This is a genomic window from Pseudomonas sp. yb_9 (genome assembly GCF_043103635.1).
GTDB classification, from domain to species: Bacteria; Pseudomonadota; Gammaproteobacteria; order Pseudomonadales; family Pseudomonadaceae; genus Aquipseudomonas; species Aquipseudomonas monteilii.
Map to the genome: position 1 here is coordinate 115,344 of NZ_JBICKA010000047.1, position 56,414 is coordinate 171,757.

Here is a 56,414-nt window from a genome sequence, read left to right on the forward strand (position 1 = left end):
TGTACTGCGTACAGCCGATGATGCCGCTGTTGTCCAAGGAATTTGCCATCAACGCGGCGCAAAGCAGCCTGGTGCTGTCGGTGTCCACCGCCATGCTGGCGTTCGGCCTGTTGATCACCGGCCCTATCTCTGACCGTATCGGGCGCAAGCCGGTGATGGTCTTTGCATTGGTCTGCGCCGCCCTCTCCACCTTGGCCAGCGCCGTGATGCCGAGCTGGGAACTGGTACTGGCCACCCGCGCATTGGTCGGCCTGTCGTTGAGTGGCCTGGCGGCAGTGGCAATGACCTATCTCAGTGAAGAAATTCACCCGCAGCACATCGGCCTGGCCATGGGCCTGTACATTGGGGGCAACGCGATTGGCGGCATGAGTGGACGGCTCATCACGGGCGTATTGATCGACTTTGTCAGCTGGCACACGGCGATGCTGACCATCGGCGGCCTGGCGCTGGTGGCCGCCCTGGTGTTCTGGAAGGTACTGCCCGAATCGCGCAACTTCCGCCCACAGTCGATGAACCCGCGCAGCCTGCTGGACGGCTTTGTCATGCACTTCAAGGATGCCGGCCTGCCTTGGTTGTTCCTTGAAGCCTTCCTGCTGATGGGAGCCTTCGTCACCCTGTTCAACTACATCGGCTACCGCCTGCTGGCTGAGCCCTACCACATGAACCAGGCACTGGTCGGCCTGCTGTCGGTGGTGTACCTGTCTGGCATCTACAGCTCGGCGCAGGTCGGCGCACTGGCGGACAAGCTGGGCCGGCGCAAGGTGTTCTGGGCCAGTATCGTGGTGATGGCAGGTGGCTTGCTGATGACCCTGGCCAGCCCGCTGGCGATGGTGATCGTCGGCATGCTGGTGTTCACCTTCGGCTTCTTTGGTGCGCACTCGGTGGCCAGCAGCTGGATCGGGCGCCGGGCGCTGAAGGCAAAGGGGCAAGCATCGTCGCTGTACCTCTTCAGCTATTACGCAGGGTCCAGCGTGGCCGGTACGGCGGGTGGGGTGTTCTGGCACCAGTGGGGCTGGAATGGCATCGGGCTGTTCATTGGCAGCTTGCTGGCGGTGGCGTTGCTGGTGGCGTTGCACTTGAGCAAGCTACCTCCCAAGGCATAGGCGCACGTGCTCAGGCTTCGGGCAACGCCATCACCAAGCGCGCCTGAAGCAGCTCGCCCTCGGCTTGCAACTGGATGTTCAGCGCTTCGCCACCGTCATGCTCCAGTACGTGCAGCCAGGCCAGCACTGCGGCGACGGGCCCCTCCAGGCCGACATCCACTTGCCCTGCCTTGGCTTCCAGGCTGACGATGTAGACCCCTGCCGCCTTGGCACGCTCATTCAGCCCAGCCGGTGTCAGCAACTCGACGGCGCCTGGCGACCGACGCGGCCCCTGTACAATTCGCTGCAATGTGGCCGCCAGCTCATGCTCACGCGCCAGCGCTTGTTCCGCTTGCTGCATGCGAGCCTGCCCTGGCAACCAGAGTAGCTGGCAGATCACGATCAACAGCAGGCCCCACAACGCTGCACTCATCAGCGCACGCCGGCCTGCTGGTATCTCTTTCCACTGGCGAACCCATGCATGCTCGTTGAGATTTTTCATTCTGCCTCCTGCCAGGCGAGGATTGCCCGCACGCCCTGGGCAGTCTGTCGCCCCTGTTCCATCCGCATGCCGGCAACACGCTCCCCTAGCCGTTCGAGATCGTCAAAGCCTTCAGCGATGACATCAACACGCCAGCCCTGCCCAGCTGTCGTTTCCGCTCGTTCAATCACCAGATTACCGCTGCTGACCAGCTGCTCGGAGAACTGCGCAAGCTGCTCCATAGCAGTCGACTGCCTGGGCATGTGTTCCAGCAACCGGATTTGCGTGGCCAAATCGCCTCCGGCCAGCGGTTCAGGCGCCCAGCGTTGCAGCACCCGAACATTGTCGGTGTGCTGCAGTGATACCTGACGCATCAACCACTCGGTTCGCCAGTATTCAGCCAGGCAAACCATCAGCAATGCCAGCACCACACTACCTGCCATCGCTTGCCATGCCGGCGCACTGCGCCGTCGGCGCAAGGTGCCCTGGCGCAGGTCCACGGCGCCAGTTTTACCCTGCACCAGCAGTTCCACAGCACTGTCGACCTCCTGATCGCAGCAGTGCGCACCCATTGCCCCTGCCTCGGCCATCCAGGGTATCGACGCATGGCTCTGCTTCAGTACCTGAGCAGCCTGGGCACTGACCGCAAGGCGCGCACCTTCGGTGCCTCCCAGCAACCAGCGCCCCTCGAACCACAGGGCACACGCCTGTGCGGCACTCAGCAGGTCGGCATCGACGTGCACCGCGACCGGGTCGATACCCTGCTCAAGCAGCAGCGACATCAGCGGGCGCAGGCGTTCCAGCGCTATCACCAGCACCTTTCGTCGCCCCTCATCATCTTCTGGCCCGAACGCCAGGTGCGAGGCCTCCAAAGGGGCTGCCAACTGCTCTTCGGCCGCATAGCCCAACACCTCCCGGCTGGGGCGCCTGCCCGGCACTGGCCCAACCCTGCAGTACCCTGCCAGCTCCATCGGCAGGACGAGCACCACGCCAGCATCGGCCAGTGTTGGCGGCAGATCGCCCAACGTTGACCGGTCAAGCTGCCCCTGCGCTGTGCGCACAAGCACCGGCCATGTCCCGTCGGCTGCGGCCATACCCTCCGCCAGTAGAAACAGGTAAACATCACTCATCTGGCATTTGCTCCGGCTGTGCAGAAAAAACACGACGCCACACACGCACCTGATGCGTGTTCAGGTCGATCTCAAGGTCGCTGTACAGGTAACCAACATTGCCTGCCAGCGCTGCGCGCACCTCCAAGCGGTACCAGCGGCTGGTCACCGACAGTCCATGGCTGTCGATACCAAGACCGACCAGACGCGGTTGCGCCAGAAACTGCTGAACGCTGGCAAAACCCTCTTCGGGCCGTTCGCCTATCAAACGCCGGGCAGTGGATGCTTCCACGCCTTCAAGGCCTTCGAGCACCTGCGCCAGGGCGGTATTGACGTTGAGCCCCGCATTTGCAGGCAACGCCACAACCCATGGCCGCAGGCGTGTCATCACTTCATCATCAACGCCTGGCAGGGCGCGCAGCTGGCTAGGGTCGAGCATGCGTTGGCCTGCCAGGGAATCCAGCACTGGCGCCTCGATCTGCAGCGCACGGCACAACCGCTGCCAACGCTTTAGCAGCACAGGGTCGAGATTTTTCCGTGCGGTCAGCGCCGCGATGTTGAAACGCCCGGAAAGGTCTTCCAGACGCAGGCGAACCTGCCCCTGCTCAAGGTCCAGCAACCGGGCTTTCGCCCAGGGCTGACCACCATGGGTCACTTGCAGCAGGGTTGCAGCCTGCTGTTTCAGTTGCACCAAGGCCTGGCGTTCCCCCGCATGTGCCAACTGCAGCAGGCGCGAGGCATCGATTTGCTGCCTGACGCTGCCCAGCATGCCTTGATGGCTACGCAACATGCTGGCAACCAGCACGGTCAGCAGCGCCATGACCAACAGCACGGTGATTAGCGCCACACCCCGCTGCCGAGTGTTCTTCACAGGCTTGCCCCCGCCATTGGCAGCACGCGGCGTATGCCCTGGAAACGCTGGGTCGAAAGCGTGATTTCGAGCGCCTGTGGCGGCTGCGCAGCCGTCCAGTTGGAAACCCAGCCACCCTCTGCGCCATACATACGCCAGCGCAACGCCACAATACCGTCGAGCACGCGCTGCGGGCGTACCTGCCCGTGCTCCAGAGTACGCCGCTGGCGCCACAGCACACCGTCTTCCAGCCAGTATTCGACAACCCTCAGATCGCTGCGCGGCAAGGGCTGCCGATCACGCTCGGCACCCAACAACCAGCTCACCCGATGCGGCGTCAACAAGATGCCGTGGCTCGTGCCGTTCTTGCCGCTCGCGGGCCAGTACCCTTGCAGTGCATCCCGCTGCATCACACTCATTGCCCGCCCCAAGGCGCGCAGTTCGTCGGCGTGGGCCTGGCGCGCTGCATCGGCCCGGGTGAATGCAGCCAGCAACTGGCTGGTGCCTGCCGCCAACAAGGCGAAGATGGCGACGGCCAGCAACAACTCCAGCAGGGTAAAGCCGCGTTGGGTACAGGCTGGCTCACGGCGCACCATCGACAACCTCCAGCCAGCCCACCGTGTGATGAAGTGGCTGCCGATCCGGCGCCAAACCAACACTCACGTTCACTTCGACGAGGGGCGCATCAGCCAGAGGATGCCTCGCCTCGACCAACCACCAGCCCCGCTCATCGAACCGGACCTCCAGGGTGCGCCGCTGTGCAGCCGCAGGCGCGTGCAGACGCAGTTCAGCAAGGTGGTTATCGGCAATCCAGCTGGCGAACAGCCGGTCACGCAGGCCCTGCGACTGCTCCAGCACATGCTGGCTGGCGGTGGTCACAGCAGCAGCCAGCACGGCAAAAACAGACAGCGCCACCAGCACTTCCAGCAACGTAAACCCACGTTCAACGTTCGAGCCAGGGGTCATTGAGGCCATCGCTTGATACCTGGGCCAGGCTGACGCCAGCCTCATGGAATGACAACGAAAACGGGGTGTGCTCGTCGCTACGGGAAAACACCAGTTGCGCAGTGCCTTCCGGCTTGCCGGGCATCACTGCCAGCCCGTCGATTTCGAGATGCAGGTCCAGCCCGGTGTCCCGGCGCTGCCCCTGCGCTGCCACGCTGTGCCCTTCACCCTTCACTAGCTGATAGCCGCGGGGGTCGACGTGCACAGCCAAATCCCGCCCCTCCAGGACCGCCTGCTGCCTGGCGTACTGGACCAGTTGCAGAAACAGGGCGGCTTCCTGCCGTGCCAACCGATGGGGGCCCTGCCCCACCTGTAGCCCGGCCATGGCCAGGACAACGCCCACCAGCAGCAGCACCAGCATGATTTCAAGCAGGGTGAAGCCCCTCGACCGGTTCTGCCTCATTCGGCCCAGTTACCGATATCGGCATCCGCATCTTCACCGCCGGGCTGGCCGTCGGCCCCCAAAGAGAACAAGTCGTACCCCTGGCCTGATCGCGTTCCTGGGTTGGCGTACTGATAAGGTGCCCCCCACGGGTCCATCGCCTGACGCTTGAGGTAACCCTGGGCGCTCCACTGCCGGGGCAGTGGCGCCAAGGTTGGACGCCGGACGAGCGCCTCCAGGCCTTGAGCCGTAGTGGGGTAGCGCCCATTGTCCAGGCGGTAGATTTCCAGCGCCGTGGCAATGGACTGGATATCGGTACGCGCTGCGGTGAGCTTGGCATGGTCCGGGCGGCTCATCACATTGGGTAGCACCAAGGCACCGAGTACCCCCAGGATGATCACCACCACCATGATTTCAATCAGCGTGAAACCGCGTTGCGCGCGGCGTGCAAAGCCGTAGGACATATCAGTTGACCAGTTGGTTGAGGTTAAGAATGGGCAGCAGGATGGCCAGCACGATGAACAGCACGATGCCGCCCATCACCAAAAGCATCAGGGGTTCACACAGGCTCACCAGAAGGGTTATACGACCTGCCAGTTGCCTGGCCTGAAGATCGGCGGCACGTTCCAGCATGCCGTCCAGCTCCCCGGCACGCTCGCCACTGGCGATCATGTGCAGCATCAGGTCAGGCATGGTCTGGCTACGTGCCAGGCTATGGGCCAGCGTTGCGCCTTCGCCCACTTCACGCACAGCGGCTTGCAAGCGTTCGCGTAGCACCAGATTGCCCACCACGCCGGCCGCGATGTTCATGGCATCGACCAGCACGACGCCGCTGCGCCCCAGAATTGCCAGGGTGCTGATGAAACGTGCGGCTTCACTGGCCAGCACAAAACCGGCGTAACCGGGTATGCGCAGAACCATGGCATGCCATTGCCTTCGTCTGGCGGGTTTGCGTAACAGCAAGACGACCGTTGTAGCGCCTGCCAGCATCACCAGCAAGGCCAACAGCCCAAAGCGGCCGAAGGCATCGCTGAGTGCGATCAGCACCTGCGTTGCCAGTGGTAACTGCGCCTGGTCGCGGGCAAAGGCCTGCACCACGTCCGGCACCACATAACCAAGCAGAAACCCCACCACCAGCAGTGCCACGGCCGTCAGGATCAAGGGGTAAAGCATCGCCAACTGCACCTTCTGGCGCAGTGCCCGCTGATCTTCGCCATGCTCAGCCAGCCGCTCCAGTACGCCGGCCAGGTGCCCTGAACGCTCTGCCGCCTCGACCGTGGCGCGGTAGACCAACGGGAATGCCGATGGGTAATGTGCCAACGCATCGGCAAAGGTATTACCTTCGGCGACCCGCTCAGCCACGCCCAGCAACACCTGCCTGACCAGACGCTGGCCGCTCTGCGCAGCCACCGCCTGCAATGCTTCAGTCAACGGGATGCCGGCCTGCAACAGCGTTGCCAGCTGTCGTGTCAGCAGGCAACGCTGCACGAGCGAGAGGCGGTTGCGTGCAGTCAGCGCGGCAAAGGGCGACGGCTGTACCTCTTCGATCACCAATACCGACCAGCCCTGCTCGCGCAACTGCTGTCGGGCCTGGCGTGCACTGGCTGCCTCTAGCGTGCCGCGCTGACGCGTGCCATCGATGCGCTGAGCCTGATACCGGAAAACCGCCATGCTCAGTCCTGGCCTGTGACGCGCAGCAGTTCCTCGACACTGGTCTGCCCTTGGCAGACTCGCTCGATACCGTGCTGAAACAAGCTGGTCGAGTGCGGGCACAGCAATGCCCGCATCTGTGCCAAGGATGCGCGGCCGTGAATAGCCTGTGCCAGCTGCGGGGTGATCACGACCATTTCATGCAAAGCCACACGCCCGCTGTAGCCCAACTGGCACAGCTCACAACCAACAGCCTGGTAAAGCTGCTGCGGTAAGTCATCGGGATTGCCCAGTGCAGCGGCCATGGCGTCATCCACCTCGCACGCGACCTTGCAATGCGGGCACAACACACGCACCAGCCGTTGAGCCATGACACCGGCGAGCGATGAGGCGAGCAAGCAGGTATCCACACCCATGTCCGCCAACCGCATGATGGCACCCAGTGCGCTGTTGGTATGCAGGGTCGACAGCACCAGATGGCCCGTCAGCGATGCCTGCACGGCAATTTCGGCCGTTTCCCTGTCACGGATCTCACCCACCATCACGACATCCGGGTCCTGCCGCAGGATCGCCCGCAGCCCGCGCGCAAAGGTCATCTCCACCTTGCTGTTGACCTGAGTCTGGCCGATGCCCGGCAAGTGATATTCAACCGGGTCCTCGACGGTGAGAATGTTGCGCGACTCACGGTTCAGTACCGACAACGCCGTATACAACGTGGTGGTCTTGCCAGAGCCGGTAGGGCCGGTCACCAGGAAAATGCCATGGGGTTTGTCCAGCAATGCCAGGAACGCCTTCTGCACAGAGGGCTGCATCTGCATGTGTTGTATGTCCAGGCGGACCGCCTGCTTATCCAGCAAACGCATCACCACCCGCTCCCCATGGGCCGCCGGTAAGGTGGACACACGCACATCCACCTCATGGCCTGCCAGCCGCAAGCTGATGCGGCCATCCTGGGGCACACGTTTCTCGGCAATGTCCAGGCGCGCCATGACCTTGATGCGCGATACCAGCAGTGCCGAGAGCGCCCTGGGCGGCGTGAGCACTTCGCGCATGACACCATCGATGCGCATGCGAACACGCAACTGCTGCTCGAAGGTTTCCAGGTGGATATCGGAAGCGCGTGACCTGACCGCTTCGCTGAGCAACGCATTGAGCAACCGGATGATCGGCGCATCGTCCTGTTGATCGAGCAGGTCACTGGCCTGCGGCAAGCCCTCAGCCAAGCGTGACAGGTCGATGTGGTCATCCAGCTCCTGGATAACCGACTGTGCCGCATCCTGGGCGCCGCCATAGCAACCGGCCAGGTGGATGGCAAACGCGTCATCGTCCACCACCCGTAGCGGAACATGCTGCCCGACCACGCGCAACGCTTCGGAAAGCGACTCCAGCGAGGCGCCGTTGCGCATCAGCAACGTGTGGCGGTCAAGCAAAATGCCAAAGCGCCGGGCAAAGCCGAATGGAATCAGATCGCTCACCGGCCAGGTTCCTCGCCCATCGGTACAGGGCGCGCCTCGAACATTTGGCGGGGGTCTTTCGGTACTCGTGCCGGGTCGGACGCCTGTACGTCGCCATAGGCGCGGCGGCCGGAGTCGATCAGGTCTTCCTGGGTACGCAAGACGGTAGGCCTCAGGAACACCATCAGGTTGGTCTTTTCCTGAGTGTCCCTGGTCCAGCGGAACAAGCCACCAAGCAGCGGGATGCGGCTTAGCAACGGCACTGCGCGCTGCTCTGTCCGCACGCTGTCCTTGATCAGGCCGCCGATCACGATGATCTCGCCGTCCGCAGCCAGGATGGTGCTCTTGAGCGTCCGCTTGCTGGTGATCAGGTCACCTTCGACCGTGCCAGGTGCCAGTTCGGAGCTTTCCTGTTCGACCTCCAGGCGCAAACTCCTGCCCTCATTGATGTGCGGGCGCACCTTCAGGCTAATACCGATGTCCTTGCGTTCCACGGTCGTGAACGGGTTGTCGGCGCCACTCCCTGATGTGGTATACGAGCCGGTCTTGAAGGGCACGTTCTGCCCCACCAGGATCTGCGCCTCCTGGTTGTCTAGCGTGAGCAGGCTGGGGGTGGACAGCAAATTGCTGCGGGTATTGCTGGCCAACGCGGAAACCAGCAGGCCGAAACGGTCAGAACCCAATGCCAGCGCCGCACCGCTCGGCAGTGCCTTGTCTGCGCCCAGCAGGTCAGCCCAGGCCACACCGCTGTCGGGGAATGTCACACCGCCCTTGAGGCTGCCTGTATCTATCCCCCACTGCAGCCCCAAGGCTTCATTGATATCCCCGCTGACCTCGACGATGGCCGCATGTATCAGCACTTGCGCGCGTGGCTGGTCGAGTTGCTCGATGATCTGTACCACATTACCCAACGTCTGGGGCTCACCCAGAAGCACCAGCGCATTCTGGCTGACATCGGCCTTGACCATGGCCCCTGCCGCAAGTGGCTGGCCCAAGGTTTCAGTACCTGCCTTGGCATCCAGCCGTTTGCCCACTTCACTGAGCACCTCGGCCAGTTGCTCGGCATTGCCATGCTGAAGGCGCACCACTCGCCAGTTCTGCGAACTGACAGGCGCGGGCACATCCAGCTCGCGGGCCAGGCGAGCAAGGCGTTGCCGGGACTTTTCCGGGCCGAGTATCAGCAGGCGGTTGCTGCGCGAGTCGGACAGCACCCGCACGCCACTGTCCGGGCCGCCCGCCGAAGCCTCTACCACAGGCAACACATCCACGGCCTGTGCTGTACGCAAGGTCACCAGCTCATAGTCATGCCGTTGACCGCTGTCCAGTTGCGCCACCAGGCTTTGCAGGCGCTCCAGGTTTGCAGCCGAATCGGTAACGACCAAGGCATTGGCCGAACTGGACGGTCCAATGTAACCATTGCTGGACACCAACGGCCTCAGCAAGCCCGCCAGATCAGCCGCAGTGCTCCCAGACAAGCTGAACACGCGCGTGGTGAATGCGGCAGGAATGGCATCGACCTGCTGGTTGGCCCAGGCTTTTGCCTCACTCGCCGGCAGCACCAGCAAGCGATCACCATCGTTCACCGCGGCGAACCCTTGTGCATTCAGCACCGAGTAGAACAGCCGGCGCACGCCCTCACGATCGTGCGCTTCATTGGACAAGACTGTAATCCGGCCCTGTACGCGCGGATCAAGCACAATTGTCTGGTCAAGAATGGCCCCGACTTCGCGCACCACATCGCGTACATCGGCATCGCTCATCGCCAGTTGCCAGGTCGGCGCATCAGCCAGGGCCAGCGGGCAGGTCAAAGTCAGACAGGCCCCGAACGAGGCCACCCGTAGAAAGCGTTGAAATGTCATTGCACCTCCCGCAGCAGGCGGGGTGAATCGGCAGACGCAGGACCACGCGTGGGGGTACTGCCCGATTGAACGAAGACGCTGGCGCGGCTGCCGGACAACGCCAGCGTTTGCTCGCGCTCACCGTCCCAAAGGGTGATGGAACGCACGTCGATCCGACGCAACACGCTGCCGCCCGGCATACGGTCGCCAACCCGGTACAGGCTTTCACCCTCGCGGCTTGCAACCAGCGCACGGGCCTGGCCCAGGCTTGATACGAAACACGCCTTGAGAACCAGTTCGGCCTGGCTGGCAGCCTGGCCGACTGGCTCGCTATAACCAAATGCCAGTGCCAGGGTTGCTGTGGGTAATGGCTTCTGGGCAATTGATGCGGACGCGACCTGCTCCCGCCCGATGCGCTCTGCCACGGGCCGGGTCGTTTCTCGCACGACCAGAAAAGCAATCGCCAACAGGGGAGCTGCCACCCAGGACAGAATCGAAAACGGCTTCATTGGCTCAGGGCAACATCCGGCGAAGCACCTGCCGCCCAGAACACTCGTGCAGAATGACGGCCCCGACATGCAGCGCCACAACCATGGTCAGCACCACGTTGGCTGCAACATGCAGCTTCAGCCAGGCACTGAGCCATGACGGGTCGCTGATCAACGGCGAGATGGCAAACCATCCAAACACGTCGATTGCGCGGTCCATCATCAGTACACCAGATAACAGCACCAGCGTGGTCAGCCAGTACATACCCTCGTGTACAGCTTGGGCAGCCCGGCGCGCCCGAGGGTTCTCATTCAGCGCACCCGGCCTGGCCTTGACCAATCGCACCAGCCAGCGCAGCAAGAAAACCGGGATGAACAGCGTGGTCAGCCCGACATTCACGAAACCGACCAGATGGGCAGTGGCGGGTTCGACATCAAAGCCGGAAACATAAAAGCCACTGACCAGCGCCCAGCCGATCACCAAGGCAGAGACCCAGTGCAACAGGATCTGCTGCCAGCAATATTTGTGTACTTGCATCGAAAATACCGTGTTGTGCCCTAGCCGCTACTCCGGCTGCCAGGGCACATTCCTTCAGCGTTTGATCCAGGCGTCTTGCCAGTGGCTGCCTACACCCGGCTCATATTGGGTGGCACTTGCCGAATAGCTCTTGCACCAGCCCTCGAACGGGAACGGCTTGCACTCGAACACTTCACCCGTCTTCGGTTGCAGTACACGTGTACCGGCCTTGTAGCTTGCAATCGATTGAGGGAATTCAAAGTCGTGGCCTTCGCCACCCGCAGCCTTCAGCTGAACCGTGCGCTCTTCCTGCAACAGGATGCGCCCGGCCTTGTTCACGCCAACGACCTTGAGCAGGTGCTCGCCTTCGACACTGCTCGCTTGCAGCGTCATCGGACGGGTGGTGGCGTCCACGTCCTGACGAGTGAAGCCGACTTGCTGGTTGGCACTGTCGAACAGCCGTGCACTGACCTGCAGCTTACGGTTGGTCATTACCGTGAAGTCCAGGTTCGCCTTACCGTCTTCCAGCACGTACTCAGGTTTGAGGTCATGCAGGTGCAGGTAGCTGTCATCGACAGGTACGCCTTCGAAATCCAGCTGATAGCTGCTGATGCCCGTCTCGGGTTTGGCGAAGATGCTGTTGGCGCCCTGGACCGGCTTGATGTTGCCCTCGCTATCAAGGTGGCCCGCTTGTACCAAGGACTGGGTTTCATTGATGCGCTTTGCAAGCTTGTAGGACCAGTTTGCTGCAAGGCCTTCCTCAGCGCTGTCAATGACGATACCTACGCTGAATTGAGCGCTTTCCGAGCCGGCCACGAACGCGCGAGCCCTGACCTTGTCGCCAACCTGCAGGTCACGATGTGGGTTGATGCTGCCCACTTGCGGCCACTCAGGGGCGGGGCCACCTTCAGTCTGAATATCCACGTCCATGACGTTGTAGAACGCTGCAGCAGTGTCATCGACTGTCCAGACACCCAGGATGATGTGCTGCCCGGTCTTGTCAGCAGGCAACGTGCACTGATGCTTTACAAGGGCTGGTCCATGTGTGGGTTGCCCCTCACCACGAGCCGGCTTCCCATGCCCATCAACGGTACAGAAAGGCGTCGACTCGAACGCATCGCGCCCCAAGGGTGCATTCGGGTTCCACCCCGCTTTGGTGATGAAGTACTCCCAACCCGTCGTCTTGTGCCCTTCGGTGTAATACCAGTCGAAGGCGACGTCGCGCTGCTTGATGGGCGTCAGCGACCAGCGGTTGGCAGACTGCTCATCCAGCGTTGCGAAGTCGGACCGCACCCCACCACTGGCGAGTTTGCCATCAGCCGGGCCGCGGGCCGGGAAGCCTTTTTCGGCCTCCCCGACTGCTTGCGGCTCGTACATAGGCTGGCCACACTCGGTGTTCAACCCAAGTCGGCACGCATACGCCCTGGAAGGCGGTTCACTGGCGTAACCGTGTGCACTGGCCATTTGGGCATGCATGCCCACCCCGGCAATCGCCAGCCATGCGCTGCTGGCAACAACCCTTCGTAGATGCTTTCGTGTACTCATGACGCACTCCAAACTGCTGAGTTTGCGTCGGGGGCTCCCGACAGGAGTGCGTCATTCTAAAAATGCGAAAGGCTGCAAAACATAGGAAAATTCCTGCCGAACAGCAGGCATTTTCATGAGTCAGTTGATGATCTCGACAATATCCACGTCAACCTCACGGCTCATCAGGTGCTTTTCCACCTCACCGGTCAACTTGACCTTGGTCTTGTCGTTGAACGGCGTCGACGGCAGGTCTTCGTCATCGATCTCGACGGTGATGGTGCCGGTGTTGTCCTTGAACTCGTACTTGTCGTCGTTGTTGATCTTCTTGGTCACAAACCCTTGCAGCACAACCGGAGTGTCATCGGCAGCGTCGTTGGCAGCGGCAACAGTGGTGACCGACTGAGCGCCGGGGCCGGTATAGGTCGCAGCCAGTGCGGCGGTGCTGAACAGAGGGGCGAGGATCAGGGCGAGGTAACGTGCTTTCATGAGGATCGGGTCCTGTTTGGGTTTCGATGGGACCAGATTAGCGACGATCGCTGAATTAAAACTTAATGCGACAAAAAGCCCGGCACAGGGCCGGGCTTGGGTTTTCAGCTTCAGATCACTGATGATACTGCGCCGACAGCTCATGCACGGCGTTGATGAACACACCCGCGTGCTCCGGATCGACTTCCGGCGTAATGCCGTGGCCCAGGTTGAACACATGGCCCGTGCCGTGGCCGTAACTGGCCAGGATGCGCGCCACTTCCTGGCGGATGGCTTGCGGCTTGGCGTACAGCACGGTCGGGTCCATGTTGCCTTGCAGGGCCACCTTGTCACCCACGCGGCGGCGGGCGTCGCCGATCTCGCAGGTCCAGTCCAGGCCCAGCGCATCGGCGCCGGCTTCAGCGATGCTTTCCAGCCACAGGCCACCGTTCTTGGTGAACAGGATCACCGGCACCTTGCGCCCTTCGTGCTCGCGGATCAGCCCGCTGACGATCTTGCGCATGTAGGCCAGGGAGAATTCCTGGTAGGCCGCCGCCGACAGGTTGCCGCCCCAGGTGTCGAAAATCTGTACGGCCTGGGCACCGGCCAGAATCTGGCCATTCAGGTAGCTGGTCACCGACTGGGCCAGCTTGTCCAGCAGCAGGTGCAGGGCTTGCGGGTTGTCGTAGGCCATGGCCTTGGTCTTGCGGAAGTCTTTCGACGAGCCGCCTTCGACCATGTAGGTGGCCAGGGTCCATGGGCTGCCGGAGAAGCCGATCAGCGGCACACGGCCATTGAGTTCGCGGCGAATGGTGCTGACCGCGTCCATCACATAGCCCAGGTCTTTCTGAGGGTCTGGGATTGGCAGCGCTTCGATGTCGGCCGGGGTGCTGATGACCTTCTTGAAACGCGGACCTTCGCCGGTTTCGAAGTATAGGCCCAGGCCCATGGCGTCGGGGATGGTGAGGATATCCGAGAACAGGATCGCCGCGTCCAGCGGGTAGCGGTCCAGCGGCTGCAGGGTGACCTCGCAGGCGAACTGCGGGTTCATGCACAGGCTCATGAAGTCGCCGGCCTTGGCGCGGCTGGCGCGGTACTCCGGCAGATAGCGGCCGGCCTGGCGCATCATCCACACCGGGGTGACGTCTACGGGTTGCTTGAGCAGTGCACGCAGGAAACGATCGTTCTTCAGGGCAGTCATGTCGGCATCCGGAAAAATAGTGCGGGCATTTTCTCAGACGCACAAAGAAAAGGCACGGCTCATTGCCGTGCCTTTTCTCTATGGGTATGTCCTGGATCAATAGATTTTGTATACAAAATCTAAATGATTTCAGACTTCGAGGTAGTCCAGGATGCCTTCAGCAGCGGTACGCCCTTCGAAGATTGCCGTCACCACCAGGTCCGAACCGCGCACCATGTCGCCACCGGCAAACACTTTCGGGTTGCTGGTCTGGTGCTTGAACTTGCCTTTCTCCGGCGCAACCACGCGGCCTTGGCTGTCCAGCTGGATACCATGCTGCTCGAACCACGGCGCCGGGCTTGGGCGGAAGCCGAAGGCGATCACCACGGCATCGGCCGGCAGGATCTCTTCAGAACCCGGGATCGGCTCGGGGCTGCGGCGGCCACGGGCATCCGGCTCGCCAAGGCGGGTCTCGACCACTTTTACGCCTTCCACCTTGTCCTCGCCAACGATGGCGATAGGCTGGCGGTTGTAGAGGAACTTCACACCCTCTTCCTTGGCGTTCTTCACCTCTTTGCGCGAACCCGGCATGTTGGCTTCGTCACGGCGATAGGCGCAGGTCACCGATTTGGCGCCCTGACGGATCGACGTGCGGTTGCAGTCCATCGCGGTGTCACCACCGCCCAGCACCACCACCTTCTTGCCCTGCATGTCGACGAAGTCTTCCGGCGACTTTTCGAAGCCCAGGTTGCGGTTGACGTTGGCGATCAGGAAGTCCAGCGCGTCATGCACACCTGGCAGGTCCTCGCCCGGGAAGCCACCCTTCATGTAGGTGTAGGTACCCATGCCCATGAACACCGCGTCGTACTCGGCGAGCAGCTGTTCCAGGGTGACGTCCTTGCCCACCTCGGTGTTCAGACGAAACTCGATGCCCATGCCGGTGAAGACTTCGCGGCGGTTGCTGAGCACGGTTTTTTCCAGCTTGAACTCGGGGATGCCGAAGGTCAGCAGGCCACCGATTTCCGGGTTCTTGTCGAACACCACCGGGGTCACGCCGGCACGCACGAGTACGTCGGCGCAGCCCAGGCCAGCAGGGCCGGCGCCGATGATGGCGACGCGCTTGCCGGTTGGTTTGACCTTGGACATGTCCGGGCGCCAGCCCATGGCGAAGGCGGTGTCGGTGATGTACTTCTCCACCGAACCGATGGTCACCGCGCCAAAGCCGTCGTTCAGGGTGCAAGCACCCTCGCACAGGCGGTCTTGCGGGCACACGCGGCCGCACACTTCCGGCAGGGTGTTGGTTTGGTGCGACAGCTCGGCGGCGGCCAGGATGTTGCCTTCGGAAACCAGCTTCAACCAGTTGGGGATGAAGTTGTGTACCGGGCACTTCCATTCGCAATACGGGTTACCGCAGCCCAGGCAGCGGTGTGCCTGGTCCACGGACTGCTGCGGCTTGAACGGTTCGTATATTTCCACGAACTCTTTCTTGCGCTGGCGCAGCAGCTTCTTCTTCGGGTCCTTACGGCCCACTTCGATGAACTGGAAGTCGTTGTTCAGACGTTCAGCCATTTTTCAAAACCTCTTTACAGCAGCTGCAAGCTAGACGCTGCAAGCCGCAAGACGATCACTTAAGCCGGGCAAACCTCGTACTGCCTTTACCTGCAGCGTGAGGCTTGCCACTTGCAGCTGTTTTTACTGCGGGTTGGCACGGGTGCTGGACAGCAGCTGCTTCAGGTTGGCTGCCTTCGGCTTCACCAGCCAGAAGCGCCGCACGTAGTCGTCCAGGTTCTCCGAGAGCTCACGCCCCCACTCGCTGCCGGTTTCTTCCACATACTCGGCAAGGACACGCGCCAGGTGGCTGCGGTACGCCTCCATCGCTTCACCACTGATGCGCTGGATTTCCACCAGTTCGTGGTTGAGCTTGTCGACGAAGCTATTGTCCATGTCGAGCACGTAGGCGAAGCCGCCAGTCATGCCAGAACCGAAGTTGTAACCGGTCTTGCCCAACACGCAGACAAAGCCGCCGGTCATGTATTCACAGCAGTGATCGCCAGTGCCCTCGACAACAGCGTGGGCGCCGGAGTTACGCACAGCGAAGCGCTCGCCCGCAGTACCTGAGGCAAACAGCTTGCCGCCAGTGGCACCGTAAAGGCAGGTATTGCCGACGATGGCGCTGTGCTGGGTTTCGAACGGGCTGCCGGCTGGCGGCACGATGGTGAGCTTGCCACCGGTCATGCCCTTGCCGACGTAGTCGTTGGCGTCGCCTTCCAGGTGCAGGTTCAGGCCACCGGCGTTCCACACACCGAAGCTCTGGCCCGCAGTACCCTTGAAGCGGAAGGTGATCGGCGCCGCAGCCATGCCCTGATTACCGTGCAGGCGGGCGATTTCACCCGACACACGCGCACCGATGGAACGGTCGCAGTTGCAGATGTCGAGGTTGAACTCGCCACCGGCCTGGTCACGGATGGCCGGCATGGCCATTTCCACCATTTTCTCGGCCAGCTCGCCCTGGTCGAACGGCGGGTTCTTGTCCACTTCGCAGAACTGCGGCTTGTCAGCCGGGATGTGCGAGCTGCCCAGCAGCGGCGACAGGTCCAGGTACTGCTGGCGCTCGGTGTCGCCTGGCAATACGTCGAGCAGGTCGGTACGGCCGATCAGTTCGCCCAGGCTGCGCACGCCCAGTTTGGCCAGCCATTCACGGGTTTCTTCGGCGACGAAGGTGAAGAAGTTGATCACCATGTCGACGGTGCCGATGTAGTGGTCCTTGCGCAGCTTGTCGTTCTGGGTGGCTACGCCGGTGGCGCAGTTGTTCAGGTGGCAGATGCGCAGGTACTTGCAGCCCAGGGCGATCATTGGCGCGGTACCGAAGCCGAAGCTTTCGGCGCCGAGGATGGCCGCCTTGATCACGTCCAGGCCGGTTTTCAGGCCGCCGTCGGTCTGTACCCGCACCTTGCCGCGCAGGTCGTTGCCACGCAGGGTCTGGTGGGTTTCTGCCAGGCCCAGTTCCCACGGGGCGCCGGCGTACTTGATCGAGGTCAGCGGCGAAGCACCGGTACCACCGTCGTAACCCGAGATGGTGATCAGGTCGGCATAGGCCTTGGCCACACCAGCGGCGATGGTGCCCACGCCGGCTTCCGCCACCAGCTTGACCGACACCAGCGCCTGCGGGTTGACCTGCTTGAGGTCGTAGATCAGCTGGGCCAGGTCTTCGATCGAGTAGATGTCGTGGTGCGGCGGTGGCGAAATCAGGGTCACGCCCGGTACCGCATAGCGCAGCTTGGCGATCAGGCCGTTGACCTTGCCACCCGGCAGCTGGCCGCCCTCACCGGGCTTGGCGCCCTGGGCGACCTTGATCTGCAGCACTTCGGCGTTTACCAGGTATTCCGGGGTCACACCAAAGCGGCCGGTGGCCACCTGCTTGATCTTGGAGCTGCGGAGGGTGCCATAGCGCGACGGATCTTCACCGCCCTCACCGGAGTTGGAACGCGCGCCCAGGCGGTTCATGGCCTCGGCCAGCGCCTCGTGGGCTTCCGGCGACAGGGCCCCCAGCGAGATACCGGCGGAGTCGAAACGCTTGAGGATGGCCTCCAGCGGTTCGATCTGCTCCAGCGGCAGCGGCTGGTCGGCCACTTTCACTTTCAGCAGATCGCGGATCATCGACACCGGGCGGGTGTCGACCAGCGTGGTGTATTCCTTGAACTTGGCATAGTCGCCCTGCTGCACGGCGGCTTGCAGGGTGTTGACCACGTCCGGGTTGTAGGCGTGGTACTCGCCACCGTGAACGAACTTCAGCAGGCCGCCTTGCTGGATCGGCTTGCGCGCGCTCCAGGCTGCGGCCGCCAGCAGCTTCTGGTCGCTTTCCAGGTCTTCGAAGCGCGCGCCCTTGATGCGGCTGGACACGCCCTTGAAGCTCAGGCCGACCACTTCCTCGGCCAGGCCGATGGCTTCGAACAGCTGCGCACCACGGTACGAGGCGATGGTGGAGATGCCCATCTTCGACAGGATCTTCAGCAGGCCCTTGGAGATGCCCTTGCGGTAGTACTTGAAGACTTCGTCCAGGTCGCCCAGCACTTCGCCGGTGCGGATCAGGTCGGCCAGCACTTCATAAGCCAGGTACGGGTAAACGGCCGAGGCACCGAAGCCCAGCAGCACGGCAAAGTGGTGCGGGTCGCGGGCGGTGGCGGTTTCCACCAGGATGTTGCTGTCGCAACGCAGGCCCTGTTCGGTCAAGCGGTGGTGCACTGCACCCACGGCCAGCGAAGCGTGCACCGGCAGTTTGCCCGGGGCGATGTAGCGGTCGCTCAGCACCAGCTGGGTCTTGCCAGCGCGCACGGCTTCTTCAGCCTGGTCAGCGATATTGCGGATGGCCGCTTCGAGGCCGACGCCCTCTTCATAGTTGAGGTCGATCAGCTGGCGGTCGAAACCTTCGCGCTCCAGGCTCATCAGCGAACGCCACTTGGCGGGCGAAATGACCGGCGAGCTGAGGATGACCCGCGAAGCGTGCTCCGGAGACTCCTGGAAAATGTTGCGCTCGGCGCCCAGGCAGATTTCCAGCGACATCACGATCGCTTCGCGCAGCGGGTCGATCGGCGGGTTGGTCACCTGGGCGAACTGCTGGCGGAAGAAGTCGTACGGCGAACGCACGCGCTGCGACAGCACGGCCATCGGCGTGTCGTCGCCCATCGAGCCGACGGCTTCCTGGCCCTGCTCACCCAGCGGGCGCAGCACCTGATCACGCTCTTCGAAGGTGACCTGGAACATCTTCATGTATTGCTTGAGCTGGTCAGCGTCATAGCTGGCCACGCCCTGGTCGTCGGTCAGCGTCGCCTGGATACGGGTGGCGTGCTGACGCAGCCAGCGCTTGTACGGGTGACGCGACTTCAGGCGGTTGTCGATGGCGTCGGTGTCGAGGATCTGGCCGGTTTCGGTGTCCACGGCCAGGATCTGACCCGGGCCGACACGGCCTTTGGCCAGCACTTCCTCAGGCTGGTAGCCCCATACGCCGATTTCCGAGGCGATGGTGATGTAGCCGTTGGTGGTGGTCACCCAGCGCGCCGGGCGCAGGCCGTTACGGTCCAACAGGCACACCGCGTGGCGGCCTTCGGTCATGACGATACCGGCCGGGCCGTCCCACGGCTCCATGTGCATGGAGTTGTATTCGTAGAAGGCGCGCAGGTCGGCGTCCATGGTCTCGACGTTCTGCCAGGCTGGCGGTACCAGCATGCGTACGCCGCGGAACAGGTCGATGCCACCGGTCACCATCAGTTCCAGCATGTTGTCCATGCTCGACGAGTCGGAACCCACGCGGTTGACCAGCGGTCCGAGCTCTTCGAGGTCGGGGATCAGGTCGTTGGCGAACTTGGTGCGACGGGCCATGGCCCAGTTGCGGTTGCCGGTGATGGTGTTGATCTCGCCGTTGTGGGCGAGGAAGCGGAACGGCTGCGCCAGCGGCCATTTCGGCAGGGTGTTGGTGGAGAAGCGCTGGTGGAACACGCAGATCGCGGTTTGCAGGCGCTCGTCACCCAGGTCTGGGTAGAACGCCGCGAGATCGCGCGGCATCATCAGGCCTTTGTAGATGATGGTCTTGTGCGAGAAGCTGCAGATGTAGTGGTCGGCATCGTGGGCGTTGGCCACCGACGAACGGCGACGGGCACTGAACAGCTTGATCGCGAATTCCTGATCGCTCAGGCCTTCACCGCCGATGAACACCTGCTCGATCTGCGGCAGGCGCTCCAGGGCCAGGCGGCCGAGCACGCTGGTGTCGATCGGAACCTTGCGCCAGCCGACCAGTTTCAGGCCGGCTGCGAGGATTTCGCGGTCCATGTTGGCGCGGGCGGCTTCAGCTTTGACTGGGTCCTGGTTGAAGAACACCATGCCGACGGCATACTGCTTGGGCAGCTCGACGGCGAAGTGCTCCTGGGCCACAGCACGCAGGAATTGATCGGGCTTCTGCATGAGCAGACCGCAACCGTCACCGGTCTTGCCGTCGGCGTTGATGCCGCCGCGGTGGGTCATGCAGGTCAGCGCCTGCATGGCGGTTTGCAGAAGGTGGTGGCTCGGTTCGCCCGTCATATGGGCGATCAGGCCAAAACCACAGTTGTCCTTGAATTCTTCGGGATGGTACAGACCTGTTTTCATAGACACATTCTCACCAGGTTCACCTCTCAACGGAGGCAAATCTCTTTTTTAACAACCACTTACCATCCACGCCGATCAAACGCCAGCTTTTTTGCGGTGGCCATGGAAAACCATTGTTGCACAGCGACAGCGATGCCCACAAATTTTCATGTCTCACCAATGAAAATTTATGTCGCAATTTTGAATGTTTTTGCACCATGCGCCGTGATAGCAGCTTGGCTCGAGTCTGAAGCGTTTCAGCCATGACTGCAAGTAAGGCTTGTGGCCGGCAGTCTGGGACAGAAAAGCCTGCCGCGTTAAAACGCAGCAGGCTAGTCGAAAGCTAGAATTCGCTTAGCTACTGGGCGGCGGGGTGATGCCGCCCGGAAGGTATCAGCGGGCCGAGGCCAGCTCTTGTTGGACGCTGGCGACGGTACGTGGCCAAGGTTTACCAGCCTGGACCTTCGCTGGCAAGTTCTTGATTGCCGCAACCGCTGCATCGCGGTTGGCGAAGCTGCCATAAGTCACGACGTACAACGGCTTGCCCTGCAGGTTTTTCTTGAAGTAGCGATAGTCGCCACCCTGGGCCTTGACGTACGCCTGGGCCGAAGCCTCGGAGCTGGTGCCGAGGATCTGCACCACATAGTTACCCGGCTTTTGCCCGGCGTACCAGCCACCGCTGCCACCACCGGATGCCGCTGGTTTTTCAGCCGGTTTGGCGGCTGGCTTGGCCACGGCAACCTGGGTCGGTGCTGGCGCAGGCTTGGCAGGTGCAACCGGTTTAACCGGCTGGGTTGCGACGGGTTTCGGCGCAGGCGCCACCGGCTGCACTGGCTGGGCAGGCACACTGGCAACGGGCTGGGCAGGCGCAGGTGCCGGGCCGGCCGGCAAGCCTTGCGGCGGGGCAATGGTGGTCACGGTGGGCGGTGGGTTGCCAGGCTGCAGGGCGGTGTCGCCTGCCGGGCTGCCTTCTTCACCTTCACCCATGCCTGCGGCCTGGGCCAGCGGTTCGCGCATCACCGGCTGGGACTGGCCCACCAAAGGCAGTGGCATCGGCTGGGACGAGCCAGAGAATTCGATGGCAGCACCTTGCTTGCCTTCGCCAAGCGGCAACTGTGCTTGGGCGGCTGGCGCATCGGCCGGCGCCTTGTCGCCTTTCTTGGGCATCAACACCGCGGCGCCAACGGCGACCACGACCACAGCGGACAGCGCGAGCACATGTTTTTTAGGCATCTTGAACCCCATGGATGGTCGCTTGGCCGTCGAGCGGCTGGCGATCATGGCTTCGATCAGAGTGTCACGGGCGACCTGGTTGATGTTGCCAGGCCAACCGTCGGAGTTTTCATGGATATCGACGATCTGTTCACGGCTGAACACCTCGATGCCCCGGCCAGCGCCTTCCAGACGCTGCTCCAGGTACTCACGGGTTTCCTCTTCACTGTAGGGGGCGAGCTCGATGATGTGGAAGCGTTCTTCCTCGATATTGAGCTCATCCAGCCCGACAATCAGTGACGGTTCACCGAACAGGAACACATGCGGGCGCCCTTCCGGCACACCGGCCGCCAATTCCAGCAACGCTTGGAGTGCCGACTCGTCGAGTTGTTCCGCATCGTCCACCAGCAAATACACTTCCTGCCCGGTGAGTGCCAGTTGCACCACCTTGGACAGAATCGCCTGCACTTCAGCCTGGTCCACCCCCAGGTCCTGGGCGACCTGGGCCAGCATGCCGGAAGCATCGCTGGCACTGCGGGCAGACACCACCACGCTCTGCACCGCCTGTTTGTTGGTACTGGCCACCAGGGCCTGGCGCAGCAGCGACTTTCCGCTGCCCAGCGGGCCGCTGACTACCAGCATCAAGTGGCTGTAGCGTGCCAGATGGTGCAACTGGCCAAGCACGGGCTTGCGCTGGGCCGGGAAAAACTTGAAGCCGGGCACGCGGGGTGCGAACGGATCGTGGCTCAACTGGTAATGGTCGAGAAAGGCCTCATCGGCATGCAAACTGGTCATTGCGCTGTCACAACCTCAAAGCTGGGCCACGATCGCGCGGTAATCCGCCGACAGCGTGGCCTGTAGAATCTCTTTCGGATAGTCGTCGGTCACCACGGCCTCGCCCATCTGGCGCAGCAGCACCAGACGCAGACGACCGTCGAGCACCTTCTTGTCGACCGCCATGTGCTCCATGAAATGCGCCGGGGTCATTTCCTGTGGTGGCACCACCGGCAAACCTGCGTCCTGCAACAGGCGGATTCCGCGATCGCGCTCGGCCTGGTCGATCCAGCCAAGGCGCATGGACATTTCCAGGGCCATCGCCGTGCCCGCTGCCACGGCTTCGCCGTGCAGCCACACGCCGTAGCCCATGTGGGTCTCGATGGCATGCCCGAAGGTATGCCCCAGGTTCAGCGTGGCCCGTACGCCGGACTCACGCTCATCGGCCCCGACCACAGCAGCCTTTGCTGCGCAGGAACGACGAATGGCTTCAGTCAGGGCCACAGGGTCCAGGCCGCGCAGGGCCTGCATATTGTCTTCAAGCCAGGCGAGGAACGGCTTGTCGCAGATCAGGCCGTACTTGATCACTTCGGCCAGTCCAGCCGACAGCTCCCGCGCGGGCAGCGTCTTCAGGCTGGTGGTGTCGATCAGCACTGCATTGGGCTGATAGAAGGCACCGACCATGTTCTTGCCCAGCGGGTGGTTGATACCGGTCTTGCCGCCCACCGAGGAGTCGACCTGGGACAGCAGGGTGGTCGGCACCTGGATGAAATCGACACCACGCTGGTAGCAGGCGGCCGCGAAGCCGGCCATGTCACCGATGACACCGCCGCCCAGAGCGACCACGGTGGTGCGGCGATCATGGCGGGCGGTCAGCAGGCCATCGAATATCAGCTGCAGGGTTTCCCAGTTCTTGTAGGCCTCACCATCGGGCAACACCACTGGCAGCACCGAATAGGCGCCGAGGGTCTTGGTCAGGCGTTCGAGATACAGGGGCGCGACGGTCTCGTTGGAAACGATGGCGACTTGCCGGCCGGCAATGTGCGGTGCCAGCAGCTCGGGCTGGTCCAGCAAGCCTTCGCCAATGTAGATCGGGTAGCTACGCTCGCCCAGGTCGACCTTAAGTGTCTGCATGTATCCCCACAATGTACTTGGGCGCGGCGCCGTTCGGGCAACCTGCGCGGTAACGTTGAACCTCGCCTCGGCGCTGGTGGCCGAGAATAGTCCCGGGTTAACGGGGCGGCAACTGCTGCAAGCGCTCGAGAATGTCGATCACCACCATGCGCGGCGGCCGCTCGTCGGTTTCCACCACCAGGTCGGCGATCTCGCGGTAGAGCGGGTCACGCGCTTCCAGCAGGGCGCGCAAGGTCGCCTCGGGGTTGGCGGTGCGCAGCAGCGGGCGATTGCGGTCGCGCGCGGTACGACCAACCTGCTGCTCCACCGAGGCGTGCAGGTAGATCACCCGACCACCCTGGTGCAATGCCTGGCGGTTGGCTTCGCGCATCACCGCGCCGCCGCCGGTGGCCAGGACCACGCCGTCAAGCGCGCACAGTTCGGCGATCATCGCTTGCTCGCGATCACGAAAACCCGGCTCGCCTTCCTTGTCGAAAATCCACGGGATATTGGCGCCGCACCGCAGTTCGATTTCCTTGTCGGAATCCTTGAACAGCAGGCGCAGCTCTTTGGCCAAAAGGCGTCCAATGGTGCTTTTACCAGCGCCCATGGGCCCCACAAGTATCAAATTTCGCACAGAATCAACGACTCACAGCAATCGCCTGGTCACTCATGATACGCGGAGTCAGGAAGACCAGCAGCTCGGATTTTTTCTCTTGTAATGCATCGCGTCGAAACAGCCGCCCAACATACGGCAGATCGCCGAAAAATGGCACCTTGTCGACCACATTGTTTTGCGAAGTCGAGTACACGCCACCAATCACGATCGTTTCACCGTCGGCCACGCGAACCTTGGCATTGACCTCGTTCTTGCGAATCGGCGGCACGTTGTTCAAGGCATTGACGTAATCCGGCTCGTCCTTGGTCACCCTGACGGTCATGATCACCTTATTGTCCGGGGTGATCTGCGGAGTCACCTCCAGCGACAGCGAGGCTTCGCGAAACGACACCGAGGTGGCGCCACTCTGACTGGTCTCCTGGTAAGGCACCTCGGTGCCTTTGAGGATCCTGGCCGTTTCCTTGTCGGCCGTTACCACTTTGGGCTGCGAAATGATCTCGCCGTTGCCGCTTTTTTCCATGGCGCTGAGCTCCAGGTCGAGCAACACGTCGCCACGCAGCAGGCCCAGACCGAGACTACTGCCCGCGCGCTCCACACCAAGATCGACAAACAGCTCCTGGCCCGGCCGCAGGTTTTCGCTATACAGCGGCCCGCCCCAGCGCACCCCCAGGCTTTTCTCGTAATCGACGTTGGCTTCAACGATACGCGCCTCGATCGCCACCTGGCGCACCGGCACGTCCAGTTGAGCAACCAGCTGCCGCAGTTCCGCCAGGCGGTCGGCGGGCTGGTACGCCACCAGTGTGTTGGTGCGCTCGTCGACTGCCAGGCTGCCTCTGGCAGTGAGGGTGCCGTCATCCGCCAGGCTGGTCAGCAATAGCTCAACCAACTCGGCGGCTTTGGCATGATGGATCGGTATCAGCTCACGGCGCAGCGGCTGCACCTGCGCATCCGGCTCCAGCCCCACGGGGGCATCGAACGGCTGCGCGGCAAACGCTGCCGCAGGTGCCACCAGCAGTACATTACCCTCCTGCCGCCGGGCCAGCCCCTTGCTTCGCAACACCAGGTCGAGTGCCTGATCCCAAGGTACATCCTGTAAACGCAAGGTGACGTTGCCTTGTACGTCGTCACCCGCAACCAGGTTGACGCCCGCATAATCAGCCAGTACCTGCAGCACCGAGCGCACTTCCACATCCTGGAAGTTCAACGACAGGGGCTCACCCTGGTAAGGCATCGCCGACGCCAGCGGGATCGGCAGCAGGGCTGCCAACACCCATTTCATCAACATTTTCATTCTGGTCCAGGGCCTCCTTGCCCAGGCGCTTTGCAAGGGTGATAAACGCTGTACGCTCGTGCCACACCCCCGCCATGAATAGCCGTTCGCGTACCTCGACCTGGCCTTGGTCGACCCGCTCCACCACACCGTGGTTACGCCCTAAACGCTCGCCTTCCCGAACCCTATAGAGCCTGCCAGCCGCCATCAGCAGCGCCTCGTGCGACATCCCGCGTGACAGGCTGCCGACCATTTCCAGTTGCGCCAACGGCACACTGCCCAGCCCAAAGCCGGCCATTCGTCTCGCTGCTGGCGTGAAGGGGTCAACCACAGGTTCTGGTGTGGCGGCCCTGGCCGAGGTGCGTGCAAACGCCTCGGGTGCCGGCACCGGTGCGGCTGCCTCGAAGGCCTCTACACGCAGTTGCAGGCGCAAAAGCCTTGGCTGCCCCTCGACAATAGAAAGGTTGATGTCGCCACTGCGCAGCAGGCGCGCCTGGCCCAGCCAGTCGTGCAGCCATTGACGCAAGGCCGTGTAAGGCCCCATCACCTGCACCTGCAGGGGTGTTTTACGGTAGCCTGCCTGCTGCTCGCTTTCATGCACATCGAACCGCTCGACCAGGAGGCCGTGCGCATGCCCCGACGAAGCCAGGCTGCCGAGCAAGTCGCTCATGTCCTCCCCGCTGGCCAGGTGCCAGTGAGCCTCCAGCAACGCTTGCTCGGCAACAATCAGCGCTGCCCGCAGTTGCTCCAGCTCGACCCGCTTCGCCGTGCTGGCTGACTGCTGTTCATCTAATAAGGCTTGCCTGGACGCCTCCTGTCCCTGTTGCTGGAGCGCTGCTGGCAGGCGCAACGCGCAACCCAGACCGAACACCAGCACAGCGACCATGGCTGGCGCCAGGCACCTGATACGCCTGGAGTGCTCGGCGACCGCCAGCCAGGCAAAGATCGGCGCCACATTCACGACCAGAACGCCGAAACGCGCGCAGCCAACAGAAACTCATCGCCACCCGGCACGCTCCTGATGCGCTTGAGTTCCAGGTCGAGCAGAACACGCGAATGTTCCAGGTCGCGCATGAACTGCGCAACCACGGCGCCGGAGGTAGCCAGCCCGGCCAGCTGCAAATGGCCGTTTTCCAGGCTGAGGTCAAGAAGCTGCACGCCCATCGGCAGCGCCCCTTCGAGGTCAGTGAACACATCACCCAGAATGCCCTGCTGAGTGCGCAAACGCTCAAGCGCAGCCAAACGCTCCAGCAGCGCCTGATGCTGTGCACGCACATCATCCAACGGCCGCAATTGCTCGGCCAGGCGATCGAGCGCGGCCTGTTGCCGGGTGTTGGACAGCGCCTGTTGCTGCCCGCGCTGACGGGCCAACTGGTCGACCAGCATCACCGCGCACAGCGCCAGAATGGCGCCAGCGACCAACCGGGAGCGAAAACGCCGAAGCGTGGCCTGGCGCTGCCGCTCACGCCAAGGCAGCAGGTTCAGTCGCATCATGGCCGCAATCCTCCATAAGCGAGGGCGCAAGCCAGCAGCATCGACCCGTCGACATGCTCAAGCCCGGCCCGGCCAGGCAAATGCCGGCACGTCGTTTTCAGTTGACGGCCCAGGCTTTGCAGCCAGTCAGGATCCAGCGAACAACTGCTGGTTATCCACAGGCCCGCAGGCAAATGCTCATCGGCAAGCAGCCTATGCAGCGCCTCCGACAGCGGCCCCATCCCCTTCTGCCCCTGCGTTTGCAATTCACGCCGCTGGCTGGGCCGACCGGGATGCCAGTCATACAGAACTGCACCATGTGCCTCTACACGCAGTAATGCTGAGCCTTCGAAGCACCCCTGAGGCAACATGCGGCACAGGGCGATGTTATCGACCTCGACGGCTTCCAGCTGCAACCCTGCCTCGTCGACGATAGCCTCCAGTGACACCAACGCACTTTGCCGGCATGCGGCCACCATCACCTCGGCGCATCCCGGTTGCACGCGAGACGCCCCCAACACCTGAAAATCCAGGGCCAGGTCCTCCAGCGGAAACGGAAACAGTCGCTCGGCATCGGCCAGCAACTGCGCCTCCAGCTCTACACCAGCCTGCTCCATCGGCAGATGGCACAGCTTGCAGATCACCTGGTTGGCGGGTAACGCCAACGCTACCCGTCGTTGCCTGAGACCACTGCGCCGGTAGGCACGACGCAAGGCTGCCACCACCGCAGCGGGCTCCGTAGTCCAATCATTGCCCGCCGCTGACTCGAACGGTTCCTGAGCCGAGGCAAGCACCCGACAACGCCGGCTGCGCTGCTGAAGCTGCACAACCCGGACAGCGTCCGGGGCAATTTCTACCCCCACCAGTGAACCGGCATCCTTGCCGAAGCGTCCTAACATCGCGGCTTCCTTGCTGCGTGTCGCAGCGATCTGTCGCAACCCCGCGGTAACACTGGGCCAGGGCTGCTCATCGGGGCAACGGGCAGCCTGGCCGGTAACCCGGAGAGGCGAAAAAATGCTTATAATGCCCAGCGTTTTCTGGTCCGCCGGACCTGCGTGCAATCCACTCTCAACCTGGACACCGAAAAGCCTTGATACGTCTGCTGAAGTTCTTCTGGTGGTCTTCCGTCGCAGTCATCTGCGCGCTCGTACTCGGTGTGAGCGGTGCGTTTCTGTATCTTAGCCCCAGCCTGCCCTCGGTCGAGTCGCTCAGAAGCATCCAGTTGCAGATACCCCTCCGGGTGTACAGCAGCGATGGCAAGCTGATTGCCGAGTTTGGCGAAATGCGCCGCTCGCCGATCCGCTTCGCGGAAATTCCGCCACAGTTCATTCAGGCACTTCTGTCAGCCGAGGATGACAATTTCCTCAACCACTACGGTGTCGACCCCAGCAGCCTGATGCGCGCGGCGACCCAGCTGGTAAAAACCGGGCATATCCAGACCGGCGGCAGCACCATCACCATGCAGGTGGCGAAAAACTTCTTCCTCACCAGCGAACGCAGCTTCTCGCGCAAGACCAACGAGATCCTGCTGGCCCTGCAGATCGAGCGCGAGCTGACCAAGGACGAGATCCTCGAGCTGTACGTGAACAAGATCTACCTGGGCAACCGCGCCTACGGCATCGACGCTGCCGCGCAGGTGTATTACGGCAAGTCGATCCGCGACGTGAGCCTGGCGCAGATGGCCATGATCGCTGGCCTGCCCAAAGCACCGTCACGCTTCAATCCACTGGCCAACCCGGTGCGCGCCAAGGAGCGCCGCGACTGGATCCTTGGCCGCATGTACAAGCTGGGCAAGATCGACGAAGCCAGCTACCAGGCTGCCCTGGCCGAGCCGCTCAATGCGAGCTATCACGTGCCGACGCCTGAGGTGAATGCCCCCTACATCGCTGAAATGGCCCGCGCGGAGATGGTCGGCCGTTACGGCAGCGACGCCTACACCGAAGGCTTCCGCGTCACCACCACGGTGCCCAGCGACATGCAGGAAATGGCCAACAAGGCCATCCTCAACGGCCTCTCCGACTACGACGAGCGCCACGGTTACCGCGGCCCCGAAGCCCGCTTCCCGGGCCGCACCCAGGCAGCCTGGCTACAGGAACTGGGCAAGCAGCGCATCCTTGGGGGCCTGGAGCCGGCCATCGTCACCCATGTCGAGAAAACCGGCCTAAAGGTGCTGACCCGCGACGGCCAGCAAGCCGAGGTTGCCTGGGACACCATGAAGTGGGCGCGTCCGTTCATAAACAGCAACGCCCAGGGCCGTACACCGCAGTCGCCGGCCGACGTGGCCCAGGTCGGCGACCTCGTGCGCCTGCAGCGGCTGGACGATGGCAAGCTCAAGTTCAGCCAGGTGCCTGGCGCACAAAGCGCCCTGGTCACCCTCGACCCTTACAACGGCGCCATTCGTGCGCTGGTTGGCGGCTTCTCATTCGAGCAGAGCAACTACAACCGCGCCATGCAGGCCAAGCGCCAACCGGGTTCGAGCTTCAAGCCATTCATCTACAGTGCCGCACTGGACAGCGGCTACACGGCAGCCACCCTGGTCAACGATGCGCCGATCGTGTTCGTCGACGAGTCGGTGGATAAAGTGTGGCGGCCGAAGAACGATACCAACACCTTCCTCGGCCCGATCCGCATGCGCGAAGCGCTGTACAAGTCGCGTAACCTGGTGTCGATCCGCTTGCTGCAGGCCATGGGTGTAGACCGCACCATCGACTACATTGCCAAGTTCGGTTTCAACAAGCAGGACCTGCCACGCAACCTGTCGCTGGCCCTGGGCACCGCCACCCTGACCCCGATGGAAATCGCCACCGGCTGGAGCACATTCGCCAACGGCGGCTACAAGATCACCCCGTACCTGATCGACCGCATCGAAAGCCGCAGCGGCGAAACGCTGTTCACCGCCAACCCGGCCCGCGTACCGCAAGGTGCCGAGGACCAGGCAGGCCTGGCCGCACCCGAACAGCCGATCAGCACCGCCGCCATGCCAGGTGAGGCGCCACCGGCCTTCAGCCAGGTTGCGAATGCACCACAAGCACCTGCGGTGGCCGAACAAATCATCGACGGGCGCACCACCTACATCCTCACCAGCATGCTGCAGGACGTGATCAAGCGCGGCACCGGCCGCCGGGCGCTGGCACTGGGCCGCACCGACCTGGCGGGCAAGACAGGCACCACCAACGAATCCAAGGACGCCTGGTTCTCCGGCTACAACGCCGATTACGTGACCACCGTGTGGGTCGGTTTCGACCAGCCGGAAACCCTCGGCCGTCGCGAATACGGCGGTACGGCGGCCTTGCCGATCTGGATGAGCTTCATGGGCGCGGCACTGAAGGACAAGCCGAATCACGCACCGGCAGAACCGGAAGGCATCCTTAGCCTGCGGGTCGACCCGGTCAGTGGCCGCGCTGCCTCGCCGAGTACGCCGAATGCCTACTTTGAGCTGTTCAAAGCTGAAGACTCGCCACCCTCGGTGGATGAGCTGGGCAATGGCGCAGCACCGGGCAGCCCGCTGCCAGCCGATGAAGCGGCGCCGATGGATCTGTTCTGAGGCTGGGTGCCTGACTCAGGTTTTGCGTGGGCGCGTAAATCGAGCGCCGCCCACGCGGCGCATCGCGAGCTGCGCTCGCTCCTACGTTTGTTTCGGGCCAATTATTCCTGTGGGATTTGCGCGCGAACGCTTTGGCGTAAGGCTCAATATCACGTCGTACAAACAAGGCGGTCGCGCGCGCCTGTCGCAGGCGTAACTGGCCCGAAACAAACGTAGGAGCGAGCGCAGCTCGCGATGCGCCGCGCGGGCGGCGCTCGATCCTCCAGGCGCTCCAAATGTCCCGGCCAATAAAAAGCCCCGGCTCATACGAGCCGGGGCTTTTTCGTGACGCTACAGCGGCAATCAGCCGTTGAACACGTCATCCACGCTGGTCAGCGGATAGTGCTTCGGATACGGCAGGGTAGCGACGCCGGATTCGATGGCGGCCTTGGCCACAGCGTCGGAAACGACGGTGATCAGACGTGCATCCAGCGGCTTCGGAATGATGTACTCACGGCCGAACTCCAGGCCTTCGACGCCGTAGGCTTCGCACACTTCCTTCGGCACTGGCAGCTTGGCCAGGTCTTTCAGGGCGATAGCGGCAGCGATCTTCATTTCTTCGTTGATGCGCTTGGCGCGAACGTCCAGAGCGCCACGGAAGATGAACGGGAAGCCCAGCACGTTGTTGACCTGGTTCGGGTAGTCGGAACGCCCGGTGGCCATGATCACGTCGTTACGGGTGGCGTGCGCCAGCTCTGGCGAGATTTCCGGGTCCGGGTTCGAGCAAGCGAACACGATCGGGTTGGCCGCCATCGACTTCAGGCCTTCCGGGCTCAGCAGGTTCGGGCCGGACAGGCCTACGAACACGTCTGCACCGTTCAGGGCATCAGCCAGGGTGCGCTTGTCGGTAGCGTGGGCGAACTGCGCCTTGTACTGGTTCAGGTCGTCACGGCCAGCGTGAATCACGCCGCTGCGGTCGATCATGTAGATGTTCTCGACCTTGGCACCCATGCTCACCAGCAGCTTCATGCAGGAGATAGCGGCTGCACCAGCACCCAGGCAGACGATCTTGGCGTCTTCCAGCTTCTTGCCGGCGATTTCCAGGGCGTTGATCATGCCGGCTGCGGTCACGATGGCGGTACCGTGCTGGTCATCGTGGAATACCGGAATGTCGCACTGTTCGATCAGGGTGCGCTCGATCTCGAAGCACTCAGGCGCCTTGATGTCTTCGAGGTTGATGCCACCGAAGGTAATCGAAATACGGCGAACGGTGTCGATGAACGCTTGCGGGCTTTCCGATTCGACTTCGATGTCGAACACGTCGATACCGGCGAAACGCTTGAACAGAACACCCTTGCCTTCCATGACCGGCTTGGAAGCCAGTGGGCCGAGGTCGCCCAGACCGAGGATGGCGGTGCCATCGGAAATCACCGCAACCAGGTTGCCTTTGCCGGTGTATTTGTAAGCCAGCTCTGGATCACGGCCGATTTCACGCACGGGCTCTGCAACACCTGGGCTATAGGCCAGGGCGAGGTCACGGGCGGTGGCAGTGGGCTTGGAGAGCTCGACGCTCAGTTTCCCCGGACGAGGTTGAGCGTGGTATTCGAGAGCGGCGGTTTTCAGGTCTGACATGGTGGGCATTCCGCTATTTACTGTTCTGACGGACCGCCGAGGATACGCAAAGAGCCGGGGAGTCACAAGACTGGTCGGTCACTTGTGTCAAGGCCTTTAGCCTACGACTTTACGCTATAACCCACGGGGGCATACGGCTCACAGTGTGTACAATCCAATAGCGAAATGTCTACATCTTTTAGCCTGAAATACGTTCCAACATGCTCGGATCGGTCAATGGCAACACCCAGCGTCGCTGCCCGGGCTTCAGGCCGCCCTTGCGGGAACGATCAAGCACCCAGCCACGCGCCTCGACCTGGCGTCCCTTGAGGTTATCGAAGAAGCTGGGGGGGAAGTTGCGTTGCAGACGAGCGGGAACCTGCAGCACCACGGCGTCGTCCAGCGTCAGCCAGACACCGCCACGGTTGCGTTCGATACCCTCGATGCGGCCACTAACCACAGCAAAACCCGCCTGTCTGACCTCCCCTGCCGGCACCACGGGCGAACGGCGCCACAAGCCGCTGCCTGCCTTGCGTGCCGCTTGCTCGGCAAGTTGCTGGCAACCGCTGAGACGTACATTCGGGGCAACTGCCACGCGGTAGCCCAAACCCTCACTCAGCAACTGTGCTTCCAGATTGTCGCCATTGCGACCGTAGATATGCGCCAGTGTGCGGCCATATTTGTCTTTGGCCTCAACGCCGGGCACCAACCCGACACGCCCATCACTGGCCTTGACCAGCGCCTGCAAGCGTCGCTTCGCGGCCTCGGCATAAGGCTCGCTGGTGCGCCCGTTGCGGCCAATTTCCGGGGCGTTGATGCCAATCAGGCGTACACTGCGGCCATCGGCCAGGCGCACGGTATCGCCATCCACCACCTGGCGCACCAGCACCTGCTGTGGCTGCTGCGGCAGCGGGCAGAATGCCATGGCGGGAAAGGCCCAGATGACGCCCATAAAAAAAGCGCCCACAAGGGGCGCCTTTTTTTGCAGCATTGCGAAACCTGAGGGGTTCGCCATGCGCATGATTACTTCTTGGTACCGAACATACCGAAGCGATCGGCGAACTTCTGTACGCGGCCGCCGGTGTCCAGGACTTTCTGCTTACCGGTGTAGAACGGGTGGCACAGGTTGCAAACGTCGATCGACAGGACATTGCCCAGGGTCGAACGGGTTTCGAACTTGTTGCCGCAGCTGCAGGTGACTGCAACTACTTCGTAGTTCGGGTGGATACCTTCTTTCATGGTCACTTCCTCGAGCTGCGTGCCGCCACCCAACACCAATTGTTGAATACCGCACGTAATTAGGCGGCGAATAATACCAGAGCACAGCGTCAGTGCAAGATGTCGCTTGCACCGACCGTCGTCTGCTAGGCTCGCCAATTCTTGTAACGCCCTCCGAGACTTTTTGCGTGTCCGACGTCATCCTGCGCCTTGCCCTGCCCTCCCCGCTGCGCCGCCTGTTCGACTACAAGGCGCCGGCGAGCATGGCGCGCCAGGCATTGACCCCGGGCATGCGCATCCGCGTGCCCTTTGGCCGCCGCGAAATGATCGGTGTGCTGGTGGAGGTATGCGCACAGAGCGAAGTGCCTGCCGACAAGCTGAAACCGGCCAGCGCCCTGCTCGACCCGGTGTCCCCCATCCCGGCGTCGCTGTTCAAGCTGTGCCTGTGGACCGCCCAGTACTACCAGCACAGCCTGGGCGACACCCTGAGCTGGGCCTTGCCCACGCTGCTGCGCCAGGGCGAACCCGCCGAAATGCGCCAGGAGCGCTTCTGGCACATTGCCCCCGGCGCACGCCTGGAAGACCCTCGCATTGCCCGCGCGCCGCGCCAGCGCGACGCCCTCAAGACCCTGGCCCAGCACCCGCATGGCGTAGCCCACACCCTGCTGGCCAAGCTCAACCTGAACAAGGACAGCCTCGACCTGCTACTGGCCAAGGAACTGGTACAGGTCGAGGTCCGTCGCCACTTGCCGGCACTGCGCCACGAACACTGGCTGGCACAACCGGAACTGCCGCTCAACGAAGAACAACGCGATGCCTTCGACGCCGTACGCGAGGGTTTTGGCGGCTTCGGCGCGTTCCTGCTGGCCGGCGTCACCGGCAGCGGCAAGACCGAGGTCTACCTGCAACTGATCCGCGAAACCCTGGAAGCCGGCAAGCAGGCGCTGGTACTGATCCCCGAAATCAACCTCGGCCCGCAAACCCTGGCGCGCTTCGAACAACGCTTCAACGCCCGCATCGCGCTGCTGCATTCGGCGGTGAACGACCGCGAACGCCTGGACGCCTGGCTGGCGGCGCGTGACGGCGAGGCCGACATCATCATCGGCACTCGCTCGGCGCTGTTCACGCCAATGAAAAACCCCGGCCTGATCATCATCGACGAGGAACACGACGGTTCCTATAAACAGCAGGAGGGCCTGCGCTACCACGCCCGCGACCTAGCACTGGTGCGTGCCCACCAGGAAAACATCCCGATCCTGCTCGGCTCCGCCACGCCGTCGCTGGAAACGCTGCACAACGCCCTGACCGGCCGCTACCGCCTGCTGCGCATGAACCAGCGCGCCGGCGGCGCACGCCCGCCACGCATGCTGCGCCTGGACGTGAAGAGCCTGCCGCTGGACAGCGGTATCAGCGGCCCGTTGCAACAAGCCATCCGCCAGACCCTGGAAGCCGGCCAGCAAGTGCTGGTGTTCCTCAACCGCCGCGGCTTCGCCCCGACCCTGCTGTGCCACGATTGCGGCTGGCTGTCCGAATGCCCACGTTGCGACGCGCGCATGACCGTGCATCAACGCTCCGGCGTACTGCGCTGCCACCACTGCGGTTATGACGAGCGCCTGCCGCACCAGTGCCCGCAATGCAACCACGTGGACCTGCGCCCGGTCGGCGCTGGCACCGAGCGCGCCGAAGAACGCCTGAAGGTGCTGTTCCCGGACTACCCGATACTGCGGGTGGACCGCGACAGCACGGCGCGCAAGGACGCCATGCACAACCTGTTCAGTACCATCCAGCGTGGCCAGCCGAGCATCCTTGTGGGCACGCAGATGCTTGCCAAGGGTCACCATTTCCCACGGGTTACCCTGGTGGCCATCCTCGACGCCGATGGCGGGCTGTTCTCGGGTGATTTCCGCGCCAGCGAACGCATGGCGCAGTTGATCGTGCAGGTGGCCGGGCGTGCCGGGCGTGCCGAGGAGCCTGGCAAGGTCATCATTCAGACCCACTTGGCCGACCACCCGCTGCTGGTGCAGCTTACCGAACAGGGCTACTTCGCCTTTGCCGAACAGGCCCTGGACGAGCGCCGCGCCGCCGGTTTGCCACCTTATTCTCATTTGGCGCTGTTGCGTGCCGAAGCGCACAAGCCGGGGCAGGCCGAAGGCTTCCTCGATGAAGCCTGCGCCGCGGCCGAACGCCTGGTGGCCGAACAACGCCTGCCGGGTATCGAACTGCTAGGCCCAGTACCGGCGCCCATGGAGCGCCGCGCCGGGCGCTTCCGTGCGCAACTGTTGATACAGGCCAATACCCGGGCGCCATTGCATCGACTGATCAGCGCCTGGTTGCTAGTGTTGGAGCAGATGCCGAGCGGGCGCCAGGTGCGCTGGTCACTGGATGTCGACCCGGTCGATCTGTACTGACGTCCGGGCTGCTTTGCAGCCCCAAAGGTTGGCAACCCGCTCCCAGCCACGGATAATGCCCAGTTTTTCCACCTGCGCATCCAGGCGCTCACCGCGCTTGCGGTCGAAAAGAGATCCCCATGAAAGACACCATTCGCCAGCTGATCCAGCAAGCCCTCACCCAACTCGTCACCGACGGTGTGCTGCCTGAAGGGCTGTCGCCGGCGATTCAGGTGGAAAACGCCCGGGACAAGACCCACGGCGATTTCGCCAGCAACATCGCCATGATGCTGGCCAAGCAGGCGGGCATGAAGCCGCGTGACCTGGCCGAAAAGCTGATCAATGCCCTGCCGGCCAGCGCCGACATCAGCAAGGTCGAGATTGCCGGCCCTGGTTTCCTCAACTTCTTCCAGAACACCGACGCCCTGGCCAACCGCCTGGACGCTGCCCTGGCCGACGCCCACCTGGGCGTGCGCAAGGCCGGCCCGAGCGAGAAAGTCGTCATCGACATGTCGGCGCCGAACCTGGCGAAAGAGATGCACGTCGGCCACCTGCGTTCGACCATCATCGGTGATAGCGTGGCTCGCGTACTGGAATTCCTGGGTGACAACGTCATTCGCCAGAACCACGTCGGCGACTGGGGTACCCAGTTCGGCATGCTGATGGCCTACCTGCAGGAAAACCCGATCACCAGCGACGAGCTGTCGGACCTGGAAAACTTCTACCGCGCCGCCAAGAAGCGCTTTGACGAGTCGGAAGAGTTCGCCACCCGCGCCCGCGGCCTGGTGGTCAAGCTGCAGGCCGGCGACCCGGACTGCCTGGCCCTGTGGACGCGCTTCAAGGACATCTCGCTGTCGCACTGCCAGAAGACCTACGAGCTGCTCAACGTCAAGCTGACCATGGCCGACGTGATGGGCGAAAGCGCCTACAACGACGACCTGGCCAACGTGGTGGCCGACCTCAAGGCCAAAGGCCTGCTGGTCGAAGACCAGGGCGCCCAGTGCGTGTTCCTCGAAGAGTTCAAGAACAGCGAAGGCGAGCCACTGCCGGTCATCGTGCAGAAGGCCGACGGCGGCTACCTCTATGCCACCACCGACCTGGCCGCCGTGCGCTACCGTAGCAACGTGCTCAAGGCCGACCGCGCCCTGTACTTCGTCGACCAGCGCCAGGCCCTGCACTTCAACCAGGTGTTCGAAGTGGCACGCCGTGCAGGCTTTGTCGGCCACCCGATGCAGATGGAACACATGGGCTTCGGCACCATGAACGGCGCCGACGGCCGCCCGTTCAAGACCCGTGACGGCGGCACCGTGAAGCTGATCGACCTGCTTACCGAGGCCAAGGAACGCGCCTATGCGCTGGTCAAGGAAAAGAACCCTAGCCTGGCCGACGAAGACCTGCGCCACATCGGTGAAGTGGTAGGCATCGGCGCGGTGAAATACGCTGACCTGTCCAAGCACCGCACCAGCGACTACAGCTTCAACTTCGAGCTGATGCTCAACTTCGAAGGCAACACCGCCCCTTACCTGCTGTACGCCTACACCCGCGTGGCTGGCGTGTTCCGCAAGCTGGGCAAGGGCTTTGACGAAGTCGACGGCAACATCGTGCTGCAGGCTGCCCACGAGCAGGACCTGGCCGCACGCCTGGCGCAGTTTGGCGAAACACTCAACAACGTCGCTGACAAGGGCACGCCGCACGTACTGTGCAGCTACCTGTACGACCTGGCCGGCCTGTTCTCCAGCTTCTACGAGAACTGCCCGATCCTCGCTGCGGACACCCCAGAGCAGCAGCAAAGCCGCCTGCGCCTGGCCGCCCTGACCGGCCGCACCCTCAAACAAGGTCTGGAACTGCTCGGCCTGGAAACCCTGGAGCGCATGTAAGTTGGCTGCCAAGAAAAAACCCGCACCCAAGCGCGGTGCCAGCCGCCAGACGGCGCCGGCCAAACAGCCGATCCCCGGCTGGGTATGGCTGGCCGTCGGCCTGACCGTAGGCGCATTCATCGTGTTCCTGATGAAGCTCGAACCTGGTAGCGAAGACATCAAGCGCGCCAAGCCCGAGCAGCAAAAACCTGAGAAAGTGGCCGAAGCGAGCAAGGCAGCGCAGCCCTCCCCGCAGCAGCCGGTGAAGCCGAAATACGACTTCTACACCCTGCTGCCGGAGTCCGAGGTGATCGTGCCGCCAGAGGCCGTGCCGGAGAAAACGCCACCGGTGCCGGCCCAGCCGGTCACCCCGGTGACGCCAGCAGAAGCGGCGAAAATCGACACCGCACGGGCCCAGGCGGCCCTGCTCGGCCAGACCCCGCCGCCAGCACCACCGGTGATCAAGCCCGCGGCCACCACCCAGTACTTCCTGCAGGCCGGCTCGTTCCGCAAGCAGGCCGATGCCGACAAAGTGCGCGCGCAGATCATCCTGCTGGGCCAGTCAGTGAAGGTGGAGTCGGGTACGGTCAAGGACGAAACCTGGTACCGCGTGCTGGTGGGCCCGTTCAGCAACCGCGAGCAGCTGACCGGGGCGCAAAAGCAATTGTCCGGGGCAGGGTTCAGCAACCTGTTGCTGCAGCAGCGACAAACCCGCCAGTAACAAAAAAGGCCTTGCCGCTTCTATGCGACAAGGCCTTTTTTGTGGGCGCTACCGGCCGCTTCGCGGGTTCCCCCGCGAAGCCTTTCAACGCAACGCATTCCTCTCGGAAACCTGGCTGTTCAACGTCCAGAAGTCATATAGCACCCCCACCAGGAACAGCCCGCCGGTAAAGAAGTAGATGATCGCGGTGATCCACTTGCCCTGATACAGCCGGTGCAGGCCAAACACCCCGAGGAAGGTCAGCAGGATCCAGGCGATGTTGTAGTCGATACGCCCGGACTGGAACCTCAGATCGGCTTCACGGTCCATGGACGGGATCAAAAACAGGTCGATCAACCAGCCAATGCCTAACAGCCCGAAGGTGAAGAACCAGATCGTCCCGGTAATCGGCTTGCCGTAGTAGAAGCGATGTGAGCCGGTGAAGCCGAAAATCCACAGCAGGTAGCCGATGGTCTTGCTGTGGGTGTCGTGGTAGGGCACGCCCTGTTGATAACTGTTCATTCATAGCCCTCTTGGGTTATCTGAAAATTTTCTAAAAAAAAATGTGACTTTCTCGTCGCAGGCCGACGTACGGCAGCCGGGCAATCGACCAACGGATCAAAGATTGATCGAAAAGCTGTTATAAAGTTGCGCGCCCAACACATAACTATTCATAAGAGCTTCATCTATGCCGCCTTTATTCAAGACATGGCTGACCCTCTGTCTATTATTGCCCCTGGCCGCCCACGCCACCAATCGTGAGCAACGTCTTCCCAATGGTTTCACCGGCTACACCAGCAATGCCTCGGTGAGACATGCGCCAACCAAGCAGGCCACCCTGCGCGCGCGCCCGAGCAACGCTGCCAGCAGTCGCGGTGCGCCTGTTGCTGCCATGTCGCCGAAGCAGAGCAGCGATGTGCTCAGCCGTGCGGTGAATGTGCTCGGCACCCCTTACGTTTGGGGTGGCAGCAGCCCGAAAAAAGGCTTCGACTGCAGTGGCCTGGTCAAATACGCCTTCAACGATGTTGCCGACGTCGACCTGCCGCGTACCTCCAATGCCATGGCCCAAGGCCACGGCGTGAAGGTGGCCAAGGGTGACCTGAAGCCTGGTGACCTGATCTTCTTCAACATCAAGAGCCGCCGGGTGAACCATGTTGCCATCTACCTGGGCAACGACCGCTTCATCCATGCGCCACGGCGTGGCAAGCGGGTGAGCATCGACACCCTGAGCAAGCCTTACTGGCAGAAGCACTATGTCGTGGCCAAGCGGGTGCTGCCGAAAGAACAGCAGCAGCTGAGCCTGGCCAAGCGCTGAGCTGATCGGCGCTTTCCTGCGCCGGCCTCTTCGCGGGCAAGCCCGCTAAAGGGCCGGTGCGGGCCCTATAGATCTTTGAACAGCCCCTTCTCTCTCAGCTCCCGCATTGCCCCCTCCATCGTCCGCATCCCTTCTGCACCACCCGCCTGCATCACCGAACACAATTGCGCCGTCCGCCCCTCACGCACCAGGTTACGCACCGCTGTCGTCGCCACCAACACTTCCCGCGCCGCCACCCGCCCGCCACCTACGCGCCTGACCAGTACCTGCGCCACCACCAGGCGCAACGACTCGGCCAGCATCGCGCGCACCAACGGCTTTTCTTCGGCGGCAAACACCTCCACCAACCGATCGATGCTGTTTACGGCCGAACGCGTATGCACCGTCGCCAGCACCAGATGCCCGGTCTCTGCCGCGCGCAAAGCCAGGCGAACGGTCTCTAGGTCGCGCAATTCGCCAATCATGATCACATCCGGGTCCTGACGCAGGGCACTGCGTAGCCCCTGGGCGAAGCCGCCGCTGTGGCGACCGATCTCACGCTGATTGACCAAGCTGCGCTGGCTGCTGTGGATAACTTCCACCGGGTCTTCAAGGGTAATGATATGTAGCGCCCGCTCGCGGTTCAGTTGGTCGAGCAACGTCGCCAGGGTGCTGGACTTGCCGCTGCCGGTCGGCCCACCCACCAGGATCAAGCCATCACGGCAGTGCGCAACAGCTTGATACACATCCTCCAGGCCCAGTTCATCCAGCGTGGCGATCCGCCCGGGGATCAGCCGAAAGGTTGCCCCAGGGCCATTCAGCTGGCGAAACACGTTCAGCCGAAAGCGGCCGAGCGCGGGCAACGCCAGCGCCAGGTCCAATTCATCACCCTCGGCCCATTGCCGCCTTTGCTGCTCTGCCAACAAGGGCGCCATGCCCTCGGCCAGGTCAGCCGCCACCAGCGGCGGCAAGTTCATGCGCTGCAATTCACCGTCCAGGCGCAGCATCGGTATCTGGCCCGCCGCGAGGTGCAGGTCCGAAGCCCCCGCCTCCACGGCACGGGCCAACAGGTCGGTCACATCCATGAGACTCCCCAAAGGCCTTCAAGTAGGTAGAATGCCGCAAACCCTACAGCTGCCGGCATCCATCCATGTCCACCCTAGCAGACAACCTTTCCGCGATTTCCGCCCGTATCGCCAGCGCTGCCCAGGCAGCCGGGCGTGATCCGGCCAGCGTCCAGTTGCTGGCTGTGAGCAAGACCAAGCCCGCCAGCGCCATCCGCGAGGTCCATGCTGCCGGCGTGCGTCACTTCGGGGAAAATTACCTACAGGAAGCGCTGACAAAGCAGCAGGCGCTCAGCGACTTGCCCTTGATCTGGCACTTCATCGGCCCCATTCAGTCGAACAAGACCAAAGCCATTGCCGAGCATTTCGACTGGGTGCATTCCGTGGACCGCCTGAAAATCGCCCAACGCCTGTCCGAGCAGCGCCCTGCCGGGCTGGCGCCACTGAACATCTGCCTGCAGGTGAACGTCAGCGGCGAAGACAGCAAGTCCGGCTGCGCCCCCGCCGACCTGCCGGCCCTGGCCAAGGCCGTGGCCGCGCTGCCCAACCTGCGCCTGCGCGGGCTGATGGCAATCCCCGAACCCACTGATGATCGCGCCGCCCAGGAGGCCGCCTTCGCCAGCCTGCGCACGCTGCAAGAAGGCCTGGGCCTTGGCCTGGATACCTTGTCGATGGGCATGAGCCACGACCTGGAAGCGGCGATTGCTCAGAGTGCGACCTGGGTGCGTATCGGTACCGCCCTGTTCGGTGCACGCGACTACGGCAACACCTGATTCCATGCTTCACTCACTCTTTTCCACAAGGACCTGACATGAGCAAGACTCGCATTGCCTTTATCGGCGCCGGCAACATGGCCGCCAGCCTGATCGGTGGTCTGCGTGCCCAGGGCCTGGACGCCTCGCAGATCCGCGCCAGCGACCCGGGCGCCGAGACCCGCAGCCGCGTCCAGGCCGAGCACGGCATCGAAACCTTCGAGAACAACGCCCAGGCCATCGACGGTGCCGACGTCATCGTGCTGGCGGTCAAGCCGCAGGTCATGAAAGCCGTGTGCCAGGCCCTGCAACCCAACCTGCAGGATGGCCAGCTGATCGTGTCCATCGCCGCCGGCATCACCTGCGCCAGCTTGCAAAGCTGGGTGGGCGCTCGCCCGGTCGTGCGTTGCATGCCCAACACCCCGGCGCTGCTGCGTCAGGGCGTGAGCGGCCTGTACGCCACCGCTGAAGTGTCCGGCGAACAGCGCCAGCAGGCCGAACAACTGCTGTCGGCCGTGGGCACTGCACTGTGGCTGGAGCAGGAGCAGCAACTGGATGCCGTGACGGCCGTGTCCGGCAGTGGCCCGGCGTACTTCTTCCTGCTGATCGAAGCCATGACAGCGGCAGGCGAAAAACTCGGCCTGCCACGCGAAACCGCCTCGCAGCTGACCTTGCAGACGGCCCTGGGCGCTGCGCGCATGGCGGTTGCCAGCGATGTCGATGCCGCCGAACTGCGCCGCCGCGTCACCTCGCCCGCCGGCACCACGGAAGCGGCGATCAAGTCGTTCCAGGCCAGCGGTTTCGAAGCCATCGTCGAGCAGGCACTGCAGGCTGCGGCCACGCGCTCTGCCGAGCTGGCCGAACAACTGGGCAAATAAGGAGCTTTAGATGAATGCACTGTCCGGTGCCGCGATCTTCGTGGTGCAAACCTTGGTCAGCCTGTACCTGGTGATCGTCCTGCTGCGCTTCGTGCTGCAGCTGGTCAAGGCCAACTTCTACAACCCGCTTTGCCAGTTCGCGGTGCGGGCCACCCAGCCGCTGCTCAAGCCGATCCGTCGGGTCATCCCCAGTGTCGGTGGGCTCGACACCTCGTCGCTGCTGCTGGCCATCGTTATCCAGGCCCTGCTGATGGGCTTCGTGCTGATGGTCACCTACGGCACGTTCGGCGACATCCTGCACTTGCTGATGTGGGCGATCATCGGCATCACCTCGCTGTTCCTGAAGATTTTCTGGGTGGCGATGATCGTGATGGTGATCGTTTCGTGGGTCGCACCCAACAGCCATAACCCGGCGGCCGAGCTGGCCTACCAGATCAGCGAGCCGGTGCTGGCACCGTTCCGTCGCCTCGTGCCTAACCTGGGTGGCATGGACATTTCGCCGATCTTCGCCTTCCTGGCGATCCAGGTGATCCAGTCGTTCGTCATGCCCCCGCTGGCCGCCTACGCCGGCATGCCACAGGAACTGTGGCGCATGATCTGACCCTGGTTACCCCCAGCGGCAAGCCTTTGCTTGCCGCTGGGGGTAGCGCTCTTTAGACTTACGCCTCCGTCAAGCGTGAGCAGGGTCGATGTCCACTGTCTTTCCCGAAGATTCCGTCGGTCTGGTAGTACCGCAAACCGCCCGGTTCGATGAACCGCTGGCCCTGGCCTGTGGCCGTTCCCTGGCCAGTTACGAGCTGGTCTACGAGACCTATGGCACCCTGAACGCCAGCGCGAGCAACGCCGTGCTGATCTGCCATGCCCTTTCCGGCCACCACCATGCCGCTGGCTACCATGCCGACACCGACCGCAAGCCGGGTTGGTGGGACAGCTGCATTGGCCCTGGCAAGCCCATCGACACCAACCGCTTCTTCGTGGTCAGCCTGAACAACCTCGGCGGCTGCAACGGCAGCACCGGCCCCAGCAGCATCAACCCGGCCACCGGCAAGCCCTACGGCGCCGATTTCCCGGTGCTGACTGTCGAAGACTGGGTGCACAGCCAGGCACGCCTGGCAGACCGCCTGGGCATTGCGCAATGGGCGGCCATCGTCGGCGGCAGCCTGGGTGGCATGCAGGCACTGCAATGGACCATGACCTACCCCGAGCGTGTGCGCCATTGTGTCGACATCGCCTCGGCGCCCAAGCTGTCAGCGCAGAACATTGCCTTCAACGAAGTGGCACGCCAGGCCATCCTTACCGACCCCGAGTTCCACGGCGGCTCGTTCCAGGACCAGGGCGTGATCCCCAAGCGCGGTCTGATGCTGGCGCGCATGGTCGGCCACATCACCTACCTGTCGGACGACTCGATGGGTGAAAAATTCGGCCGTGAGCTCAAGAGCGACAAGCTCAACTACGACTTCCACAGTGTCGAGTTCCAGGTCGAAAGCTACCTGCGCTACCAAGGCGAGGAGTTTTCTGGCCGTTTCGACGCCAATACCTATTTGCTGATGACCAAGGCGCTGGACTATTTCGACCCGGCCGCCGCCCAGGGCGGTGACCTGGCTGCCACGCTGGCCCACGTCAAGGCGGACTACTGCATCATGTCGTTCACGACCGACTGGCGCTTCTCGCCGGCCCGTTCGCGCGAAATCGTCGACGCCCTGATGGCGGCCCGCAAGAACGTGTGTTACCTGGAGATCGACTCGCCTTACGGGCACGATGCCTTCCTGATCCCCACACCTCGCTACATGCAGGGTTTCTCGAACTACATGAACCGCATTGCCATCTGAGGACAGCATGAGAGCCGATCTGGAAATCATCCACGACTGGATCCCCGCCGGCAGCCGGGTACTCGACCTGGGCTGCGGCAGCGGCGAACTGCTGGCCTCGCTGCGTGACCGCAAGCAGGTCACCGGCTATGGCCTGGAGATCGACGCCGACAACATCGCCGCCTGCGTGGCCAAGGGCGTCAACGTCATCGAGCAGGACCTGGACAAAGGCCTGGGCAACTTCGCCAGCAACAGTTTCGACGTAGTGATCATGACCCAGGCCCTGCAGGCCGTGGAGTACCCCGACCGCATCCTCGACGAGATGCTGCGGGTAGGCCGCCAGTGCATCATCACCTTCCCGAACTTCGGCCATTGGCGCTGCCGCTGGTACCTGGCCACCAAGGGACGCATGCCGGTATCGGACTTCATGCCGTACACCTGGTACAACACGCCGAACATCCACTTCTGCACCTTCGCCGACTTCGAAGAGCTGGTGCACGAGCGCAGGGCCAAGGTGCTCGACCGCCTGGCCGTCGATCACTTGCACCGCAACGGGTGGGGTGGCCGGCTTTGGCCTAATCTTCTAGGTGAGATCGGCATCTATCGCGTCAGCAGCCCGGGCCTGCAAGAGCACCAGCTCGCGGTCTGACGCCCACCGGAGGAATCGCCCCATGCGTCGCCTAGCCCTGTTCCTGATCAGCCTGTGCCTGGCCTTGCCGGTACTGGCTGCCGATGCCGCCCGGCCCGAGCGCAAGGAAGTGTTTGGCGACGTGACGGTGCACTACAGCGCGTTCACGTCGAGCATGCTCACGCCCGAGGTGGCCGCAGCCACCGGCCTGGTGCGCAGCAAGAACCAGGGCGTGCTCAACATTGCCGTACTCAAGGCCAACAAACCTGCCACGGCGGTGGTCAGCGGCACGGTCAAGGACCTGACCGGGCGTAGCAGCCCGCTGTCGTTCAAACAGATTACCGAACAGGGCGCGGTGTACTACATCGCCCAGTTCAAGATCGAACAGCCAGAAACCGTGACCTTCGACCTGAATATCGAAACCGGCGGTATCAGCAATTCCCTTAGCTTCAACCAGGACGTGTTCCCAGGCGAATGATGAATTTCCAGCAACTCGTATTGGCCAGCCACAACGCCGGCAAACTCAAGGAACTGCAGGCCATGCTCGGCCAGTCCGTGCAACTGCGTTCGATTGGCGAATTCAGCCAGGTAGAGCCAGAAGAAACCGGCCTGTCGTTCGTTGAAAACGCCATTCTCAAGGCGCGTAACGCCGCACGTATCTCCGGCCTGCCGGCCTTGGCTGACGATTCCGGCCTGGCGGTGGACTACCTTGGTGGTGCGCCGGGTATCTACTCAGCGCGCTACGCCGACGGCAGGGGTGACGCGGCCAACAATGCCAAGCTGCTCGAAGCCTTGAAGGACGTGCCCGAAGCCGAGCGCGGTGCGCAGTTTGTCTGCGTACTGGCGCTGGTGCGCCACGCCGACGACCCGCTGCCGATCCTGTGCGAAGGCCTGTGGCACGGCAGCATCCTGTTCGAGGCCAGCGGCGAGCATGGCTTTGGGTATGACCCGCTGTTCTGGGTGCCGGAGCGCAACTGCTCCAGCGCCGACCTGGCCCCTGTGGACAAAAACCAGCTCAGCCACCGCGCCCGTGCCATGGCCCTGCTGCGCCAACGTCTGGGCCTGGCATGATCGCAACGCTGTCCACCACCGGCGCGGCGGGTTTCACCAGCCTGCCGCCGCTGGCGCTGTACATCCACATTCCGTGGTGCGTACGCAAGTGCCCTTACTGCGACTTCAATTCTCACGCTGCCGGGCCTGAACTGCCGGAAGACGCCTACGTCACAGCGCTGCTGGACGACCTCGATCAGGAGCTGGCCGCCGTACAGGGCCGCCCGATCAGTTCGATCTTCTTCGGGGGCGGTACGCCCAGCCTGTTCAGTGCCAACGCCCTGGGCCGGCTGCTGCGCGGCGTAGAGCAACGCATCCCGTTCGCACCCGACATCGAAATCACCCTGGAAGCCAACCCGGGCACCTTCGAGCAGGACAAGTTCAAGGCCTACCGGCAAACCGGTATCAACCGCCTGTCCATCGGCGTGCAAAGTTTCCAGCCCGCCAAGCTGGAGGCGCTGGGGCGTATCCACAATGGCGATGAAGCGGTCCGAGCTGCCGGCATGGCGCGTGCGGCCGGCTTCGACAACTTCAACATGGACTTGATGCACGGCCTGCCCGACCAATCGCTGGAGGATGCGCTGGGCGACCTGCGCCAGGCCATCGACCTGGGCCCTACACACCTGTCGTGGTACCAGCTGACCGTGGAACCGAACACGGTGTTCTGGAACCAGCCGCCTGAGCTGCCCGAGGACGACATCCTTTGGGATATTCAGGAAGCCGGCCAGGCACTGATGGCCGAGCACGGTTTCCGCCAGTACGAGGTATCGGCCTACGCCCAGGCGGGCCGCGCTGCCCGGCACAACCTGAACTACTGGCGCTTCGGCGACTTCATCGGTATCGGAGCCGGCGCCCACGGCAAGCTGACCTTCGCCGACGGGCGTATCCTGCGTACCTGGAAGACCCGCCTGCCCAAGGATTACCTGAACCTGGCCAAGCCTTTCAAGGCCGGCGAGAAGCTGCTGCCGGTGGACGAGCTGCCATTCGAGTTCCTGATGAACGCCCTGCGCCTGACCGACGGAGTGGAAGCCGAGCTGTTCACCCAGCGCACCGGTTTGCCACTGGAGCAACTGCGCGAGGCACGCCGCGCCGCCGAACAAAAGGGCCTTTTGCAGGTCGAACCGGATCGACTGATGGCCACGCCGAGGGGCCAGTTGTTCCTCAATGACCTGCTGCAGTATTTCTTGACCTAAGGATGACCCATGGATCTGGTACTTGATCTGCTCGCGACGGTTTCCCGCTGGAGCCGCGGCAACCTGTCGGAGATTTCACTGGCCTTGGTAGGCTGCCTGCTGGTGCTGTTTGGTAGCGATGTCAAAGCCTGGGCCGAGCAGCGGCTAGGTGGCTTGGCTGGCGCCCTGCGCGTGCCGTTCATGGCGCTAATGGTGATGATCGGCAGCGGTGCGGCGCTGATCTATGCCACGCCGTGGGTGGTGAAGGGGCTAAGCCAGTTCAACAACTACGCGCTGGCGCCGGTGTTGTTGGTGGTGCTGGTGTTGATTGGTGTGGTGGCTGATCGCAGGGGTTAAGCATTGCTAAAAGCTGCCCCGGAGTACCAGGGCAGCCCTACCACCTGACTAGCCCTTAACGGGCATCATCGAAGTGGTCACGCATGAAGTCCCGAGCGGTCTTGAGCACTATCAAGATCCGGACAAGCTTCCAGACGCGGCTCAGCGCATCAAGCAAACGCTTCATATGCCTTGGCCTCCGTGTTGGCGGGCCAGTCTTCCAGCATCTAACCGGTACTTCGATGCCTTTCGAAAACCGTGTAAGTCTTCAGTGAAGTGGCCAGGTCAATGGCCCTTCGAAAAGCATCACCGGCACGGTTCTCAAGCCGCGTCGAAGGGGCCGGAAAGCAGAATTCTTCTCCTACCCGGCCCATCACTGAATATCCTTAAACGGGAGCAGCGCGATAGTACTCGCATTCTCCGATCAAGACTGTTAACCACTCCGACACTCATGATGCTAAAGATTTCTGGGCATTGACGCGGCATCCAGGCCTGCCTAAGATCCTTGGACCGTGTGAGTTTTCAGTGAAGTCCTGAGCGACGGATACTCAGTCCTACCGCTCACAAAAAAACCGCTCTTCTCAGAGCGGTTTTTTTCGCCTGCATTTCTGCAAGCACCAGCAATTGAACGGCCGTATCAGCCGCTCAATCCACCTTCTCGAACTTCAAGTCCCACACCCCATGCCCTAGTCGCTCGCCGCGCCGTTCGAACTTGGTGATCGGGCGCTCTTCCGGGCGTGGCACATAGGTGCCATCGGCCGCACGGTTGCGATAGCCAGGCGCAGCACTCATCACTTCCAGCATGTACTCGGCATACGGCTCCCAGTCGGTCGCCATATGGAACACGCCACCAGGCTTGAGCTTGCGACGTACCAGCTCGGCAAACTCCAGCTGCACGATGCGGCGCTTGTGGTGGCGCGCCTTGTGCCACGGGTCGGGGAAGAACAGCATCAAGCGGTCGAGGCTGTTGTCCGCCACGCAGCGGTTCAGCACTTCAATGGCATCGCAGTCGTATACCCGCAGGTTCTTCAGGCCCTGGGTCAGCACGCCGTTGAGCAGCGCGCCCACACCCGGGCGGTGCACTTCCACGCCGATAAAGTCCTGCTCAGGCGCGGCAGCAGCCATTTCCAGCAGGGAGTGGCCCATGCCGAAGCCGATCTCCAGGGTGCGCGGCGCCGAGCGGCCAAACACCTGGTCGTAGTCCACCGGGCTGTCGGCCAGCGGCAGGATGTACAGTGGGCCGCCCTGGTCCAGGCCGCGTTGCTGGCCTTCGGTCATGCGCCCGGCGCGCATCACGAAGCTCTTGATGCGGCGGTGTGGGCGGGCGTCGCCGTCGGGGGTGATCGGCGTATCGTGCGATTCAGTCATCAGGGGCTCTTACTTGATCAGACCATCCAGCGGCGAAGAGGCGCTGGCATAGAGTTTCTTCGGCATACGGCCGGCCAGATAGGCCAGGCGACCGGCAACGATGGCGTGCTTCATGGCTTCTGCCATCAGCACCGGCTGCTGGGCGTGGGCGATGGCCGAGTTCATCAGCACCGCTTCACAGCCCATTTCCATGGCGATGGTGGCGTCGGATGCGGTACCCACGCCAGCATCGACCAGTACTGGCACCTTGGACTCTTCCAGGATGATCTGCAGGTTGTAGGGGTTGCAGATACCCAGGCCGGTACCAATCAGACCAGCCAGCGGCATCACCGCGATGCAGCCGGCTTCGGCCAGTTGGCGAGCAATGATCGGGTCATCGCTGGTGTACACCATCACGTCGAAACCTTCCTTGACCAGCACTTCGGCGGCCTTGAGGGTTTCGATCACGTTGGGGAACAGGGTTTTCTGGTCGGCCAGCACTTCCAGCTTTACCAGCGTGCGGGATTCGTGCGATTTGCGGCCATCGAGCAGCTCGCGGGCCAGACGGCAAGTGCGTACCGCTTCCACCGCGTCAAAGCAGCCGGCAGTGTTTGGCAGGATGGTGTACTTGTCGGGCGACAGCACGTCGAGCAGGTTCGGCTCGCCCGCATTCTGGCCAAGGTTGGTGCGGCGCACGGCGACGGTGACGATTTCGGAGCCCGATGCCTCGGTGGCCAGGCGGGTTTCTTCCATGTCACGGTACTTGCCGGTGCCCACCAGCAGGCGCGACTGGAAAGTACGCCCGGCCAGGGTGAAGGGCTTGTCGCTACGAACGTTGCTCATCGTTGTTCCTCGGGAAAGGTTGCAGGGCTAGCTTGTGAACCGCAGGGCTGCTGTCAGCCGCCACCAATGGCGTGGACCACTTCGACCTGGTCGCCATCGTTCAGCAGTGTGCTGTCGTGCTGGCTGCGCGGCACGATGTCCAGGTTCAGTTCCACTGCGACACGGCGCCCGGCAAGCTCCAGGCGCGTCAGCAGGGCTGCAACGCTCTCGCCAGCAGGCAGTTCGTAAGGTTCACCGTTCAGTTGAATGCGCATGCGCACGGCCACCATTGTTCTTTGGGGCCCGCATTCTAGCGCCGAACCGCCCTGCAACCCAAGGGCGGTGCGCGCCATTAGTCGCGATTGTGGACCACTCGGTCAGCCCAGCCGCCAGGCTGCCAGGCCCAGGCACAACCAGCCGGCCAGGAAGCACAGGCCGCCAATCGGGGTGATGATGCCCAGCTTGCCCAGGCCGCTGAGAGTCAGCAGGTACAGGCTGCCGGAGAACAGCACGATCCCCAGGGCAAACAGGCCGCCAGCCCAGCCCACCAGGCGCCCGGGCAGGTGTGCCGAGAGCACGGCAACGCCGAAGATCGCCAGGGCATGCACCAACTGGTAGGTCACGCCGGTATGAAAAATAGCCAGGTAGTCCGCCGTCAGTCGGTTCTTCAGGCCGTGGGCAGCGAAGGCACCCAGGGCGACCCCGGTAAAGCCGAAAAAGGCGGCAAGCATCAGGAAGCTGCGAAGCATGGGACGACTCCTTGGATCGGGTCTGTATAATGGCCCCTTCCACCCGTACGGCCAAGCCATCGCCATGCTTCCAACTCTTCTGCGCCGCCTTTCCCGTGCCCTGCTCTGGTTCGCAGCCGGCAGCATCGTGCTGGTGCTGGTGTTCCGCTGGGTGCCACCGCCCGGTACGGCACTGATGGTCGAGCGCAAGGTGCAATCGTGGGTCAGTGGCGAGCCGATCGACCTGCAACGCGACTGGGAACCGTGGGAGAACATCTCCGATGAGCTGAAGGTTGCCGTCATTGCGGGCGAGGACCAGAAGTTCGCCAGCCACTGGGGCTTCGACATCCCGGCCATCCAGGCGGCGCTGGCCTACAACGAGCGCGGCGGCAGTGTTCGCGGTGCCAGCACCCTGACCCAGCAAGTGGCCAAGAACCTGTTCCTGTGGTCCGGCCGTAGTTGGTTCCGCAAAGGCCTGGAGGCGTGGTTCACGGCCTTGATCGAACTGTTCTGGTCGAAGGAGCGAATTCTCGAGGTCTACTTGAACAGCGCCGAATGGGGCAAGGGCGTGTTCGGCGCCCAAGCGGCGGCGCGCTTTCACTTTGGCGTGGATGCCAGCCGGCTTAGCCGCCAGCAGGCGGCGCAACTGGCGGCGGTGCTGCCGAGTCCGATCAAGTGGAGTGCCAGCCGGCCAAGTGCCTATGTGGCGAGCCGGGCCGGGTGGATTCGTCGACAGATGAGTCAGTTGGGTGGGCCTGGCTACCTGATGCAGCTCGACACTTCGCGCAGGCTTTGAGTCTTTTGGGGCTGCTGCGCGGCCCCAATATTTCACAGGCAAAAAAAAGCCGCTGACCCTATCCAGGCCAGCGGCTTTGTTTGCAGCCAGGTTTGATCAAACCGCAATCAACGCCTTGACCTTGTTCATCGCATTCTTCTCCAGCTGACGAATCCGCTCAGCCGAAACGCTGTACTTGTCTGCCAGCTCATGCAGCGTGGCCTTCTCTTCCGCCAACCAGCGCTGGTAGAGAATATCGCGGCTACGCTCGTCCAGCCCTTGCAGCGCTTCGTGCAGGTTGCTGGTCGAATTGTCGCTCCAGTCAGCATCCTCCAGTTGCACCGCCGGGTCGTACCGGTGGTCTTCCAGGTAATGTGCAGGCGACTGGAAGGCGCTGTCGTCATCCGCCTCGGCTGCCGGGTCGAACGCCATATCCTGGCCACTCAAGCGGCTTTCCATCTCACGCACTTCACGCGGCTCTACGCCAAGGCTTTCTGCCACGCGATGCACTTCGTCGTTGTTCAGCCAGGCCAGACGCTTCTTCTGGCTGCGCAGGTTGAAAAACAGTTTGCGCTGGGCCTTGGTGGTCGCCACCTTGACGATACGCCAGTTGCGCAGGATGAATTCGTGGATTTCTGCCTTGATCCAGTGCACGGCGAACGACACCAGGCGCACACCCATTTCCGGGTTGAAGCGCTTGACGGCTTTCATCAGGCCGACGTTGCCTTCCTGGATCAGGTCGGCTTGGGCCAGCCCGTAACCCGCATAGCTACGGGCAATGTGTACGACGAAACGCAGGTGGGCCATCACCATTTGACGAGCGGCCTCGACATCCTGCTCATAATAGAGACGCTCGCCCAGATCACGCTCCTGCTCGACCGTCAGCAGCGGGATGCTGTTGACCGTGTGCACATAGGCTTCCAGGTTTGCACCGGGCACCAGGGCATAGGCAGGTTGCAACGATGTGGTCATTCAAGAACCTCCGACTTACTAAACTCGCGCCTTGTGGGCGCTGCCAACATTGACCTGGAACGACGGTACAAGTTCCACAGTGAAGAAAATGTCAATGCCGGCACGTAAAAACTATCGCGGCGCCAACTCGTTCAGGTGACGAGCGACTGCGATCCATGCACCGATATACCCCAACAACACTGCTCCGATCAAGAGCGACAGACCATCGGACGCCGGCACCCCCCCCAGGGCGAAATCACTGCCATACAGCCCGGAAAGCCCTACAACCGCCTCGTTCAGCCAGTTCAGGCCAAACGCCAGGATGCCCCACGCCAACAGGCCTGCACCCAGGCCATACAGGGCACCCATGTACAGGAAAGGCCGGCGTACGTAGGCGTCGGTGCCGCCGACCAGCTTGATCACTTCGATCTCGATCCGGCGGTTTTCAATGTGTAGACGAATTGTGTTACCGATTACTAACAGCAGGGCAGAAATCAGCATCACGGCCAAGCCGAAGACGAAGCGGTCACCCAGCTTGAGGATGGCCGCCAGGCGCTCGACCCACACCAGGTCCAGTTGCGCCACTTCAACCCGTGGCAGCTCCGACAGACGCTGACGCAACGCGTCCAGGGCCGGCTTGTCGACCTCGGTCGGGGTCACGACCACCACGCCAGGCAACGGGTTGTCGGGCAGTTCACGCAGGGCCTCGCCCAGGCCGGACTGCTGCTGGAACTCCTCCAGCGCCTGCTCACGGCTGACATATTGCGCGTCCGCCACACCGGGCATGCCCTTGATCTCATCCCGCAGCGCCTCACCATCACGGCTGCCGGCATCCAGCTTGAGGAACAGCGAAATTTGCGCGGCGCGCTGCCACGAGCCGCCAAGCTGCTCGATGTTCTTCAGCAGCAACGACAGGCCCATGGGCATGCTCAGCGCCACCGCCATCACCAGGCAGGTGAAAAAGCTGCCGATCGGCTGCTTGCCCAAGCGGCGCAAGCTGTCGGCCATGCTGGCACGGTGGCTTTCCAGCCAGGCATGCAGCAGCGTGCGGAAATCCGGGCCATCATCGTCTTCGCCGCGCTTTTTCTTCGCCGGTTGCGGGTCAGCGGGCTTTGGTGCAACCCGCTCGGAAACCTTCGGCGTACGTGTAGTGCTCATTGCCCGGCCTCCCCATCGCCGATCAAGCGGCCGCGCTGCAAGGTCAGCATGCGGTGACGCATGCGCGCAATCAGTGCCAGGTCGTGGCTGGCGATCAAGACCGTGGTACCCAGGCGGTTGATGTCCTCGAACACGCCCATGATCTCTGCGGCCAGGCGCGGGTCGAGGTTACCGGTGGGTTCGTCGGCCAGCAGCAGGGCCGGCTGGTGGACGATGGCGCGGGCAATGCCTACCCGCTGCTGCTGCCCGGTGGACAGGTCAGCCGGGAACAGTTCGCCCTTGTCCGACAGCGATACACGCTCCAGGGCCGAATCCACGCGCTTGGCGATCTCGGCCTTGGACAGGCCGAGAATCTGCAAGGGCAAGGCGATGTTGTTGAACACCGTGCGGTCGAACAACAGCTGGTGGTTCTGAAACACCACGCCGATCTGCCGGCGCAGGAACGGGATCTGCGCATTGCTGATCTGGCCCAGGTCCTGCCCGGCCAGCATGAGCTTGCCACTGGTCGGGCGCTCCATGGCCAGCAACAGGCGCAGCAAGGTGCTCTTGCCGGCACCCGAGTGCCCGGTGACGAACAGGAATTCGCCCCGGCGCGCCCGGAAACTCAGCTCATGCAAACCCACATGACCGTTGGGATAGCGCTTGGCAACCTGTTCGAATCGGATCATGGTCAGTCTCGCTCGGCGAACAGAGCCTTGACGAACGGCTCGGCTTCGAAGGTACGCAGGTCGTCGATGCCTTCACCCACACCGATGAAGCGGATCGGAATGTTGAACTGCTTGGCCAGGGCAAAGATCACCCCGCCCTTGGCAGTGCCGTCCAGCTTGGTCAGGGCCAGGCCGGTCAGTTCGACGCTCTGGTTGAAGTACTTGGCCTGGCTGATGGCGTTCTGGCCAGTACCGGCGTCGAGCACCAGCAGCACCTCATGCGGCGCATCGGCGTCGAGCTTGCCGATAACCCGGCGGACCTTCTTCAGCTCTTCCATCAAGTTGTCTTTGGTGTGCAGGCGGCCGGCGGTGTCAGCGATCAGCACGTCGGCGCCACGGGCCTTGGCGGCTTGAACGGCGTCGAAGATCACCGACGCGGAGTCGGCACCGGTATGCTGGGCGATTACCGGAATCTGGTTACGCTCGCCCCACACTTGCAACTGCTCGACCGCTGCCGCACGGAAAGTATCGCCAGCGGCCAGCATCACTTTTTTGCCTTCCATCTGCAGCTTCTTGGCCAGCTTGCCGATGGTGGTGGTCTTGCCGGCGCCGTTCACGCCAACCACGAGGATGACGTAAGGCTTGTTTTGCGCCTGTACTTTAAGCGGCTGCTCGACCGGGCGCAGCAGTGCGGCCAGCTCTTCCTGCAGCGACTTGTACAGGGCATCGGCGTCGGCCAACTGCTTGCGCGCGACCTTCTGGGTCAGGTTCTGGACGATGGCCGAGGTGGCTTCCACGCCGACGTCAGCCGTCAGCAAACGGGTCTCGATCTCGTCGAGCAGGTCGTCGTCGATGACTTTCTTGCCCAGGAACAGGCTGGCCATGCCCTCGCCGATGCTGGCGCTGGTCTTCGACAGGCCCTGCTTCAGGCGGGCAAAGAAGCCGGGTTTGGCTTGTTCGACAACGGCTGGGGCAGCGACAGGGGCCGGCCCTGGCTCGACAGGCGCTGCTACCGGGCGCTCGGGGATCGCCGGCGGGGCCTTTGGCTCCAGGTCGGGAACCAGAGCAACGGGCTCTTCGGCAACGGGCAGGACCAGGTTGCTGACAGGGGGCTCGACGGCATGAATGACTGGGGCTGCTGCGGGTGCAGAGGTTTCAACCTGCGGGGCGACAGGCGCTGCATTCGCGGGCACGCCCGCGCCCACAGGGGCCGGGGTTGGCTCGAATACCGGCGTCGCCACTGGCGCCGTTGCAGGCTCAGAGGCCAAGGCTGGCTCGGCAGCCCGAGGGGCCTCAGCTACAGCTGCGGGGGCTGCTGCAACCACCGGCTCGACCGGAGCGGCTTCAGGGCGCTCGACGGCGGGCTGCGGCGCTACGGGTTCTGCAGCCTGGGGTTCGGGGGCTTGTGGCTGTTCGGCGACAGGTTGCTGCGGCTTCTTTCGAAACCAGCTGAACAGGCCTTTCTTTCCGCCAGCCTCGGCCGGCGCTTTTTTGTCGTCGTTGGAACCAAACATGGAGGACGGCTATCTCAGGGTAGCGATGAGCCAGCAATGGCACATCGGGAATTCTCTCTACGCAGAACAGACTATCTTGAAGCCTGCTGGTTCATGCGCAACGTTTTGTCTTAGTGTCCTGTGGGCCAGAACGGCGACAGGCATGGTCGCCAGGCAACCGGATCAGTATCCTAGCACCTCCTGGCCCGTCGACGCTAAACCCAGCGGGCCGCCGAACAGGTTAAACACCGTATGAATGCTCTAGCCCGCCGCGCCGCTGGCCTGTTGTTCGGCACGCTCTGCCTGCCGCTCGCGGCCCTCGCCGCCGATGTGCAACCCACCCACGAATTCATTCTCGACAATGGCCTGAAAGTGGTCGTGCGCGAAGACCACCGCGCTCCGGTGGTAGTCTCGCAGATCTGGTACAAGGTGGGCTCCAGCTACGAGACCCCGGGCCAGACCGGCTTGTCCCACGCGCTGGAACACATGATGTTCAAGGGCAGCGCCAAGGTCGGACCCGGCGAAGCTTCGCGCATCCTGCGTGACCTGGGCGCCGACGAAAACGCCTTCACCAGCGACGACTACACCGCTTACTACCAGGTGCTGGCCCGCGACCGCCTGCCGGTAGCCCTGGAGCTGGAGGCTGACCGCCTGGCCAGCCTGCGCCTGCCCGCCGACGAGTTCAGCCGCGAAATCGAGGTGATCAAGGAAGAGCGCCGCCTGCGTACGGACGATCAGCCCAATCAAAAGGCATTTGAGCTGTTCCGCGCCATGGCCTACCCGGCCAGCGGCTACCACACCCCGACCATCGGCTGGATGGCCGACCTTGAACGTATGAAGGTCGAGGAGCTGCGTCACTGGTACGAGTCCTGGTACGCGCCCAACAACGCGACGCTGGTGGTGGTCGGCGATGTTACCGCCGATGAGGTCAAGGGCCTGGCGCAGAAGTACTTCGGCAGTATTCCCAAGCGCGCCGTGCCACCGGCCAAACTGCCTCTGGAACTGGCCGAACCTGGCCAGCGCCAGTTGACCCTGCATGTACGCACCCAACTGCCCAGCCTGATCTACGGTTTCAACGTGCCCGGCCTGCCCACCGCCAAGGACCCGCGCACCGTGCAAGCCCTGCGCCTGATCTCGGCCCTGCTCGACGGCGGCTACAGCGCCCGCATGCCGGCGCGCCTGGAGCGTGGCCAGGAGCTGGTGGCCGGCGCTTCTTCCAGCTACAACGCCTTCACCCGCGGCGACAGCCTGTTCCTGATTTCGGCTACGCCGAATGTGCAGAAGCAGAAAACCCTCGCCGATGTCGAAAAAGGCATCTGGCAGTTGCTTGAAGAACTCAAGACCACCCCGCCCAGCGCCGAAGAGCTCGAACGCGTTCGCGCTCAGGTCATCGCCGGCCTGGTCTACGACCGCGACTCCATCAGCAGCCAGGCCACCACCATCGGCCAGCTGGAAACCGTCGGCCTGTCCTGGAAGCTGATCGACAGCGAGCTGGACGAGCTCAAGCGTGTCACCCCGCAGGACATCCAGAACGCCGCGCGCACCTATTTCACCCGCGAACGCCTGAGCGTTGCCCATGTACTGCCCGAGGAGTCCGCTCATGAGTGATC

The 56,414-nt window shown here is 62.9% G+C and carries 55 protein-coding genes (2 of these 55 cut by a window edge); 18 read left to right on the forward strand and 37 right to left on the reverse strand.

The features are described from left to right. Window positions 1-1,103, forward strand: the 3' portion of a protein-coding gene (locus tag ACF8MI_RS13445; RefSeq protein WP_225521377.1) for an MFS transporter. 82 nt of this gene lie to the left of the window's left edge; the window shows 1,103 of its 1,185 coding nt (coding positions 83-1,185); its start codon lies off the left edge, out of view; its stop codon occupies window positions 1,101-1,103. A gap of 10 nt (window positions 1,104-1,113) precedes the next feature. On the opposite strand, the gene ACF8MI_RS13450 is transcribed toward ACF8MI_RS13445, so the two are convergent. From ACF8MI_RS13450 to pilM, 24 genes are all read right to left on the reverse strand, one after another. Continuing rightward, window positions 1,114-1,584, reverse strand: coding sequence for a hypothetical protein (locus ACF8MI_RS13450; RefSeq protein ID WP_060498032.1), 471 nt, complete (start codon window positions 1,582-1,584; stop codon window positions 1,114-1,116). Next, complete coding sequence (gene gspL / locus ACF8MI_RS13455; protein ID WP_200928869.1) at window positions 1,581-2,693, reverse strand: type II secretion system protein GspL; 1,113 nt, start codon at window positions 2,691-2,693, stop codon at window positions 1,581-1,583. Before gspL ends, ACF8MI_RS13450 begins: the two co-directional genes overlap by 4 nt. Further along, on the reverse strand, window positions 2,686-3,543 hold the full coding sequence (locus tag ACF8MI_RS13460) for a general secretion pathway protein GspK (RefSeq protein ID WP_060498034.1): 858 nt from the start codon (window positions 3,541-3,543) through the stop codon (window positions 2,686-2,688). The genes gspL and ACF8MI_RS13460 overlap by 8 nt, the downstream gene beginning before the upstream one ends. Beyond that, complete coding sequence (gene gspJ / locus ACF8MI_RS13465; protein ID WP_060498035.1) at window positions 3,540-4,118, reverse strand: type II secretion system minor pseudopilin GspJ; 579 nt, start codon at window positions 4,116-4,118, stop codon at window positions 3,540-3,542. The genes ACF8MI_RS13460 and gspJ overlap by 4 nt, the downstream gene beginning before the upstream one ends. Then, window positions 4,105-4,488 carry a type II secretion system minor pseudopilin GspI gene (gene gspI, locus ACF8MI_RS13470; RefSeq protein ID WP_060498036.1) on the reverse strand — a complete coding sequence of 128 codons (384 nt, stop codon included), beginning with the start codon at window positions 4,486-4,488 and terminating at the stop codon, window positions 4,105-4,107. Before gspI ends, gspJ begins: the two co-directional genes overlap by 14 nt. Further along, window positions 4,466-4,930 (reverse strand): type II secretion system minor pseudopilin GspH, encoded by a 465-nt coding sequence (gene gspH / locus ACF8MI_RS13475; RefSeq protein WP_200928870.1) that lies wholly within the window; start codon window positions 4,928-4,930, stop codon window positions 4,466-4,468. Before gspH ends, gspI begins: the two co-directional genes overlap by 23 nt. Next, window positions 4,927-5,373 (reverse strand): type II secretion system major pseudopilin GspG, encoded by a 447-nt coding sequence (gene gspG / locus ACF8MI_RS13480; RefSeq protein WP_060498038.1) that lies wholly within the window; start codon window positions 5,371-5,373, stop codon window positions 4,927-4,929. The genes gspH and gspG overlap by 4 nt, the downstream gene beginning before the upstream one ends. Window position 5,374: 1 nt before the next feature. Further along, window positions 5,375-6,580 carry a type II secretion system inner membrane protein GspF gene (gene gspF / locus ACF8MI_RS13485; RefSeq protein ID WP_060498039.1) on the reverse strand — a complete coding sequence of 402 codons (1,206 nt, stop codon included), beginning with the start codon at window positions 6,578-6,580 and terminating at the stop codon, window positions 5,375-5,377. Window positions 6,581-6,582: 2 nt separating this feature from the next. Then, window positions 6,583-8,034: a type II secretion system ATPase GspE gene (gene gspE, locus ACF8MI_RS13490; protein WP_104833805.1), complete on the reverse strand. Its 1,452-nt coding sequence runs from the start codon at window positions 8,032-8,034 to the stop codon at window positions 6,583-6,585. Continuing rightward, window positions 8,031-9,872 carry a type II secretion system secretin GspD gene (gene gspD / locus ACF8MI_RS13495; RefSeq protein WP_104833804.1) on the reverse strand — a complete coding sequence of 614 codons (1,842 nt, stop codon included), beginning with the start codon at window positions 9,870-9,872 and terminating at the stop codon, window positions 8,031-8,033. The genes gspE and gspD overlap by 4 nt, the downstream gene beginning before the upstream one ends. Next, window positions 9,869-10,276 (reverse strand): type II secretion system protein N, encoded by a 408-nt coding sequence (locus ACF8MI_RS13500; RefSeq protein ID WP_182408343.1) that lies wholly within the window; start codon window positions 10,274-10,276, stop codon window positions 9,869-9,871. Before ACF8MI_RS13500 ends, gspD begins: the two co-directional genes overlap by 4 nt. An 88-nt stretch (window positions 10,277-10,364) precedes the next feature. Next, window positions 10,365-10,877, reverse strand: coding sequence for a cytochrome b (locus ACF8MI_RS13505; protein WP_200928871.1), 513 nt, complete (start codon window positions 10,875-10,877; stop codon window positions 10,365-10,367). 54 nt (window positions 10,878-10,931) lie between these two features. Continuing rightward, on the reverse strand, window positions 10,932-12,401 hold the full coding sequence (gene gbpA / locus ACF8MI_RS13510) for an N-acetylglucosamine-binding protein GbpA (RefSeq protein ID WP_225850648.1): 1,470 nt from the start codon (window positions 12,399-12,401) through the stop codon (window positions 10,932-10,934). Window positions 12,402-12,521: 120 nt separating this feature from the next. Further along, window positions 12,522-12,869: a YgiW/YdeI family stress tolerance OB fold protein gene (locus tag ACF8MI_RS13515; RefSeq protein WP_060498044.1), complete on the reverse strand. Its 348-nt coding sequence runs from the start codon at window positions 12,867-12,869 to the stop codon at window positions 12,522-12,524. A 115-nt stretch (window positions 12,870-12,984) separates the two neighbouring features. Further along, the gene (gene hemE / locus ACF8MI_RS13520) at window positions 12,985-14,049 is read right to left on the reverse strand and encodes a uroporphyrinogen decarboxylase (RefSeq protein WP_060498045.1); all 1,065 of its coding nucleotides are present in this window, start codon (window positions 14,047-14,049) and stop codon (window positions 12,985-12,987) included. A 129-nt stretch (window positions 14,050-14,178) separates the two neighbouring features. Beyond that, complete coding sequence (locus ACF8MI_RS13525) at window positions 14,179-15,597, reverse strand: FAD-dependent oxidoreductase (protein ID WP_060498046.1); 1,419 nt, start codon at window positions 15,595-15,597, stop codon at window positions 14,179-14,181. A 123-nt stretch (window positions 15,598-15,720) separates the two neighbouring features. Further along, window positions 15,721-20,166: a glutamate synthase large subunit gene (gene gltB, locus ACF8MI_RS13530; RefSeq protein ID WP_392517570.1), complete on the reverse strand. Its 4,446-nt coding sequence runs from the start codon at window positions 20,164-20,166 to the stop codon at window positions 15,721-15,723. Between the two features lie 372 nt (window positions 20,167-20,538). Further along, entirely contained in the window at window positions 20,539-22,152 is a 1,614-nt protein-coding gene (locus ACF8MI_RS13535; protein WP_200928872.1) for an SPOR domain-containing protein, read from the reverse strand. Window positions 22,153-22,167: 15 nt separating this feature from the next. After that, a complete protein-coding gene (gene aroB / locus ACF8MI_RS13540; RefSeq protein WP_060498049.1) occupies window positions 22,168-23,265 on the reverse strand; it encodes a 3-dehydroquinate synthase in 1,098 nt (365 codons plus the stop codon). Between the two features lie 97 nt (window positions 23,266-23,362). Then, complete coding sequence (gene aroK, locus ACF8MI_RS13545; protein WP_028698445.1) at window positions 23,363-23,881, reverse strand: shikimate kinase AroK; 519 nt, start codon at window positions 23,879-23,881, stop codon at window positions 23,363-23,365. Between the two features lie 4 nt (window positions 23,882-23,885). Then, complete coding sequence (locus tag ACF8MI_RS13550) at window positions 23,886-25,154, reverse strand: type IV pilus secretin PilQ (protein ID WP_082426354.1); 1,269 nt, start codon at window positions 25,152-25,154, stop codon at window positions 23,886-23,888. Continuing rightward, window positions 25,078-26,079 (reverse strand): pilus assembly protein PilP, encoded by a 1,002-nt coding sequence (locus ACF8MI_RS13555; RefSeq protein ID WP_060498096.1) that lies wholly within the window; start codon window positions 26,077-26,079, stop codon window positions 25,078-25,080. The genes ACF8MI_RS13550 and ACF8MI_RS13555 overlap by 77 nt, the downstream gene beginning before the upstream one ends. Window positions 26,080-26,090: 11 nt before the next feature. Then, complete coding sequence (locus ACF8MI_RS13560; protein ID WP_060498051.1) at window positions 26,091-26,627, reverse strand: PilN domain-containing protein; 537 nt, start codon at window positions 26,625-26,627, stop codon at window positions 26,091-26,093. Next, a complete protein-coding gene (gene pilM / locus ACF8MI_RS13565; RefSeq protein ID WP_104833799.1) occupies window positions 26,624-27,505 on the reverse strand; it encodes a type IV pilus biogenesis protein PilM in 882 nt (293 codons plus the stop codon). The genes ACF8MI_RS13560 and pilM overlap by 4 nt, the downstream gene beginning before the upstream one ends. 191 nt (window positions 27,506-27,696) lie before the next feature. Here pilM and ACF8MI_RS13570 point away from each other — a divergent pair, with 191 nt between their 5' ends. Then, window positions 27,697-30,150 carry a penicillin-binding protein 1A gene (locus ACF8MI_RS13570; protein ID WP_060498053.1) on the forward strand — a complete coding sequence of 818 codons (2,454 nt, stop codon included), beginning with the start codon at window positions 27,697-27,699 and terminating at the stop codon, window positions 30,148-30,150. Between the two features lie 342 nt (window positions 30,151-30,492). On the opposite strand, the gene ACF8MI_RS13575 is transcribed toward ACF8MI_RS13570, so the two are convergent. From ACF8MI_RS13575 to rpmE, 3 genes are all read right to left on the reverse strand, one after another. Then, a complete protein-coding gene (locus tag ACF8MI_RS13575) occupies window positions 30,493-31,761 on the reverse strand; it encodes a malic enzyme-like NAD(P)-binding protein (RefSeq protein ID WP_060498054.1) in 1,269 nt (422 codons plus the stop codon). Window positions 31,762-31,939: 178 nt separating this feature from the next. After that, window positions 31,940-32,761 (reverse strand): thermonuclease family protein, encoded by an 822-nt coding sequence (locus ACF8MI_RS13580; RefSeq protein WP_060498055.1) that lies wholly within the window; start codon window positions 32,759-32,761, stop codon window positions 31,940-31,942. A 2-nt stretch (window positions 32,762-32,763) separates the two neighbouring features. After that, window positions 32,764-32,979, reverse strand: a complete 216-nt coding sequence (rpmE, locus tag ACF8MI_RS13585; protein WP_012274639.1) for a 50S ribosomal protein L31 — start codon at window positions 32,977-32,979, stop codon at window positions 32,764-32,766. 167 nt (window positions 32,980-33,146) lie between these two features. On the opposite strand from rpmE, the gene ACF8MI_RS13590 reads away from it, so the two are divergent. From ACF8MI_RS13590 to ACF8MI_RS13600, 3 genes are all read left to right on the forward strand, one after another. Beyond that, entirely contained in the window at window positions 33,147-35,366 is a 2,220-nt protein-coding gene (locus ACF8MI_RS13590; RefSeq protein WP_060498056.1) for a primosomal protein N', read from the forward strand. 119 nt (window positions 35,367-35,485) lie between these two features. Continuing rightward, the gene (gene argS / locus ACF8MI_RS13595; RefSeq protein WP_200928873.1) at window positions 35,486-37,222 is read left to right on the forward strand and encodes an arginine--tRNA ligase; all 1,737 of its coding nucleotides are present in this window, start codon (window positions 35,486-35,488) and stop codon (window positions 37,220-37,222) included. Between the two features lies 1 nt (window position 37,223). Next, a complete protein-coding gene (locus ACF8MI_RS13600) occupies window positions 37,224-37,922 on the forward strand; it encodes an SPOR domain-containing protein (RefSeq protein WP_016712504.1) in 699 nt (232 codons plus the stop codon). Window positions 37,923-38,006: 84 nt separating this feature from the next. Here ACF8MI_RS13600 and ACF8MI_RS13605 read toward each other — a convergent pair whose 3' ends face one another. Continuing rightward, window positions 38,007-38,423 (reverse strand): NINE protein, encoded by a 417-nt coding sequence (locus ACF8MI_RS13605; RefSeq protein ID WP_016712505.1) that lies wholly within the window; start codon window positions 38,421-38,423, stop codon window positions 38,007-38,009. Between the two features lie 166 nt (window positions 38,424-38,589). Here ACF8MI_RS13605 and ACF8MI_RS13610 point away from each other — a divergent pair, with 166 nt between their 5' ends. Continuing rightward, window positions 38,590-39,216 (forward strand): C40 family peptidase, encoded by a 627-nt coding sequence (locus tag ACF8MI_RS13610; RefSeq protein ID WP_060498059.1) that lies wholly within the window; start codon window positions 38,590-38,592, stop codon window positions 39,214-39,216. A 65-nt stretch (window positions 39,217-39,281) separates the two neighbouring features. Here the strand turns inward: ACF8MI_RS13610 and ACF8MI_RS13615 are convergent, their stop codons facing one another. Further along, window positions 39,282-40,280 carry a type IV pilus twitching motility protein PilT gene (locus ACF8MI_RS13615; RefSeq protein ID WP_104833796.1) on the reverse strand — a complete coding sequence of 333 codons (999 nt, stop codon included), beginning with the start codon at window positions 40,278-40,280 and terminating at the stop codon, window positions 39,282-39,284. A 65-nt stretch (window positions 40,281-40,345) separates the two neighbouring features. Between ACF8MI_RS13615 and ACF8MI_RS13620 the strand changes: the two genes are divergently transcribed. The 9 genes from ACF8MI_RS13620 (at window position 40,346) to ACF8MI_RS13660 (ending at window position 46,904) form a co-directional block, all read left to right on the forward strand. After that, window positions 40,346-41,032: a YggS family pyridoxal phosphate-dependent enzyme gene (locus ACF8MI_RS13620; RefSeq protein ID WP_060498061.1), complete on the forward strand. Its 687-nt coding sequence runs from the start codon at window positions 40,346-40,348 to the stop codon at window positions 41,030-41,032. Between the two features lie 38 nt (window positions 41,033-41,070). Continuing rightward, window positions 41,071-41,889, forward strand: coding sequence for a pyrroline-5-carboxylate reductase (proC, locus tag ACF8MI_RS13625; RefSeq protein ID WP_060498062.1), 819 nt, complete (start codon window positions 41,071-41,073; stop codon window positions 41,887-41,889). A gap of 10 nt (window positions 41,890-41,899) precedes the next feature. Continuing rightward, complete coding sequence (locus tag ACF8MI_RS13630) at window positions 41,900-42,490, forward strand: YggT family protein (protein WP_012274648.1); 591 nt, start codon at window positions 41,900-41,902, stop codon at window positions 42,488-42,490. Between the two features lie 88 nt (window positions 42,491-42,578). Next, window positions 42,579-43,718, forward strand: a complete 1,140-nt coding sequence (locus ACF8MI_RS13635; protein WP_028698440.1) for a homoserine O-acetyltransferase — start codon at window positions 42,579-42,581, stop codon at window positions 43,716-43,718. Window positions 43,719-43,725: 7 nt separating this feature from the next. Beyond that, window positions 43,726-44,346, forward strand: coding sequence for a methionine biosynthesis protein MetW (metW, locus tag ACF8MI_RS13640; protein ID WP_003249106.1), 621 nt, complete (start codon window positions 43,726-43,728; stop codon window positions 44,344-44,346). 22 nt (window positions 44,347-44,368) lie between these two features. Continuing rightward, complete coding sequence (locus ACF8MI_RS13645; protein ID WP_060498063.1) at window positions 44,369-44,803, forward strand: DUF4426 domain-containing protein; 435 nt, start codon at window positions 44,369-44,371, stop codon at window positions 44,801-44,803. Beyond that, the gene (rdgB, locus tag ACF8MI_RS13650) at window positions 44,800-45,396 is read left to right on the forward strand and encodes an RdgB/HAM1 family non-canonical purine NTP pyrophosphatase (protein WP_200928874.1); all 597 of its coding nucleotides are present in this window, start codon (window positions 44,800-44,802) and stop codon (window positions 45,394-45,396) included. Before ACF8MI_RS13645 ends, rdgB begins: the two co-directional genes overlap by 4 nt. Further along, on the forward strand, window positions 45,393-46,568 hold the full coding sequence (gene hemW, locus ACF8MI_RS13655; protein WP_104833794.1) for a radical SAM family heme chaperone HemW: 1,176 nt from the start codon (window positions 45,393-45,395) through the stop codon (window positions 46,566-46,568). The genes rdgB and hemW overlap by 4 nt, the downstream gene beginning before the upstream one ends. Before the next feature lie 9 nt (window positions 46,569-46,577). Further along, entirely contained in the window at window positions 46,578-46,904 is a 327-nt protein-coding gene (locus tag ACF8MI_RS13660; protein ID WP_016712515.1) for a DUF3392 domain-containing protein, read from the forward strand. Between the two features lie 624 nt (window positions 46,905-47,528). Here the strand turns inward: ACF8MI_RS13660 and trmB are convergent. The 4 genes from trmB to ACF8MI_RS13680 all read right to left on the reverse strand — a co-directional run bounded on the left by trmB (window position 47,529) and on the right by ACF8MI_RS13680 (window position 49,801). Next, the gene (gene trmB / locus ACF8MI_RS13665) at window positions 47,529-48,251 is read right to left on the reverse strand and encodes a tRNA (guanosine(46)-N7)-methyltransferase TrmB (protein WP_019097204.1); all 723 of its coding nucleotides are present in this window, start codon (window positions 48,249-48,251) and stop codon (window positions 47,529-47,531) included. 9 nt (window positions 48,252-48,260) lie between these two features. Further along, window positions 48,261-49,073, reverse strand: coding sequence for a thiazole synthase (locus tag ACF8MI_RS13670; protein ID WP_060498066.1), 813 nt, complete (start codon window positions 49,071-49,073; stop codon window positions 48,261-48,263). 53 nt (window positions 49,074-49,126) lie between these two features. After that, a complete protein-coding gene (thiS, locus tag ACF8MI_RS13675; RefSeq protein WP_012274654.1) occupies window positions 49,127-49,327 on the reverse strand; it encodes a sulfur carrier protein ThiS in 201 nt (66 codons plus the stop codon). A gap of 102 nt (window positions 49,328-49,429) precedes the next feature. Further along, entirely contained in the window at window positions 49,430-49,801 is a 372-nt protein-coding gene (locus tag ACF8MI_RS13680; protein WP_060498067.1) for a DUF423 domain-containing protein, read from the reverse strand. A 64-nt stretch (window positions 49,802-49,865) separates the two neighbouring features. On the opposite strand from ACF8MI_RS13680, the gene mtgA reads away from it, so the two are divergent. Continuing rightward, the gene (mtgA, locus tag ACF8MI_RS13685; RefSeq protein WP_104833793.1) at window positions 49,866-50,576 is read left to right on the forward strand and encodes a monofunctional biosynthetic peptidoglycan transglycosylase; all 711 of its coding nucleotides are present in this window, start codon (window positions 49,866-49,868) and stop codon (window positions 50,574-50,576) included. Window positions 50,577-50,672: 96 nt separating this feature from the next. On the opposite strand, the gene rpoH is transcribed toward mtgA, so the two are convergent. The 4 genes from rpoH to ftsY all read right to left on the reverse strand — a co-directional run bounded on the left by rpoH (window position 50,673) and on the right by ftsY (window position 54,825). Then, window positions 50,673-51,527: an RNA polymerase sigma factor RpoH gene (rpoH, locus tag ACF8MI_RS13690; protein WP_015272155.1), complete on the reverse strand. Its 855-nt coding sequence runs from the start codon at window positions 51,525-51,527 to the stop codon at window positions 50,673-50,675. 111 nt (window positions 51,528-51,638) lie between these two features. Then, window positions 51,639-52,664 (reverse strand): permease-like cell division protein FtsX, encoded by a 1,026-nt coding sequence (gene ftsX / locus ACF8MI_RS13695; protein WP_200928876.1) that lies wholly within the window; start codon window positions 52,662-52,664, stop codon window positions 51,639-51,641. Beyond that, the gene (ftsE, locus tag ACF8MI_RS13700) at window positions 52,661-53,332 is read right to left on the reverse strand and encodes a cell division ATP-binding protein FtsE (RefSeq protein WP_012274659.1); all 672 of its coding nucleotides are present in this window, start codon (window positions 53,330-53,332) and stop codon (window positions 52,661-52,663) included. The genes ftsX and ftsE overlap by 4 nt, the downstream gene beginning before the upstream one ends. A gap of 2 nt (window positions 53,333-53,334) precedes the next feature. Next, complete coding sequence (gene ftsY, locus ACF8MI_RS13705) at window positions 53,335-54,825, reverse strand: signal recognition particle-docking protein FtsY (RefSeq protein ID WP_200928877.1); 1,491 nt, start codon at window positions 54,823-54,825, stop codon at window positions 53,335-53,337. Window positions 54,826-55,056: 231 nt separating this feature from the next. Here ftsY and ACF8MI_RS13710 point away from each other — a divergent pair, with 231 nt between their 5' ends. Beyond that, on the forward strand, window positions 55,057-56,412 hold the full coding sequence (locus ACF8MI_RS13710) for a pitrilysin family protein (protein WP_060498070.1): 1,356 nt from the start codon (window positions 55,057-55,059) through the stop codon (window positions 56,410-56,412). Further along, on the forward strand, window positions 56,405-56,414 hold the 5' portion of the coding sequence (locus tag ACF8MI_RS13715) for a pitrilysin family protein (RefSeq protein WP_060498071.1). Its footprint extends 1,481 nt past the window's final position; the window shows 10 of its 1,491 coding nt (coding positions 1-10); it begins with the start codon at window positions 56,405-56,407; its stop codon lies beyond the right edge, outside the window. The genes ACF8MI_RS13710 and ACF8MI_RS13715 overlap by 8 nt, the downstream gene beginning before the upstream one ends.

Excerpts from the sequence above, each read along its gene's own strand:
- ACF8MI_RS13450 (WP_060498032.1), bottom strand. The coding sequence starts at position 1,584 with ATGAAAAATCTCAACGAGCATGCATGGGTTCGCCAGTGGAAAGAGATA.
- gspL (WP_200928869.1), bottom strand. The coding sequence starts at position 2,693 with ATGAGTGATGTTTACCTGTTTCTACTGGCGGAGGGTATGGCCGCAGCC.
- gspJ (WP_060498035.1), bottom strand. The coding sequence starts at position 4,118 with ATGGTGCGCCGTGAGCCAGCCTGTACCCAACGCGGCTTTACCCTGCTG.
- gspI (WP_060498036.1), bottom strand. The coding sequence starts at position 4,488 with ATGACCCCTGGCTCGAACGTTGAACGTGGGTTTACGTTGCTGGAAGTG.
- gspH (WP_200928870.1), bottom strand. The coding sequence starts at position 4,930 with ATGAGGCAGAACCGGTCGAGGGGCTTCACCCTGCTTGAAATCATGCTG.
- gspG (WP_060498038.1), bottom strand. The coding sequence starts at position 5,373 with ATGTCCTACGGCTTTGCACGCCGCGCGCAACGCGGTTTCACGCTGATT.
- gspF (WP_060498039.1), bottom strand. The coding sequence starts at position 6,580 with ATGGCGGTTTTCCGGTATCAGGCTCAGCGCATCGATGGCACGCGTCAG.
- gspD (WP_104833804.1), bottom strand. The coding sequence starts at position 9,872 with ATGACATTTCAACGCTTTCTACGGGTGGCCTCGTTCGGGGCCTGTCTG.
- ACF8MI_RS13505 (WP_200928871.1), bottom strand. The coding sequence starts at position 10,877 with ATGCAAGTACACAAATATTGCTGGCAGCAGATCCTGTTGCACTGGGTC.
- gbpA (WP_225850648.1), bottom strand. The coding sequence starts at position 12,401 with ATGAGTACACGAAAGCATCTACGAAGGGTTGTTGCCAGCAGCGCATGG.
- ACF8MI_RS13515 (WP_060498044.1), bottom strand. The coding sequence starts at position 12,869 with ATGAAAGCACGTTACCTCGCCCTGATCCTCGCCCCTCTGTTCAGCACC.
- hemE (WP_060498045.1), bottom strand. The coding sequence starts at position 14,049 with ATGACTGCCCTGAAGAACGATCGTTTCCTGCGTGCACTGCTCAAGCAA.
- ACF8MI_RS13525 (WP_060498046.1), bottom strand. The coding sequence starts at position 15,597 with ATGGCTGAACGTCTGAACAACGACTTCCAGTTCATCGAAGTGGGCCGT.
- gltB (WP_392517570.1), bottom strand. The coding sequence starts at position 20,166 with ATGAAAACAGGTCTGTACCATCCCGAAGAATTCAAGGACAACTGTGGT.
- ACF8MI_RS13535 (WP_200928872.1), bottom strand. The coding sequence starts at position 22,152 with ATGACCAGTTTGCATGCCGATGAGGCCTTTCTCGACCATTACCAGTTG.
- aroB (WP_060498049.1), bottom strand. The coding sequence starts at position 23,265 with ATGCAGACACTTAAGGTCGACCTGGGCGAGCGTAGCTACCCGATCTAC.
- ACF8MI_RS13550 (WP_082426354.1), bottom strand. The coding sequence starts at position 25,154 with ATGAAAATGTTGATGAAATGGGTGTTGGCAGCCCTGCTGCCGATCCCG.
- ACF8MI_RS13560 (WP_060498051.1), bottom strand. The coding sequence starts at position 26,627 with ATGATGCGACTGAACCTGCTGCCTTGGCGTGAGCGGCAGCGCCAGGCC.
- pilM (WP_104833799.1), bottom strand. The coding sequence starts at position 27,505 with ATGTTAGGACGCTTCGGCAAGGATGCCGGTTCACTGGTGGGGGTAGAA.
- ACF8MI_RS13575 (WP_060498054.1), bottom strand. The coding sequence starts at position 31,761 with ATGTCAGACCTGAAAACCGCCGCTCTCGAATACCACGCTCAACCTCGT.
- ACF8MI_RS13580 (WP_060498055.1), bottom strand. The coding sequence starts at position 32,761 with ATGCGCATGGCGAACCCCTCAGGTTTCGCAATGCTGCAAAAAAAGGCG.
- rpmE (WP_012274639.1), bottom strand. The coding sequence starts at position 32,979 with ATGAAAGAAGGTATCCACCCGAACTACGAAGTAGTTGCAGTCACCTGC.
- argS (WP_200928873.1), top strand. The coding sequence starts at position 35,486 with ATGAAAGACACCATTCGCCAGCTGATCCAGCAAGCCCTCACCCAACTC.
- ACF8MI_RS13605 (WP_016712505.1), bottom strand. The coding sequence starts at position 38,423 with ATGAACAGTTATCAACAGGGCGTGCCCTACCACGACACCCACAGCAAG.
- ACF8MI_RS13610 (WP_060498059.1), top strand. The coding sequence starts at position 38,590 with ATGCCGCCTTTATTCAAGACATGGCTGACCCTCTGTCTATTATTGCCC.
- ACF8MI_RS13615 (WP_104833796.1), bottom strand. The coding sequence starts at position 40,280 with ATGGATGTGACCGACCTGTTGGCCCGTGCCGTGGAGGCGGGGGCTTCG.
- ACF8MI_RS13620 (WP_060498061.1), top strand. The coding sequence starts at position 40,346 with ATGTCCACCCTAGCAGACAACCTTTCCGCGATTTCCGCCCGTATCGCC.
- proC (WP_060498062.1), top strand. The coding sequence starts at position 41,071 with ATGAGCAAGACTCGCATTGCCTTTATCGGCGCCGGCAACATGGCCGCC.
- ACF8MI_RS13630 (WP_012274648.1), top strand. The coding sequence starts at position 41,900 with ATGAATGCACTGTCCGGTGCCGCGATCTTCGTGGTGCAAACCTTGGTC.
- ACF8MI_RS13635 (WP_028698440.1), top strand. The coding sequence starts at position 42,579 with ATGTCCACTGTCTTTCCCGAAGATTCCGTCGGTCTGGTAGTACCGCAA.
- metW (WP_003249106.1), top strand. The coding sequence starts at position 43,726 with ATGAGAGCCGATCTGGAAATCATCCACGACTGGATCCCCGCCGGCAGC.
- ACF8MI_RS13645 (WP_060498063.1), top strand. The coding sequence starts at position 44,369 with ATGCGTCGCCTAGCCCTGTTCCTGATCAGCCTGTGCCTGGCCTTGCCG.
- rdgB (WP_200928874.1), top strand. The coding sequence starts at position 44,800 with ATGATGAATTTCCAGCAACTCGTATTGGCCAGCCACAACGCCGGCAAA.
- hemW (WP_104833794.1), top strand. The coding sequence starts at position 45,393 with ATGATCGCAACGCTGTCCACCACCGGCGCGGCGGGTTTCACCAGCCTG.
- ACF8MI_RS13660 (WP_016712515.1), top strand. The coding sequence starts at position 46,578 with ATGGATCTGGTACTTGATCTGCTCGCGACGGTTTCCCGCTGGAGCCGC.
- trmB (WP_019097204.1), bottom strand. The coding sequence starts at position 48,251 with ATGACTGAATCGCACGATACGCCGATCACCCCCGACGGCGACGCCCGC.
- ACF8MI_RS13670 (WP_060498066.1), bottom strand. The coding sequence starts at position 49,073 with ATGAGCAACGTTCGTAGCGACAAGCCCTTCACCCTGGCCGGGCGTACT.
- thiS (WP_012274654.1), bottom strand. The coding sequence starts at position 49,327 with ATGCGCATTCAACTGAACGGTGAACCTTACGAACTGCCTGCTGGCGAG.
- ACF8MI_RS13680 (WP_060498067.1), bottom strand. The coding sequence starts at position 49,801 with ATGCTTCGCAGCTTCCTGATGCTTGCCGCCTTTTTCGGCTTTACCGGG.
- mtgA (WP_104833793.1), top strand. The coding sequence starts at position 49,866 with ATGCTTCCAACTCTTCTGCGCCGCCTTTCCCGTGCCCTGCTCTGGTTC.
- rpoH (WP_015272155.1), bottom strand. The coding sequence starts at position 51,527 with ATGACCACATCGTTGCAACCTGCCTATGCCCTGGTGCCCGGTGCAAAC.
- ftsX (WP_200928876.1), bottom strand. The coding sequence starts at position 52,664 with ATGAGCACTACACGTACGCCGAAGGTTTCCGAGCGGGTTGCACCAAAG.
- ftsE (WP_012274659.1), bottom strand. The coding sequence starts at position 53,332 with ATGATCCGATTCGAACAGGTTGCCAAGCGCTATCCCAACGGTCATGTG.
- ftsY (WP_200928877.1), bottom strand. The coding sequence starts at position 54,825 with ATGTTTGGTTCCAACGACGACAAAAAAGCGCCGGCCGAGGCTGGCGGA.
- ACF8MI_RS13710 (WP_060498070.1), top strand. The coding sequence starts at position 55,057 with ATGAATGCTCTAGCCCGCCGCGCCGCTGGCCTGTTGTTCGGCACGCTC.